Annotated in this window: 54 protein-coding genes, 1 tRNA gene and 1 pseudogene (2 of these 56 only partly in view); 24 read left to right on the forward strand and 32 right to left on the reverse strand. The window is 33.2% G+C overall.

Translation table 11 applies throughout. From position 1 onward, the window contains the following. Positions 1 to 348, reverse strand: partial view of an ankyrin repeat domain-containing protein gene (locus Q0822_RS01255; RefSeq protein ID WP_186844090.1) — the 5' portion only. Its footprint begins 246 nt before the window's first position; only the first 348 of its 594 coding nucleotides appear in the window; its start codon is at positions 346 to 348; its stop codon lies off the left edge, out of view. Positions 349 to 586: 238 nt separating this feature from the next. Here Q0822_RS01255 and Q0822_RS01260 point away from each other — a divergent pair, with 238 nt between their 5' ends. Continuing rightward, positions 587 to 2,707 carry a helix-turn-helix domain-containing protein gene (locus Q0822_RS01260; protein ID WP_186844091.1) on the forward strand — a complete coding sequence of 707 codons (2,121 nt, stop codon included), beginning with the start codon at positions 587 to 589 and terminating at the stop codon, positions 2,705 to 2,707. 189 nt (positions 2,708 to 2,896) lie between these two features. On the opposite strand, the gene Q0822_RS01265 is transcribed toward Q0822_RS01260, so the two are convergent. Beyond that, positions 2,897 to 3,046, reverse strand: coding sequence for a hypothetical protein (locus Q0822_RS01265; protein ID WP_186844092.1), 150 nt, complete (start codon positions 3,044 to 3,046; stop codon positions 2,897 to 2,899). Between the two features lie 21 nt (positions 3,047 to 3,067). Continuing rightward, positions 3,068 to 4,048, reverse strand: a complete 981-nt coding sequence (locus Q0822_RS01270) for a hypothetical protein (RefSeq protein ID WP_186844093.1) — start codon at positions 4,046 to 4,048, stop codon at positions 3,068 to 3,070. Between the two features lie 300 nt (positions 4,049 to 4,348). Here Q0822_RS01270 and Q0822_RS01275 point away from each other — a divergent pair, with 300 nt between their 5' ends. The 4 genes from Q0822_RS01275 to Q0822_RS01290 all read left to right on the forward strand — a co-directional run bounded on the left by Q0822_RS01275 (position 4,349) and on the right by Q0822_RS01290 (position 9,094). Then, positions 4,349 to 5,560, forward strand: coding sequence for a hypothetical protein (locus Q0822_RS01275; RefSeq protein ID WP_186844094.1), 1,212 nt, complete (start codon positions 4,349 to 4,351; stop codon positions 5,558 to 5,560). Further along, positions 5,533 to 6,216, forward strand: coding sequence for a hypothetical protein (locus tag Q0822_RS01280; protein ID WP_186844095.1), 684 nt, complete (start codon positions 5,533 to 5,535; stop codon positions 6,214 to 6,216). The genes Q0822_RS01275 and Q0822_RS01280 overlap by 28 nt, the downstream gene beginning before the upstream one ends. Further along, the gene (locus Q0822_RS01285; protein ID WP_299119136.1) at positions 6,213 to 7,862 is read left to right on the forward strand and encodes a hypothetical protein; all 1,650 of its coding nucleotides are present in this window, start codon (positions 6,213 to 6,215) and stop codon (positions 7,860 to 7,862) included. Before Q0822_RS01280 ends, Q0822_RS01285 begins: the two co-directional genes overlap by 4 nt. Before the next feature lie 27 nt (positions 7,863 to 7,889). Then, positions 7,890 to 9,094 (forward strand): IS3 family transposase gene (locus Q0822_RS01290; protein WP_186844097.1). Its coding sequence is split into 2 segments (ribosomal slippage): positions 7,890 to 8,172 and positions 8,172 to 9,094, totalling 1,206 coding nucleotides; the frame shifts between segments, so codons are not numbered across the junction. Positions 9,095 to 9,165: 71 nt separating this feature from the next. Here the strand turns inward: Q0822_RS01290 and Q0822_RS01295 are convergent. Genes Q0822_RS01295 through Q0822_RS01310 form a run of 4 tightly spaced genes read right to left on the reverse strand, consistent with a single transcriptional unit; the run spans position 9,166 to position 12,319 of the window. Then, positions 9,166 to 10,317, reverse strand: coding sequence for a glycosyl transferase family 2 (locus Q0822_RS01295; protein ID WP_246457474.1), 1,152 nt, complete (start codon positions 10,315 to 10,317; stop codon positions 9,166 to 9,168). Further along, positions 10,317 to 10,589 (reverse strand): hypothetical protein, encoded by a 273-nt coding sequence (locus tag Q0822_RS01300; protein WP_186844098.1) that lies wholly within the window; start codon positions 10,587 to 10,589, stop codon positions 10,317 to 10,319. Before Q0822_RS01300 ends, Q0822_RS01295 begins: the two co-directional genes overlap by 1 nt. Beyond that, a complete protein-coding gene (locus Q0822_RS01305) occupies positions 10,589 to 11,074 on the reverse strand; it encodes a hypothetical protein (protein WP_186844099.1) in 486 nt (161 codons plus the stop codon). The genes Q0822_RS01300 and Q0822_RS01305 overlap by 1 nt, the downstream gene beginning before the upstream one ends. A 3-nt stretch (positions 11,075 to 11,077) precedes the next feature. Then, positions 11,078 to 12,319, reverse strand: coding sequence for a replication/maintenance protein RepL (locus Q0822_RS01310; protein WP_186844100.1), 1,242 nt, complete (start codon positions 12,317 to 12,319; stop codon positions 11,078 to 11,080). Positions 12,320 to 12,834: 515 nt separating this feature from the next. On the opposite strand from Q0822_RS01310, the gene Q0822_RS01315 reads away from it, so the two are divergent. The 4 genes from Q0822_RS01315 to Q0822_RS01330 all read left to right on the forward strand — a co-directional run bounded on the left by Q0822_RS01315 (position 12,835) and on the right by Q0822_RS01330 (position 15,712). After that, the gene (locus Q0822_RS01315; protein ID WP_186844101.1) at positions 12,835 to 13,530 is read left to right on the forward strand and encodes a hypothetical protein; all 696 of its coding nucleotides are present in this window, start codon (positions 12,835 to 12,837) and stop codon (positions 13,528 to 13,530) included. Next, entirely contained in the window at positions 13,527 to 13,805 is a 279-nt protein-coding gene (locus tag Q0822_RS01320) for a hypothetical protein (protein ID WP_186844102.1), read from the forward strand. The genes Q0822_RS01315 and Q0822_RS01320 overlap by 4 nt, the downstream gene beginning before the upstream one ends. A gap of 124 nt (positions 13,806 to 13,929) precedes the next feature. Further along, positions 13,930 to 14,103 carry a hypothetical protein gene (locus tag Q0822_RS01325; protein WP_179022108.1) on the forward strand — a complete coding sequence of 58 codons (174 nt, stop codon included), beginning with the start codon at positions 13,930 to 13,932 and terminating at the stop codon, positions 14,101 to 14,103. 4 nt (positions 14,104 to 14,107) lie between these two features. Further along, on the forward strand, positions 14,108 to 15,712 hold the full coding sequence (locus Q0822_RS01330; protein ID WP_186844103.1) for a recombinase family protein: 1,605 nt from the start codon (positions 14,108 to 14,110) through the stop codon (positions 15,710 to 15,712). Here Q0822_RS01330 and Q0822_RS01335 read toward each other — a convergent pair. Next, positions 15,678 to 15,751, reverse strand: a tRNA-Arg gene (locus Q0822_RS01335). The two genes, Q0822_RS01330 and Q0822_RS01335, sit on opposite strands and share 35 nt — an antisense overlap. An 85-nt stretch (positions 15,752 to 15,836) precedes the next feature. Here Q0822_RS01335 and Q0822_RS01340 point away from each other — a divergent pair. From Q0822_RS01340 to Q0822_RS01370, 7 genes are all read left to right on the forward strand, one after another. Continuing rightward, positions 15,837 to 16,472 (forward strand): Crp/Fnr family transcriptional regulator, encoded by a 636-nt coding sequence (locus Q0822_RS01340; protein ID WP_299119154.1) that lies wholly within the window; start codon positions 15,837 to 15,839, stop codon positions 16,470 to 16,472. Between the two features lie 57 nt (positions 16,473 to 16,529). Further along, the gene (locus Q0822_RS01345) at positions 16,530 to 17,087 is read left to right on the forward strand and encodes a YeeE/YedE thiosulfate transporter family protein (RefSeq protein WP_299119155.1); all 558 of its coding nucleotides are present in this window, start codon (positions 16,530 to 16,532) and stop codon (positions 17,085 to 17,087) included. Positions 17,088 to 17,089: 2 nt separating this feature from the next. Beyond that, positions 17,090 to 17,506 carry a DUF6691 family protein gene (locus tag Q0822_RS01350; RefSeq protein ID WP_299119157.1) on the forward strand — a complete coding sequence of 139 codons (417 nt, stop codon included), beginning with the start codon at positions 17,090 to 17,092 and terminating at the stop codon, positions 17,504 to 17,506. Continuing rightward, positions 17,507 to 18,307, forward strand: a complete 801-nt coding sequence (locus tag Q0822_RS01355) for a sulfite exporter TauE/SafE family protein (protein WP_299119158.1) — start codon at positions 17,507 to 17,509, stop codon at positions 18,305 to 18,307. It begins immediately after the preceding gene. Positions 18,308 to 18,377: 70 nt separating this feature from the next. After that, the gene (locus Q0822_RS01360; protein WP_299119159.1) at positions 18,378 to 19,784 is read left to right on the forward strand and encodes an MBL fold metallo-hydrolase; all 1,407 of its coding nucleotides are present in this window, start codon (positions 18,378 to 18,380) and stop codon (positions 19,782 to 19,784) included. 23 nt (positions 19,785 to 19,807) lie between these two features. After that, positions 19,808 to 20,002, forward strand: a complete 195-nt coding sequence (locus Q0822_RS01365) for a DUF2892 domain-containing protein (protein ID WP_299119161.1) — start codon at positions 19,808 to 19,810, stop codon at positions 20,000 to 20,002. A 3-nt stretch (positions 20,003 to 20,005) separates the two neighbouring features. Then, the gene (locus tag Q0822_RS01370) at positions 20,006 to 20,275 is read left to right on the forward strand and encodes a heavy metal-associated domain-containing protein (protein WP_299119165.1); all 270 of its coding nucleotides are present in this window, start codon (positions 20,006 to 20,008) and stop codon (positions 20,273 to 20,275) included. A 53-nt stretch (positions 20,276 to 20,328) separates the two neighbouring features. Here the strand turns inward: Q0822_RS01370 and Q0822_RS01375 are convergent, their stop codons facing one another. The 7 genes from Q0822_RS01375 to Q0822_RS01405 all read right to left on the reverse strand — a co-directional run bounded on the left by Q0822_RS01375 (position 20,329) and on the right by Q0822_RS01405 (position 26,619). Next, positions 20,329 to 20,601, reverse strand: coding sequence for an ATP-dependent Clp protease adaptor ClpS (locus tag Q0822_RS01375; RefSeq protein ID WP_299119168.1), 273 nt, complete (start codon positions 20,599 to 20,601; stop codon positions 20,329 to 20,331). A gap of 311 nt (positions 20,602 to 20,912) precedes the next feature. Then, positions 20,913 to 21,947: a M57 family metalloprotease gene (locus Q0822_RS01380; RefSeq protein WP_299119170.1), complete on the reverse strand. Its 1,035-nt coding sequence runs from the start codon at positions 21,945 to 21,947 to the stop codon at positions 20,913 to 20,915. A gap of 243 nt (positions 21,948 to 22,190) precedes the next feature. Beyond that, positions 22,191 to 23,030 carry a 50S ribosomal protein L11 methyltransferase gene (gene prmA, locus Q0822_RS01385; protein WP_299119172.1) on the reverse strand — a complete coding sequence of 280 codons (840 nt, stop codon included), beginning with the start codon at positions 23,028 to 23,030 and terminating at the stop codon, positions 22,191 to 22,193. 2 nt (positions 23,031 to 23,032) lie between these two features. Then, positions 23,033 to 23,782, reverse strand: a complete 750-nt coding sequence (gene tpiA, locus Q0822_RS01390; protein WP_299119175.1) for a triose-phosphate isomerase — start codon at positions 23,780 to 23,782, stop codon at positions 23,033 to 23,035. An 84-nt stretch (positions 23,783 to 23,866) separates the two neighbouring features. Then, a complete protein-coding gene (locus Q0822_RS01395) occupies positions 23,867 to 24,940 on the reverse strand; it encodes an ABC transporter permease (protein ID WP_299119177.1) in 1,074 nt (357 codons plus the stop codon). A 1-nt stretch (position 24,941) separates the two neighbouring features. Next, positions 24,942 to 26,036, reverse strand: coding sequence for a BT_3928 family protein (locus Q0822_RS01400; RefSeq protein WP_299119180.1), 1,095 nt, complete (start codon positions 26,034 to 26,036; stop codon positions 24,942 to 24,944). A gap of 40 nt (positions 26,037 to 26,076) precedes the next feature. Continuing rightward, positions 26,077 to 26,619, reverse strand: a complete 543-nt coding sequence (locus tag Q0822_RS01405) for a DUF1599 domain-containing protein (protein WP_299119183.1) — start codon at positions 26,617 to 26,619, stop codon at positions 26,077 to 26,079. A gap of 96 nt (positions 26,620 to 26,715) precedes the next feature. On the opposite strand from Q0822_RS01405, the gene folP reads away from it, so the two are divergent. Genes folP through Q0822_RS01430 form a run of 5 tightly spaced genes read left to right on the forward strand, consistent with a single transcriptional unit; the run spans position 26,716 to position 30,583 of the window. After that, positions 26,716 to 27,543, forward strand: coding sequence for a dihydropteroate synthase (gene folP, locus Q0822_RS01410; RefSeq protein WP_299119186.1), 828 nt, complete (start codon positions 26,716 to 26,718; stop codon positions 27,541 to 27,543). Then, positions 27,544 to 28,197: a hypothetical protein gene (locus tag Q0822_RS01415; protein ID WP_299119189.1), complete on the forward strand. Its 654-nt coding sequence runs from the start codon at positions 27,544 to 27,546 to the stop codon at positions 28,195 to 28,197. Positions 28,198 to 28,230: 33 nt separating this feature from the next. Next, complete coding sequence (gene cdaA / locus Q0822_RS01420) at positions 28,231 to 29,013, forward strand: diadenylate cyclase CdaA (protein WP_299119191.1); 783 nt, start codon at positions 28,231 to 28,233, stop codon at positions 29,011 to 29,013. Beyond that, positions 29,013 to 29,801: a DUF3667 domain-containing protein gene (locus Q0822_RS01425; protein WP_299119193.1), complete on the forward strand. Its 789-nt coding sequence runs from the start codon at positions 29,013 to 29,015 to the stop codon at positions 29,799 to 29,801. Before cdaA ends, Q0822_RS01425 begins: the two co-directional genes overlap by 1 nt. Beyond that, a complete protein-coding gene (locus Q0822_RS01430) occupies positions 29,798 to 30,583 on the forward strand; it encodes a DUF3667 domain-containing protein (protein WP_299119195.1) in 786 nt (261 codons plus the stop codon). The genes Q0822_RS01425 and Q0822_RS01430 overlap by 4 nt, the downstream gene beginning before the upstream one ends. Before the next feature lie 4 nt (positions 30,584 to 30,587). Here Q0822_RS01430 and Q0822_RS01435 read toward each other — a convergent pair whose 3' ends face one another. Beyond that, a complete protein-coding gene (locus tag Q0822_RS01435; protein ID WP_299119197.1) occupies positions 30,588 to 32,357 on the reverse strand; it encodes an ABC transporter ATP-binding protein in 1,770 nt (589 codons plus the stop codon). Between the two features lies 1 nt (position 32,358). Beyond that, positions 32,359 to 33,129: a tRNA pseudouridine(38-40) synthase TruA gene (gene truA, locus Q0822_RS01440; RefSeq protein WP_299119199.1), complete on the reverse strand. Its 771-nt coding sequence runs from the start codon at positions 33,127 to 33,129 to the stop codon at positions 32,359 to 32,361. Positions 33,130 to 33,202: 73 nt separating this feature from the next. On the opposite strand from truA, the gene Q0822_RS01445 reads away from it, so the two are divergent. Then, positions 33,203 to 33,697 (forward strand): metallophosphoesterase family protein, encoded by a 495-nt coding sequence (locus Q0822_RS01445; RefSeq protein WP_299119202.1) that lies wholly within the window; start codon positions 33,203 to 33,205, stop codon positions 33,695 to 33,697. A gap of 63 nt (positions 33,698 to 33,760) precedes the next feature. On the opposite strand, the gene Q0822_RS01450 is transcribed toward Q0822_RS01445, so the two are convergent. Continuing rightward, positions 33,761 to 34,171, reverse strand: coding sequence for a DUF4293 domain-containing protein (locus tag Q0822_RS01450; RefSeq protein ID WP_299119204.1), 411 nt, complete (start codon positions 34,169 to 34,171; stop codon positions 33,761 to 33,763). Positions 34,172 to 34,388: 217 nt separating this feature from the next. Between Q0822_RS01450 and rho the strand changes: the two genes are divergently transcribed. Further along, positions 34,389 to 36,038, forward strand: coding sequence for a transcription termination factor Rho (gene rho / locus Q0822_RS01455; RefSeq protein ID WP_299119207.1), 1,650 nt, complete (start codon positions 34,389 to 34,391; stop codon positions 36,036 to 36,038). A 73-nt stretch (positions 36,039 to 36,111) separates the two neighbouring features. Here the strand turns inward: rho and Q0822_RS01460 are convergent. From Q0822_RS01460 to Q0822_RS01495, 8 genes and pseudogenes are all read right to left on the reverse strand, one after another. Further along, positions 36,112 to 36,569 (reverse strand): annotated as a pseudogene (locus tag Q0822_RS01460) (RNA methyltransferase). Positions 36,570 to 36,750: 181 nt separating this feature from the next. After that, a complete protein-coding gene (locus tag Q0822_RS01465) occupies positions 36,751 to 37,878 on the reverse strand; it encodes a formylglycine-generating enzyme family protein (protein WP_299119209.1) in 1,128 nt (375 codons plus the stop codon). Between the two features lie 107 nt (positions 37,879 to 37,985). Next, positions 37,986 to 39,395 (reverse strand): hypothetical protein, encoded by a 1,410-nt coding sequence (locus tag Q0822_RS01470; protein ID WP_299119211.1) that lies wholly within the window; start codon positions 39,393 to 39,395, stop codon positions 37,986 to 37,988. A gap of 38 nt (positions 39,396 to 39,433) precedes the next feature. Next, positions 39,434 to 40,582: an alpha-hydroxy acid oxidase gene (locus Q0822_RS01475; protein ID WP_299119214.1), complete on the reverse strand. Its 1,149-nt coding sequence runs from the start codon at positions 40,580 to 40,582 to the stop codon at positions 39,434 to 39,436. 12 nt (positions 40,583 to 40,594) lie between these two features. After that, positions 40,595 to 41,881 (reverse strand): class II aldolase/adducin family protein, encoded by a 1,287-nt coding sequence (locus tag Q0822_RS01480; protein ID WP_299119216.1) that lies wholly within the window; start codon positions 41,879 to 41,881, stop codon positions 40,595 to 40,597. Positions 41,882 to 41,947: 66 nt separating this feature from the next. Further along, entirely contained in the window at positions 41,948 to 43,324 is a 1,377-nt protein-coding gene (locus Q0822_RS01485) for an FGGY family carbohydrate kinase (protein ID WP_299119218.1), read from the reverse strand. A 9-nt stretch (positions 43,325 to 43,333) separates the two neighbouring features. After that, complete coding sequence (locus Q0822_RS01490) at positions 43,334 to 44,614, reverse strand: sugar isomerase (RefSeq protein ID WP_299119220.1); 1,281 nt, start codon at positions 44,612 to 44,614, stop codon at positions 43,334 to 43,336. 90 nt (positions 44,615 to 44,704) lie between these two features. After that, a complete protein-coding gene (locus tag Q0822_RS01495) occupies positions 44,705 to 46,810 on the reverse strand; it encodes a bifunctional aldolase/short-chain dehydrogenase (RefSeq protein WP_299119223.1) in 2,106 nt (701 codons plus the stop codon). Between the two features lie 340 nt (positions 46,811 to 47,150). Here Q0822_RS01495 and Q0822_RS01500 point away from each other — a divergent pair, with 340 nt between their 5' ends. Next, the gene (locus tag Q0822_RS01500; RefSeq protein ID WP_299119226.1) at positions 47,151 to 48,197 is read left to right on the forward strand and encodes a GntR family transcriptional regulator; all 1,047 of its coding nucleotides are present in this window, start codon (positions 47,151 to 47,153) and stop codon (positions 48,195 to 48,197) included. Positions 48,198 to 48,242: 45 nt separating this feature from the next. On the opposite strand, the gene Q0822_RS01505 is transcribed toward Q0822_RS01500, so the two are convergent. The 6 genes in view from Q0822_RS01505 to Q0822_RS01530 are tightly spaced (at most 33 nt apart) and all read right to left on the reverse strand, a layout consistent with a single transcriptional unit that may run on beyond the window. Beyond that, entirely contained in the window at positions 48,243 to 49,397 is a 1,155-nt protein-coding gene (locus Q0822_RS01505; RefSeq protein ID WP_299119229.1) for a lactonase family protein, read from the reverse strand. Between the two features lie 9 nt (positions 49,398 to 49,406). Then, positions 49,407 to 51,902: a heparinase II/III family protein gene (locus Q0822_RS01510; RefSeq protein WP_299119232.1), complete on the reverse strand. Its 2,496-nt coding sequence runs from the start codon at positions 51,900 to 51,902 to the stop codon at positions 49,407 to 49,409. 33 nt (positions 51,903 to 51,935) lie between these two features. Next, positions 51,936 to 53,369: a sulfatase-like hydrolase/transferase gene (locus Q0822_RS01515; protein WP_299119235.1), complete on the reverse strand. Its 1,434-nt coding sequence runs from the start codon at positions 53,367 to 53,369 to the stop codon at positions 51,936 to 51,938. Positions 53,370 to 53,380: 11 nt separating this feature from the next. Next, complete coding sequence (locus Q0822_RS01520) at positions 53,381 to 54,808, reverse strand: sulfatase (protein WP_299119237.1); 1,428 nt, start codon at positions 54,806 to 54,808, stop codon at positions 53,381 to 53,383. A gap of 14 nt (positions 54,809 to 54,822) precedes the next feature. Further along, a complete protein-coding gene (locus tag Q0822_RS01525; protein ID WP_299119240.1) occupies positions 54,823 to 56,283 on the reverse strand; it encodes a sulfatase in 1,461 nt (486 codons plus the stop codon). A 29-nt stretch (positions 56,284 to 56,312) separates the two neighbouring features. Further along, positions 56,313 to 57,671: the 3' portion of a T9SS type A sorting domain-containing protein gene (locus Q0822_RS01530; RefSeq protein ID WP_299119242.1), read on the reverse strand. Its footprint extends 1,203 nt past the window's final position; the window shows 1,359 of its 2,562 coding nt (coding positions 1,204-2,562); its start codon lies off the right edge, out of view; it ends in the stop codon at positions 56,313 to 56,315.

Genomic DNA, 57,671 nt, shown 5'->3' on the forward strand with positions numbered 1-57,671 from the left:
GCCACCATCATTATTTTCAATAGACAAATCTGCCTTGGCGTTGATCAATACTTTTGCAATTTCTGGTTTATTAAAAGTGGCTGCGGTCATTAATGGTGTAGAACCAGACATAGCCTCTTTTTGATTAATGTCCGTCCCAGCTTCAATATGCTGCTTAACTGCATCTAAGTTTCCAGTGAGTACAGCTCCGTGAATATCTATACTTGGTTTGGTTGCAATTTTTGTAGTTTTAGCAATATTATCTGAGTTTGATTTTTTGTCAGATTGCGCACATGAACTTGTTAATAAAAGCGTTAAGAATAACATCTGAATGGTCGTTTTTATTGAATTAATCGTAAGTTTTTTCATAATTTTAAATTGTAACGATTTATAACTTGATTTTTGTTCCTACAAAGATGCGAAACCACCCTAATCAACTGATAATGTGTATGAAGCCTAATGTATAAAGTTTGATGAGAGGTAGAAAATTATGACGCAGAAGTATAAATTATGACGCAAGCAACTGTTTTTTTGCTAAAGAATTTCAAACTTAAAACCATAGAATGGTTCAATATAAATTTCTAAATTTGTACTAGTATAAAACAACATGTCTAAAATCTCATATCAAGGAAAATTTATAGAACAGGCTGAGGCTCTTATTTTAGAGAATATCTCTAATGAGCAATTTGGGGTTTCAGAATTGGCTGAACTCATGAATATGAGTAGATCAAATTTGTTGCGGAAAATTAAGAAGCAAACACAAGGTAGTGCTAGTCAATTTATTCGTGAAGTCAGACTCCAAAAAGGGATGACACTTTTAGAAGAAACGGAACTTACTATTTCTGAAATTTCTTATCAGGTGGGCTTTAGTAATAATTCCTATTTCACTAAATGTTTTAAGGACTATTATGGGTATTCGCCAGGCGAAGCCCGAAAAAAAATAGATGAGCAAATAGAATTTGAACAAGATGGAGTAAAGGTAGAAGAAGATAACCAAAACAAAGACACTATTAAAGTTGCTGAAAAAGGGTTTTTCCAACAGTACCGAATTCAAATACTATTTGGAATTTTCTTGGTTTTAGTGATAGCAGCATTCTCGTTTTATCCAAAAAAAGAAGTATCGAACGGTGATGAAGAGAATGCTAACTCTAAGAAATCTATTGCAGTATTGCCGTTTAAGAATATGAGTAGCGATTCTGATAACCTGTATTTTGTTAATGGACTTATGGAGTCGACATTAAATAATCTACAAAAAATAGAAGATATTCGAGTTATAAGCAGAACCTCTGTAGAAAAATATAGAGATACAGATAAGACCATCTTAGAAATAGCACAGGAACTTAATGTCAATTACTTGATTGAAGGAAGTGGGCAACGTGCTGGTGATCAAGTTTTATTGAATATTCAATTGATTGATGCTTCAATGGATACTCCGATATGGGCAGAACAGTACAACCATAAAACGGCAGACATTTTTTCCATACAAAACGAAGTTGCAAAAAAAATTGCAGAAGCCATCGAAGTAACTGTAACACCAGCAGAACTAAAACAAATAGATAAAAAACCAACAGAAAACGTATTAGCATATGACTATTATTTAAAAGGACTTGAAGCCCTACAAACAAAGACAGAGGAGGGTTTGCAAGCCGCCATAAGTTCATTTGAAAAAGCGATAGAAAACGACTCGAAATTTGCACTCGCTTATGCTCAGGTTGCAATTTGCTACTATTATTTAGATGTAAATAAAATTGAAAAGAAATATTTAGACAAATTAAATGAATACGCAGACAATTCCTTGTTATATGATTCAACTTCAGAATTATCTTTGATTGCAAAAGCGCTGTATTATATAAACGCAAACGAATTTAGGTTAGCGATACCTTACTTGGAAAAAGCACTAGATTATAATCCAAATGCTTCTTCTGTAGTGCTAATTTTATCTGATATCTATGCTAGAGTTGTTCCAGATACAAAAAAGTATCTCACTTATGCATTAAAAGGAATTAAATTAAATATTGAAGCTAACGATAGTGTATCTAAAAGTTTTATCTATCTAAACCTGAGTAATGCATTAGTCCAAAATGGGTTTGCTAAAGAGGCTTCAAAATACATTGAAGAATCTCTGAAGTATAATCCTAAAAATCAATATAGTACCTACTTAAAAAATTTTATAGATTATGCGAATAATAAAGATTTAGAATCCTTAAGAAAAAAAATGCTCATAGAGTGGCGTAAAGATACTACTCGCGCTGATATCACTCAAGAATTAGCCAAAACATATTATTTTCAGGAAGATTACGAAAAATCATTGGTTTATTACGAGAAATATATTAGTATACTTACTACTGATAAAATTGACTTGTATCCAGCAGAGAACATAAAAATAGCCTACACCTATAAAAAATTGGGTCTTCCTAATAAAGCAGAAAAATATATTCAGAAATATAAAGATTATTTGGAAGAAGATGAGTCAATTTACAGAGAGGCAAGTTTAGCTATGCTGTATCTTTATGAAAATATACCAGATAAAGCTATAGAAGCCTACGATAAATTTAGTTCACAAGATGGTTTCCAATATTGGGTGCTTTTATTTATGAAGGAAGACCCTCTATTGAACCAGTTGCAGAATCATCCAAGATACGACGAAACTATTGAGAAAATAGAAGTGCAATTTTGGGAAAAACATAAAATACTTAAAGAAACTTTAAAAAAGGAAAAACTATTATAGATCGTTGGAATTTAATTATCCATACTATTCAAAATATTGGTTGAGGTTGAGTAATAGTTAAATTTTAGCGCAATCAACTCAATTTCATATAACTTAAGAGTAAATAAAAATGGGACAGAGTTCGAACTTTTTAAATCAGGATATAACCCTAATCATCATTAATAAATTTAAGCACCAGTGTAAACTACCTTAACTATCGGTTTCTAAAGACTTGATGGTTTTGTTGAATTTATCAATATCTTTAAAAAATTGACCTCCTATTTCCATAGCCAATCTATAATAGGGTAATATTATATTAGGAAAGCTCTTCTTCTTGTATGGATTTTCTTCGGCTTCCATTTGATCCTTTTTAAAATCACCCTATTTAAGAAGTAAAATTGTTGCTCGACGCAAAGTTTTAGGATCTTGTTTCTCTCTTATCATATCTACAAGGTTAAAGAAGTCCTTATCGTTTTTTACAATGTTCTCTTTGCTTTCATAACGTTTTAGCTGGTCGTCTATTTCTATTTCCTCGATACGAGCCATATTCATTTGGATATTACGTCCTGACCAGAATTTGTATTCTTCATCATACCAAATACCAGAGTCGTGAAGTTTACCATAAAGGCTTACAGAATCTTTTATTCTAAATCCCTTGAGTCCTTCATCTAAACCAATAATTGTTGCCTTACATGGGTTAGGGAAATAAGCGTCTACAATCTTGTCTTCATTATACCCATTCCACAAATCCCAATAGCACTTTTTAAAAGCATCAAATAATAGTATTACTGCTTCTACTTTGGGATAAAAGAATGATGGAATATCAAAAGACATTTTATTCATCCCATCTACTAACATAGGTTCTGTATCGTGCATAACGTATTCATTCTCTTCTATAGAATAAGCTGAATGAAAAAATGAATTTCTGATTTCCTTAAAATGAACAGTCTCGTAAAAGTTAATTAAACTTTGCTTCTCGGTATCTGCAAACAATTCCATTAAGAAATCTTGCTTTTCCCCTATACCTAATAGTCTTTCGTATTTACGAGTTTTCCAAAAAAGATAAGAAGATCCTTTATACCCAAGCGTGATACGACAAAGGCTACCTATCATATTATAGAAATCACTGTTTTCAAAAAATGTTGAATATAGCTGCAAACCCATTCTCGCTTTTTCCTTGCCTTCTAGTTCTCTGTATAACTTCGTATAAAAAGGGATAGCATCAAAAAATTCTAGTAAATTGGAATTAAGGTTTTGTGAACTTATACCCTTATAGTTTATAAGCGTGAGTACGACATCGAACTCACTGGTTTCAATAGCTTGTTCAAATAATTGTTCAATTTCTTTTACTGCGTGTAACATAATGGATTGCAAATCTTAATGTCATAAGATAACAAGGAATACTATAATAATCTTAATTTTTATGCTTAGTCAGACGCCTATCATAATGAATTTCTTTTAACTTAGTAAGCTTAAAATCATTAAAATTAACCAATTATAGATTTCGATTTAACAGACATACACTCATCATACTCCAGCTTAATACCTAAAAAAGTTGAGGGCATAACGATTTATCTTTTACACAAAAAAGTTATTGAAAAGCAAATCGATAAACATTTTAGTTATAAAGAAATAGAGAGATGTATAAAAGAAGCATCTGAGTTGGACTTAAAGGCTACACCTCATACGGATGCAATTGTAAATGGTTTACTAAAATACTATTTAGAACATCCCAGAGAGGAACGTTTTAAATACGCATTGACTGATTTTGCGCAAAAGTTTATAAAACTCATAGATAACAGGCTTTATAGTCCTTATGCTAAATTCCCCTTACGTGATACATTCAAAAAGCTTGCAGATTTCGAAGCTATTGAAATTATTACTATAGATGATTTTAATAGGTGGTACGAATTTAATTTTGAAGGAAACAGTGGCACCGTAATCCTTGACCATTTAGAATCACTTAAAGACTATGTAAACAGAGCTATCGAAGAGCTTAATGCATATATTAACCAAGATGAGGACTCAGCGCTTGAAACAGCTGAAAATGTTTCAGTTTTATTTGAAAAAATCACAGCTAAAAGTGATGAAATAAAAGACACGTTGCTCATAAGTAATAGGCTAGACGAGGAAATAGAAAAAGTAGTCACTTATTTTCTTGAGAGGAAAAATAGCCTACCTGATTTTAAAACGAACGAACAACGCGAAACGCATAAAGTTTTTAAGGAAGACTATAATACGTCTGTATCGATAAAAAAGAAGGTAGATGAATTTTTTGTCGAAGTAGAATATAAATTAGGTCAGCTTTTAGATAGGTCTGCATATGCAAGTACGCAGCTAATTACTGTTCAAGATAACTTTAAAAACAAATCTGTAATTAGAGTAAATTTAAAGCGATTTTTAAAATTCACATTGGAACAAGCAAGCTTTTCAAAAAAAGAAGGTGTCAAACTACCTGTGATATTCCCCATCAAGTCTATGGTAGCTGAGCGTTTTAAACACATTGGGCTTGAATATTACGAAGAATTTGGAATCCAAAAGAGCTATGTGATTAAGCCTCAGATCAATCAGAAACATCTGAACTCGCAGATGCTTAAACTTAATGAAGAATTAACTAGACAAGAAAATACTGCAAAATGGATTAGTCATTTTAAAGAGCGTTTGCTTCAGAATGAAGAAATCGATTTTAGTAAACATTTTTATGATATCGCTGCAAAAGAGAAAGACTCCCTTATTGCACTTAAGGTGGGATTTGAACTTATAGCATTTGCGAGGCAAGATAATGAGTACAAAATTGAAATTGATAGAGAATTACCAGAGTCCTCAAAATCAGAAAATATAGCATTATGGAAGATGAAAATAATAAAAAGATAAAACACAATTTTACTTTTTTAGAAAATTCTGATGTACAAGAGCACTTTGCAGACTTAAACATAGAATTACTCTCTGGAAGACACATACAGAAAGACCGTTTCTATCTATATAAATTACTTAAAGATTATTATAACGAGTTATCATTCTATTATGAAAAACTCTATGGTCTTGAGCTGATAATAGAAACCAGAGAGAATTCTAAATACTATTATGTTGACTATCCGGAAGATTCCAAAGGAGCACTTTCTCATACTTCTCGCCACAAAAAATTAACTCCAAAACAAACATTAGTAGGCATTATTTTACTCAATATGTATTACGAGAAATATTTTGAAAATAAAAAAGAAGTACGTTTCGTTGATATAAAAAAGGAGATTAAAGAAAGTGACAATAACATTTTGTACAAAAAACTTTTCTTCAATAAAGTGCAAGATGATTATACTGAGGGAGACTGGTCTATTAAAGTGATTAAGCCGTTTAAGAGTGTTTTAAGGGACTTTAATAAGTTAGGTTGGATTACTAACTTAGGCATTGAAGATGGTGAAGAAATTCATTTTGAATTGAGAGAGCCCATAATCAGATTCCAAAAACTATATGAAGATGAAATTACAAACTTCACTCAATTCAGTGAGAAATACCTTAGTCAGATCCAATGATAGAATATCCAAGAATTTTTTCCTTATCCACAGTCGGAGTTAGACAGCATTACAATCAGGACTATTTACTACATCGTGTAAGAACGGATTTTACCGGAAACAATGGTATCGGTAAATCATTAATCGCAGATTTATTTCAACTCATTTTTATAGGTCAAAAGAGCAAAATAAATTTTGGAACAGAAAGTTTCAAAAATAAAGACAGGCACATACACACTTTACCTTACAAAACTGACGATGCCTATGTATTTATCCACATAGAATTTAAGGAAGGAGAGTTTATAACTATAGGAACCAATATTGGTAATAAGCGCAGTAGGCCATTAAAATCCTTTTGGATTCTCAATCAGGCATACAATGAAAATGATAAAAAAGAACTCGAAGCACTTTCTCTAAATGCTGATCAGCTAGCTTATAGCAAAGATTTTTTGAAAGATGGTCATTTCCTACCTATACAGCAGCTTGCAAAACACTTAAGAAATAATAAAAAGGGCTACTTAAAATCCTTTACAGACTTAGATGATAAAAAAGATTACTATGAGTTTTTATATAAAAATGAATTAATTCCTATTAATCTTGCCATCAATGAAAACCTTGACGCTTTCGCGAAAGTGATACAATCCTTTTCAAAAGCTAATTCATTAGATACCGAAAGCGATAAAATCTTAAAAGATTTCTTATTTGAAAATAGCCTTGAAACACTACAGTCCAAATACAAGTCGAACAAAGAGAAACTAGAAAAACTTATAGATGAGTACAATGAGCTTGATGAAGATATAAAAACGATTGAGCTCAAACAAAAAGTATTGGGCAACCTAAAAGAGCTACAGCTACTAAAAGATACGGCGCAGATAAATTATCTCACTGCAACGTATCATTTGAACTATGAGAGCTATGAAAAAGTTGCTTCTGAATATGATTCAACAGAAAAAAAGATCAAGGACGAAACAAATAAAATCGATATACTCAAAAAGGCACTTCCAGAAGTAAAAAAAGAAATGAAATCAATGGAAGAAGAACATCAATCCTTTTCCAAAGCCCTTAAACCTTTCAATGAGTATAAGGATGTTTTAAAAGAAAGATCGCAACAATTAAAAAACCTTGACGCGCTTCAAAAAATAGAGCTGCCTACTATTGATCATTCCAATATTTATGACATAAATATCGATAACTATGGTAACGACTTAATTATTGAAAAAATCGAAAATTTAAACGGCGTAATAGATAAATATGAAAGTATAGAAAATTTAAGAAGTAAAACTCAATCACAAATTGAAAAAATAGACCTCTATAAGTCCGAAAAGAATAAGAGCTTGGATGAATTGCAAACACTACATCGAATTTTAGATGCTGGTGATGAAGGTTCATTAATAGCTCAAATCGTAAAAGAAGGGAATAATTTGACGAAAGCACAAGAAACCGTTCTATTTGGATTACTTAAAAAAGTGTCTTGGAAAGAACCTGATAACCCAATAAGGGACTCGCAATTTACAACTGACATCACTCTGATAGAAGAAGCAAATATTAGAGAAGATAAAGTCAATTCTGGTTACTGGTTTAAGGTCGGCAAACTACAGACTTTTGTCCCTTACTCTGAAGAAAATCAAATTTTTGCAGACACTTCTGAAATGGAATTACTACATTAGACTAGACATTAAGTTGAGAGAATTTGTTTGCTAGTTATTATTTTAGCAATTATGAGAAGTAAAGCAAAACATTACACATTAGAATTTAAGCAAAAAGCTGTAGAACTAAGTTATGCCAAAGACAATGTAAGGCAAGTATGTGAAGACTTAGACATTATTCCATCCGTGCTTTATCGATGGCGAAAAGAGTTAAAAGACTACGGTAAAAACAGTTTTCCAGGTCGAGGTAAGCCCAAAATGACTGATGAAGAAAAGGAGATAGACCGTTTACGAAAAGCTTTAAAAGAAGCTGAATTAGAGCGTGATATTTTAAAAAAGGCGATTGGCATCTTCTCCGTGAGCGACAAGAAAAATATAGGTTTATAAAACAACACCTTATGAGGTTTCCTGTTGAGGCGATGTGCAAAGTATTAAAAGTAAGTAAAAGCGGTTATTATTTCTGGTTACGATCGGGGCCAAGTAAGTTGTGGATAGAAAACCAAAAGATAAGCTCTCTTATTAAAACCATATTTGATGTTAGTTTTCAAAGCTATGGTGCTCCAAGGATAAAATCAGAGTTGGAAGCATTAGGGTATAAGGTATCTAAACCTAGAGTAGCCCGTATTATGCGAGCTAATTATTTATTTGCTAAAAGAAAGCGGAGGTTTAAAACAACCACGGAGAGTAGCCACAATTATCCAATAGCTCCTAATTTACTCAACCAATGCTTTGATGTTAAGCAGAAAAACCAAGTTTGGGTAAGTGATATCACTTATATTCAGACCAAACAAGGCTGGTTATACCTCACTGTAATTATTGATTTATTTAACAGAAAAGTGGTTGGATGGTCTTTAAGTGAAGACCTCACTGCAGACAACACTATTGTAAGAGCTTGGAATATGGCTATAAAGAACACAACTTTGCTGGAACCTCTGATTTTTCATTCTGATAGAGGTATACAATATGCTAGTCAAAAATTCACCTCTATCATTAAAAACTATGATGGCCTAGTTAAGCAATCTATGAGTCGTAAAGGAAACTGTTGGGATAACGCGGTGGCAGAATCCTTTTTTAAATCCTTAAAAGTAGAATGGGTATATAGGCACAATTATAAACGAAAATCTGAAGCTGAATTATCTATCTTTCAGTGGATAGAAACATGGTACAATAATAAACGAAGACATTCCTTTTTAGGGAACAAAACTATCAAAGAATTTGAATTAGATATGTATAATCATGAACTAGCAGCTTAGTCATTCAACTAATTGTCCAGTTTTTTGTTGCAAGTCCAAACTTTCATTTTAAGTTCAGGGATATTGATTGATTAAATATATAAGGAAGTTATTTTATCAATAGATGTCTTTGTAAAGCTGTTATTATTCCAGATATTCTTTATGAGACTAGAAGAAAAGTTTTTCTCTTTGTTATATTTCACAAGTGTTTCAAGAGCTTCTAACCACTCTGGAGCTTCACTCGCTAAAAATCCATTTTCTCCATTGTTAATCCATTTCTTAACTGGATAGTGAGATGATGCAATTACAGGAATCCCAAACGTTGAAAGCTCCATAAAAAGCTGATGGTTTTGATGCCTATTAAAAAGACATTCTAAAGCAGGTAGTAAAACTCCATCGAGTTGTAAGCTGTTCAACTTTTCAAAATAATCTAAGAATGAAACGGTAGGATGTATTTCTACTTTATAATCTTTAAAAAGTTTTTCTACTTCCCATACAGAATAGGGCTTCCCGAAGTAAATAAACTCAATTTGATCTCCAAAAGTTTTTCTCATTTTAAAAAGAACTTCCTTAAGAGATAGCAAGTCTTCTTCGGTTGGTTTTATCAAACCTATACGCAGTTTCTTAGATGCGTTTTTAGATAATGGTGGCATTTCTTCATAGCCATATCTCGAAACTAAACTGGGAAGGTATTGCACAAATGTATTTGCATTTTCTAAGCGGTTGTCAATGAATCGCTGCAAGAACTTTTGAAAAGTTTCATTTGCAACAGTCACGATATCCATGAGACCCAAATTATTTTCAAGACTCTTTAGCTTTTCTGTTTTCAGCTTTCGCGAAAGCGGAATTGAAACAGGTATTGCAAAATAATTTCTGTCTAAATCCATTACCAATTGAACCGAGGGATTAAGCGTTTTAATGGCCTGCATCAAATAGCTGACATCACTAAACAGTGAAGGGAAAATAATGTAATCTGCCCAGGCAATTAAACGCTCATCCAGCTGATTTACAAAATCAGAGAGCTTCCTCGAGAAGTCATTAGTCTCGATACTGGTAATAATCGCCTTATGCGTATCTGTTTTATTGATTTCTAATGCAGGTGTTATCATCCTGTAATAACCTGTCGCATTGAGTTTGGGACTCACATAAAGCAGATGAATTTTATCATCTGCCTCTATGTTATATCGCTTGTCAAAAATGTTTTTAGGATTGAGCCTTGTTTGTAATTCTTTGATTGTCCTCATTACGTAGTTTCAAGTGATTTCTCAATGCCTTCATAAAACTTGGCGATACGCTGTCCAGTTGTTTTGTCATATATCTCAATGGTACCAGCCAGCGGACCATATTGTTTTATCTTTTTTCTGAAACGTTCCATACCAGTTTCTTTGCTGCGTGTTCTTGACAATTTATGCTTCCAATCTATTGAATACATTGTTCTTACGTTACCGTCTTTAAACCAGACAATCATTTTTGTAAATGAATCTTGTCCTAGTTTCCATCCTTTACTTTGTGCCATTATTTGAAATATTTAATTAGTGAATTAAGTGGGATTTGTTTGATGAACTCTTCATTTTGAAAAGCCCTAACCTGGACTTTATCGTCCTTGAGATGAATCCAAATACGGACGCTTTCTTCATCAATGCGATTCGCTTCTGCAAACTCTTTCAGGTATTGTTTGATGCTGAAGGCTACTTTATTTTGTACGTTATCCAATTGTGCCAATTGCTCTTCCATAAAGAAATATGTGAGCTCTTGTGTAGGTATAGCGCTTACAGGTTTACTTTGGTTATAGAGAAATGAGCGTATGATGTGATCTTTTTGAAAAATCCTGATGTAGAGTCGATCCTTTGGAATTTGAAGTCTGTTGGAAATGTAGTTGGTGCGGTTAGTGATATTTTTAGTTACCATCTTTTCGTAACCAAAAATATCAACCGTCAAATCGGTTAATGCACCTTTGAGTTTTTTGCTCAAAGACGCATCATTTTTTTTAAATGGGTTCATTTTTTAAGTATTAAGTTGTAAATATTTGTGTGCAGAATGATTCAAAACAGAAGCGTGAAAAGTGTTCAACAACTCTGGTTGACCTAATTTGCTGATTCTGGTTTCGCAAGATCTAAATAGCTCAAGTCGAGGTTTTTGTTTTGCAGTTTCTTTTTTCTCATTGTTGAGAAAACGACGAATTTGGGCTTGTAAAATCAGTTTTAACCGAACCTCGTACTCTCTTTTCTTCTGCTTTTGGTACCAGATTCTCGTTCCTGTAAAACCTGATGGATTTTTTGGGTCAAAGTATTTGTCTGGAAGCTGGACGTATCGTTTTGTTGGGTCTTTTGCAAGGTATTTTTGTACAATTCCTAAGCGACTTATATAAACTTCGTGAACGTTTTGTAATTGTTTGTCAGAGACAGGCTCGTACCACAAATGGAGCAGTTTCAGCGCGGTTTCCTCTTGACTTTGAGTAAGATAATGATCCTTGTAGATGGTGTTTCGCGCCAGTTTCCAGAAGGACTTGACATAAAATGATAGGGAAGCGGAACGAGCCTGATCAACGCCTGAAATTTCGGCGCTGGTTTGATCTGTGGCTCGTGATTTCCGCTCTATTTCCCCTGCATCATTATTTTTTTTGGGGTCTATTTTTCCTGTGTATCCTGTAAAAGTGTTACTAGTAGCGTTGCGTGACTCATAACCGTTCGTGAGTGGTGACGAACTCGCTTTAGTCTTCAACTTATCAACGCCTATTATTATATTATTTATGTAACCATTGTTACTAGTATCTGTATGAGGACAAGTTGTCGTTTTAATATTTTTAAAAAACTGATTATCAGTAGTTTTTGATTTTTCAGTTTGAAGCGCTTTTTTAGGCTTATTAACGGCTTTTGCACCACCTATTAACAAGATGTTTGGGTTGATAAAAAGCTCGTATCCAGAGTTGGAACCGTGCCATATCTTTTTAGTGATGATATTAGCTTCTATAAGGCGTTTAAGATGTCGCTGGATGGTTCTTGTGCTTGCTTTGGCACGTTTTGCCAATTGCACGTTATTCGTCTTTAATGGAGGTAAGTTCTGTAAATCTATCGCAGCTATACTGTTTGCCTTCAGTAAGGATATAGAATAAATCTTGATGATCTCTTGAGTGGTTAAGATCATTGCCTGTCTTATATGCGAAGAAAGGTCTTTAGTGCTTGCATTATGCTGGTTAACGTAACCTTCTAAAGCATTAAATGCGGTTGAGTATTGTATGATGGCCATTGTTGAGACAATAGCCAGTAATCAGCTTTTTTGCTGTCTGTACTGGTAATTTGAGTGAAGTGCCCGTTTGAGCATCTTAATTTTTAAGCCTCGTTGAATAGTATCTCTGTTCGTTTCTTAATAGAAGATCGCTTTTCTTCTTTTTCTTCAATAAGATCAAGACACAATTCATAAATAATTTCTACACTACTGGGTCTGATAGATTGTAGTCTAAAAAACTTGGTAATCGTGGGACGTGATAATTGTGTTTTGCTCTTTATGACGTTCACGGGACTATCATAAAGCTTCTCCATCCTGAGAACCACCTTTTTAATATCTTCTGTTAGGTACATTAATTAAATATTTAATAAATTAATTGACAACATATTGTAAATAAAATGCAAATAAAACATCATTTATACTTTATTTGATGCCAAATATACTTAATATTGCATTTCAATTAACATAATAATCTAAAATAATGTTGTTTTAAAAACAATAAAGTAAATAACGTATTGATAAATAGATAGATATAGATGAAAGAAAATCCCCAGTATGACGAGATAGATCTCAAATTTGTAAATGCAGTAGATGAAGTGATTGCTGTGAATTCTGAATTAGGCATTAAACCCAACAATGATAGCTCAATCGGCAAAGAGGTATATCCCACTAATAGAAGTATAGTTTCTGCAGTAAGAAGTAGATCCAAACATATTCCGCATTTAGCTCTCATCAATTTTGCTAAGCGTTTTAATGTGGATATGAATTACTTCTACAATGAAACACCGTTACAATATCAGCCACCAACTATCACAAATATTACTGTAAAGAAGAACGGAATAAGTAGTACAGGAAATAATGCTACTAACATTCACGCGGGTAAGGGAAAGATAAAAGGGATTAATAATGCTGAGGCTGGCTCAAAAAACACCTTAGTAGAAGTTGTCGAAGTCAATACAATGATTAACAACTTTATATCTCAAATAGATGGTGAACGAGTAAAACAGTTCTTGACTATTATATCAAAAATACAAGTGGAGAGCAAATCTTCATCTGAAAAATTAGAACGTATTTTAATTGAGAAATCAGAAGAAATAAAAGAAATGCGTATTTCATTTAAAGAAGAAATGGGAGAGCTAAGAGAAGAGCTTAAAGAAACGCGTGAGAAACTTGATATTTCTCTTAAAAGAGAAGTGGATTTATTGAGAGAGCTATTAAACGAAAGGAAATGAGCTTAATTATAGAAGAGAAGGATTCAAAGTCATTAGATGATTTTAGTCCAGAAGAACTTCGGTTAATTGAAATGACAAGAAATCAAAAGTTTCAATCATTGAGAATCGTAAAACGTGACGGTCGAATAGATATGATTGAAGGAGTTGAACGTATTGAGGACAGAACTAAAATAGTAGATATCCTTAAACAACACGATTATCAGAATATTGAAATTAAGCAAAGCGATGGCAGAATCGTCTTGATTAACAGAACAGTAAAAACAAAGGTTAAGTAAACCAATTAAAGCAACTGAGTATAGTCATCGGAAATACCGAAGCTATACCACGAGATCATAAGGATCACTATTTCAGATTCAACTGTAACCAATAAGTAATGGAGCGATTGATAAGAAAAATAAGATGTCTAACTCAATTGCAGTAGAAGAAAAACCTACTTTTAAGAAATATGATGCTGAATGGCTTCAAAAGTTTGATGGCTTCGAAGATTATTCAGATAAGAAAGCAGAAGAGACAATAAACCAATTAGAAGAATTTGCAAAAGTACTTTGTGAGCATCTTCAAAATAGTAGTTAAGCATATGAAAGACCAAACAATATTTTATCAGTTTGCCAAAAAAGGTAAAGGACAAAAATTACGAACAGATGGTAAAGCTGTTATATACACAAGAGTATCTACCAAAGAACAAGCAGAGAACAACGCCAGTTTAGAAACTCAATTAAAGTACTGTAAGGAGCTTGCAAATAAAAAAGGACTTGAGGTAAGTGAATATTTCGGAGGAACCTATGAGTCAGCTAAAAGTGATGAGCGTAAGGAATTTCAAAAGATGCTTAATTATGTAAAGCGAAGAAGTAACGTAGGCTATATCATTGTCTATTCTTACGATAGATTTTCAAGAACTGGAGCAAATGGTGCTTACATAAGTGATCAGTTAAAAAGACAAGGTATTGTCACAATATCAGCTACCCAAGAGGTCGATACTTCTACAAGTGCAGGATCATTCCAACAAAATCTTTATTATATGTTTTCTCAGTTTGATAATGAATTGAGAAGAGATAAATCTGTGTCTGGAATGCAAGAGAAACTTCGCAAAGGACATTGGACAGGCGCATATCCGTTTGGCTACACAAATGCCAATCCAGGAAAAGGAAAAACTCCCAAATTTGTTATTACTAAAGAAGGAAGGCTATTGAAGCAGGCTTTCTTGTGGAAAGCAAACAGCAATATGTCTCACGTTGAAATCGCAAATAAATTACAGGAGAAAGGGCTTAAAATAAATGATAAGAGATTGAGCGTTTTATTTAGAAATCCATTCTATTGTGGACTTATAGTTAATAGCCTCATACCAGGAGAAGTTATTGAAGGCAATCATCAGCCTATGATTACTAAAGAGTTATTTCTTAAAATTCATAACCTATTGAATACAGGAACTGAGACCAGAAAATACTGCGTAGATGATGAAAACCTGCCTCTAAAAACTTTCCTGAAGTCCACAACTTGTGGAACTCCTTACACAGGGTTTATCGTAAAGAAAAAAGGGCTCTACTATTATAAGAATCGTCGTAAGGGAAGTAAGGAGAATAGAAGTGCTAAGAAACTACATCAAGAGTTTTTAGAGCTTTTAGAGACCTACAAGCTAAAGGATAAGAAGTTTGTAGCACCATTAAAGGAAATGGTTTACGACACTTTTGTAAGTATGAATGAAGAAGCCATTAAAGAGACCAAAGAACTATCAAGTGGTATAGTCGCTATTGAAATGAAGTTAGATCGTTTAGAAGAACGTTATGTTTTTGAAGAAATAAATAAGTCTCAATATGATAGATTCAGAACTAAGTTGGTAGCAGAAGTTAATCAAAAAAAGAAAAATTTATCAAAACATAGCTTCGATAGTTCAAACCTTAAGAAGTCGATAAATATTGCATTGAAGTATGCACTCAATCTACCGCTATTATGGAGTTCAGGAGATATTGAAGTAAAAAGAAAACTTCAATATATGGTCTTTCCAGACGGTTTAGGGTATGACTTCAAAAACAAGAGAGTTCAAACTTTTAGAGTGAACTCTATTTTTGCTCAAATCGCCTGTTTATCAGATAAGTTAGGAGAAAATAAAAACGGGAACTTTCAAAATAATATTGAAAATTCCCGTTTAGTGACCTCGACAGGATTCAAACCTGTAACCTCTTGAGCCGTAATCAAGTGCGCTATTCAGTTGCGCCACGAGGCCTTTAAATTGGGATGCAAATATACTACATAAATTAAAAATCTACCAAACTATTTATTTCAAATTTCTAAATGTTTATTTTTGAAGAATGATTTCTAAAGACAATCTTCAACAATTTAGCTATTTGTTTGATGAAACTATCATCAATGATATTTCTAATGTAGCACAGCTCCAAAAGTTCAGAAAAAATGATATTATTATTGACATTGGACAGGAGTTAAATTATATCCCCTTACTAATTAATGGTAATATTAAAGTGTTACGAGAAGATAGTGATGGTAATGAGTTACTGTTATATGTTCTTGAATCTGGAGATACATGTGCCATGTCTCTCACTTGTTGTATGGCAAAATCCGTGAGTAAAATACGTGCTATTGCAGATGAGGATACAACAGTAGTTATGATTCCTATTGAATACATGGCGAAATGGTTTAACACTAATGATAGCTGGAGAAGTTTTATACTTCAGAGCTATCAAATTTGCTTCGATGAAATGCTGGAAACAATAGATACACTAGCATTTATGAAAATGGATGAGCGGTTATTCAAATACCTTACTGATCATGTAAAGTTAACGGCTTCAACAAGCTTAGAAATTACACACCAAGAGATTGCACAGGATTTGCACACGTCTAGAGTCGTAATTTCAAGACTTTTAAAACAATTAGAAAAAGAAAATAAAATTGAACTCGGTAGAAATAAAATTATTGTTTTAGATTTTTAGTAACATTTGTAACTCAGTCTCAACTTCAGTACTCTATTTTTGCATCAAATTAAACCTATGGAATACATTTTACAACCATGGCCTTGGTATGTTTCAGGTCCACTCATTGCATTAGTTATGTTCCTTCTACTCTACTTAGGAAGAACTTTTGGTATGTCATCAAACTTAAGAACGTTATGCGCTATAGGTGGAGCAGGTAAACGTGCAGAGTTCTTTAATTTTGACTGGAAAAGTCAACGATGGAACCTTGTAGTTGTCTTTGGAGCTCTCATTGGTGGTTTTATTGCACATCAATTTTTATCAAACCCTACAAATATAGACCTCAACAAGGCTACAATTGAAGATTTAGCAGCTCTTGGTTTTAATGATGCTGGGCAAAGTCTTTTACCACCAGAATTATTTAGTTGGGATGCAGTTTTTAGTATTAAAGGTATACTCATACTTGTTATTGGTGGATTTCTTGTAGGTTTTGGCACACGCTATGCAGGAGGATGCACTTCTGGGCATGCTATTACAGGATTGAGCAGTTTACAGTTGCCGTCACTTATTGCTGTCATTGGTTTCTTTTTAGGAGGCTTAATCATGATTCACCTTATTTATCCAATACTATTTTAATTATGGGAAAGTATATTAGATTCTTAATTGTTGGTATTTTCTTCGGAATAGTCTTAGTAAAATCTGAAGCAGTTTCATGGTATCGTATTTTTGAAATGTTCAAATTTCAATCTTTTCACATGTATGGAATCATAGGAACTGCAGTCGGTACAGGTATTATTCTATTATTAATTTCTAAACTTAGAAAAATAAAAAACACAGAAGGTTCATTCATAAGAGTACCTTTAAAAGATCGTGGCTTTACACGTTATATCATTGGAGGTACAATTTTCGGATTAGGTTGGGCATTGGCAGGCGCATGTCCTGGGCCAATGTACATTTTAATTGGTACAGGAGCATTCTCCATTATTATAGTAATAATTGCTGCATTGTTTGGCACTTTTGTATATGGATTACTAAAAGATAAGCTACCTCATTAAATGGAACTCATTGAAATATTAGGATATATTGGCGCATTAGTTGTTGGACTTGTATTAGGTCTAATAGGTGGAGGTGGTTCAATTTTAACAGTACCAATTATGGTTTATCTCATCGGATTAAACCCAATTGTTGCCACAGCATATTCTTTATTTGTAGTTGGTATTACCTCAGTGTTTGGAGCTTTTCAAAATTATAGAAAAGGCCTCGTTGATGTAAAAACGGCAATTGTATTTGCAATTCCAGCGTTTATTGTTGTTTATCTTACTAGACGCTTTTTTGTTCCAATAATTCCTGATGTCGTTTTTAGTATCAACGATTTTGAAGTTACAAATAATATCTTCATTATGATATTCTTTGCTATTGTAATGCTTTTTGCAAGTTATTCTATGATTGTAGGCAGAAAAAATGTATCACCAACAGAAAAACAAGACTTAAAACACAATTATCCTGTAATTGCGTTTCAAGCTACAATAATTGGTGTTTTTTCTGGTATTGTTGGAGCTGGTGGCGGATTTCTAATTATTCCTACACTAGTTTTATTAGGAAATTTACCAATGAAAAAAGCAATAGGCACGTCACTCTTTGTAATTGCTGTAAATTCATTATTTGGTTTCCTTGGTGATTTATCTAATATTGATATTAATTGGATATTCCTTTTAACTTTCACTGGTATTTCGATTATAGGAATTCTAATTGGTAGTTATTTGTCTAAATTTATTACTGGAAAAAAACTAAAAAAAGGATTTGGCTACTTTACTATTGTAATGGCTATTTACATTGTGTATAGAGAACTGTTTTAATACACTAAGTGACAAATATCACATTTCAAAAAATGAAGTTTTGTAAATTTGCAATATAAATGAACTAAGAATGAAAATTGAACAATTATATACAGGCTGTTTAGCACAGGGTGCTTATTATATAGAATCTGAAGGTGAAGTTGCTATTATTGATCCTCTTAGGGAAATCCAACAATACATCGATAAAGCTGAAGCTAACAATTCTAATATAAAATATATTCTAGAAACTCATTTCCATGCTGATTTTGTTTCTGGTCATGTGGATTTAGCAAATAAAACTGGTGCGACAATCGTTTTTGGACCTGGTGCTTCTACAGAGTACGATATCCATTCTGCGACGGATGGAGAGGAATTAAAACTTGGAAAGGTAACAATCAAAGTATTACATACTCCAGGCCATACACTAGAATCTGTCACATATCTATTAATTGATGAAAACGGAAAAGATCATGCTATTTTTTCTGGTGACACGCTCTTTTTAGGTGATGTAGGAAGACCTGATTTAGCGATTAAATCAGATCTAACTAAGGAGGACTTAGCTGCAATGTTATTCGATTCACTTCGTAATAAGATCATGCCTTTAGCAGATGATGTTATTGTTTATCCTGCTCATGGTGCAGGTTCTGCTTGTGGAAAAAATCTAAGTAAAGAAACCATTGGTGTTTTAGGTGAGCAGAAAAAAACAAATTACGCCTTACGTGCAGATATGACAAAAGCTGAATTTGTAAAAGAAGTGTTAGATGGTATTACACCACCTCCACAGTATTTTGCAAAAAATGCAATGATGAATAAAATGGGTTATGATGCATTTGATACTGTTTTAAAGACCGGTAATATTCCTTTAAATCCGGAAGAATTTGAAGCTTTGGCAAATCATGAGTCAGCATTGGTTTTAGACGTTAGACCACAATCTGAATATGTAAAAGGTCATATTCCAAATTCTATTTTCATTGGTTTAAATGGTGATTTTGCACCTTGGGTAGGAGCATTAATCACTGATATAAAACAACCCATAGTTTTAGTTGTTCCTGAAGGAAAATCGGCTGAAGCCGTAACACGTCTCTCTCGTGTAGGTTATGATAACACACTTGGTTATCTCGAAGATGGAATTACTGCATGGGTTTCTGCTGGTAAAGAAATAGAAACTTTAAAATCTATTTCTGCTGAAGAATTTGCTGAAAAAGCCAAAACATCTAACATTAATATTTTAGATGTTCGTAAGGATGGTGAATATACATCGTCTCATTTAGAAGAAGCTCAGCATCTATCATTAGGTTTTATTAATGACAAAATGAATGAATTAGATAAAGATAAGACCTACTACGTTCATTGTGCAGGCGGTTATCGTTCTGTTATTGCTGCTTCAATTTTAAAAGCTAGAGGTTTTGATAAACTCATAGATATTGCTGGCGGCTTTGGAGCCATTAAAAAGACAGATATGCCGACAACAGATTTTGTTTGTCCATCAACTTTATAAATTCAAACATTATGAAAAAAAACATGAGTAATTTAGACAAAGGTGTTCGTATCCTTATCGCTGCGGCAGTAGCTTTATTATATTATTTTGATGTTATTGAAGGAACATTAGCTTATGTATTAATGGCTGTTGCCATTATTTTGTTAATTACAAGCCTTATAAATTTCTGCCCACTTTACAGAATTTTTGGAATTAGTACTTGTAAAATAAAAGGATAATTTGTGCAAACTACTATTCAAATACAGAATTTAAAATGTCATGGTTGTGCTAATACCATAGTAACTAAATTATCGAAGTTAAATGGTATCTCTGAAGTTGTTGTTAATAATGAAAGTGATGAAGTCAGTTTTGATTATCATACAGCAACACAATTTGAATTGGCAAAAAAGAAATTATCAGAGTTAGGTTACCCTATAACAGATCAAGTAAATTCATTTTCTAAAAAAGCAAAGTCTTTTGTGAGTTGTGCAGTAGGAAGAATTACGAAATAAATTATCTAGTACTAGATTCTTAAACTTCTGAAACTGAGTTATAATTTAATGCATTAAACTATCTCAGCACTAAGACCTGCCTGTAAAAGCTTGGAACATCTTGGTTCTAAATCATCATAAGAACCTGTTTTTACTGTACACTTTCCTTTATAATGTACTAATAATGCACATTGCTCTGCTTGTTCTGGCACATGGTCACATGCATAAATTAACGTATCAATAACGTGATCGAATGTATTGACATCGTCATTAAATAACACAATTTCATTTTGCTTTAGTACTTCTTCGTCAAGAAGTAACTCTTCGGAATGTTTTTCTTTTGTCATCGTTTTAACGGATTTGAGGAATCTCGGTTAATACTTCACTTTATCAAAATTAATAAGGTTATCTTGAAAAAGCTCTACTAATTTAAAAATTTTAACGTAACCCTTTGCTCTTTTTGTATAGATATCGTCAATTTTAACATCTGTTTATCAAATTTTGAATTAATTAGTAGGAATTCATTTTCATATATCAGCCTCATACTTGGTGGTATCAAAAATGGGTAAAAATAAATGGGCTGTCTAAATAAATTTAAACAGCCCATTATAAATTAATTTATTAGAAAAAAGATTTGTTTTCTAATAATGCGTATGTCTTAACAAGAACCTAGAAAAGTCCAACCTCCACTTACACGTTCATATAAATTACCAAAATAAGTGACACGAGAACCAATAGGATAACTTACACCACTTTGCCACTCTGAAACGCCGTCACAAGGACTTGTGCTAGCTGGATACATAGCCAATAAAGCCGTAACGTCATTACCGTTAAAGTTTCCACTTACACTTGTAGAGAAACACGCTTGCATTACAGATGATAAATCTCTGCCTGTAGGTGTCCCAGATATATGCACTGCGCCATCAGCCCCACTTCCTTCATTTCCTTGAGCAGATGATGGACAGCTTAAACGATCGAACCAATCTGAATGTCGGAAACCAATTGAGTGACCTATTTCATGCGTAATAACATGTTCATTTACATTAGTTGAAAATTGCTCTATACCATATATCTGAACAAATTTATTTGGTTGCCCACTAGAATTAGGGAAACCTGCAACTCCTCCTGTACCTCCAGGATTATTAACTGAATTGTCATATACAACCATATCTGCTGCTTGGTAATTAGTTCCAAACGTTAGATTAAACTGTAAAGTCATATTGTTAATGTTATTATAGTTAGCAACTGCTCTAGTTAAAGCTGTACGTGCTTTATTAGATAATGCTTGACTACCACCTGTATAACCCAAAATGTTTATGGTTTGGTTATTACCTGTCACTAGATTGAAGGTTCTGTATTGTTTTGTACCAATGGCACTAGCCTCAATGAGCTTATCCAATTCTTTTTGAGTGAAGACAATATCACTTCCTATATAAATTCGTTCTTCGACCGAACCATCTGGCAAATGGAAATCGCCTTTAGAAACCAAACCTACATCAATATCTAAAGTTTTTATTGAATTTAATAAATCGGTATCAGTTACTAGGACTCTGTTCCCTAACTGGTTCATGTTTATAGTGACATCCTCCTCAAAATTTGCAATTTCATCTTCAACGTTTTCCTTTTCACAAGCTGTGAATATAAGTGCAAATACAGATAAGGCAAATGCCCAATATTTAATTGTTACTTTCATTTTTAAATGTGTTAAATTAATGATTTGTTTAAATCGCTTACGTAAACAAGGGCGTAAAAAATTGGAGCAAACTATAAGATATAGCTCACCTAAAAAATCTACAATTAAATAATATTATTTGTATCAAATATACATTGAATAAATAAGTTTGAATTGCGGAAAAACCGTAAATATTTAATTAATTATGTTAAATTATCATAATTAATTATGAATTATTCAGTATTGTTGAATAAAAAATGAAAATTAATCAACAATGAACTTTACAGCTAGCCATCTGTTTTTTAGAATTTTATCAATAAAAACCAATTGATTATCGGCACATTTAGAACTTATAATTTCTAAATCTTCTTCATAAAAACCACTCAAAAATAGTGTACCGTTCTTATTTAAATGGTTTGAATAGACAGGTATATCTGCTATGAGTATATTTCTATTAATATTAGCAATAATGATATCATATTTTTGATTTTTCAGAATTGAACTATCCCCTTCAAAAACAGAAACTAATTTACAATTATTGCGCTCAACATTTTCTAAACTATTAAGATAACACCAATTGTCAATGTCTATGGCATCTATTTTTGCCGCACCAACCTTCTCCGCTAAAATTGCCAAAACACCTGTACCACAACCCATATCCAAAACTGATTTGCCTATAAAGTCATTTTTTAGAATATGCTGAATCATCATATGTGTAGTTTCATGATGTCCTGTACCAAAACTCATTTTTGGCTCAATAATTAAATCGTATTTAGTATCTGGCTTGTCATGAAATGGTGCTCGTACACTTACCAAATCATCAACCACAATGGGATTAAAGTTCTTTTCCCATTCTTCATTCCAATTGGTCTGTTCTATCTCACTAAATATATATGAGATCTCAAATTCATCAGAACTAAGAATTTGTATATCTTCTAAAATATCTTCTTTCCATTCTTCTTTTTGGATGTAAGCCTCAACTCCTTCTTCACTTTCAACAAAACTTTCAAAACCTACATAACCCAATTCCGCAATTAAGATTTCAGTTCCAGGTTGCAGTGGTTCTACACTAAAATTGTAAGCTATATATGATGTATTATGCATTTCTAAAATGCATTAACAATAGCAAAGAAATCTTCTGCTTTTAATGATGCGCCACCAATTAATCCACCATCAACATCTGGCTTACCAAATATCTCTTTAGCGTTTACTGGTTTTACACTTCCTCCATAAAGGATGGTCATATCGTCTGATACTTGATTACCATATTTGTTATTTAATGTTTTTCTGATAAAGGCATGCATATCCTGGGCTTGCTCTGGGCTTGCAGTTTCACCAGTCCCAATTGCCCAAACTGGTTCATAAGCTAATACAATATTTTTGAATGCATCTACACCTAAATGAAACAATGCGTTTTTGATCTGACTTTCAACAACAGCTTCTTCATTTCCTGCTTTTCTATCCGCTAGTTCTTCTCCAAAACAAAAAATAACTCGCATGTCATTTGCTAATGCGGCATCTACTTTTTTGGCAAGTAATTCATCAGTTTCATTAAAATAAGCTCTGCGTTCGCTATGCCCAAGAATCACAGTTTTAATTCCTATGCTTTTCAACATACTAGCACTAACTTCGCCTGTGTAGGCTCCATTTTCTGCGAAGTGCATGTTTTGAGCAACGACTTCAATATCCTCTTGCCTTAAAGACTGAAAAGCATGCCATAAATTTGTAAAGGTTGGTGCAATCATTACCTCTGCGTCTGAAGTTTTAGCCTGACTTTTCAATTCTGATATCAGCGTTTCTGTTTGCGCTAAGTCGTTGTTCATTTTCCAGTTTCCGGCTACTATATTTTTTCTCATAATGTGTATCGATTGAATTCTTAATTAACATTACAAAAATAAAACAATAAAGAAGAAAGCTCGTAGATAAATGTAATGTAATTATTAAGACAGCTTAACACGTGGATCTAACCAAGCATAAATAATATCTACGAGGATATTAATCGTAATAAAAACAATAGCAATTACTAAAACGGCTCCCATTATTACGGGTAAGTCTAAGGTGTTTAAAGAATTAACGATTTCTTTGCCTAAACCATTCCAACCAAAAATGTATTCTACAAAAACTGCCCCTGCTAACATCGAGGCAAACCATCCTGAAATAGCAGTTACAACAGGATTTAATGCGTTTTTAACAGCATGATTTTTTATAACTTGAAATTCACTTAAACCTTTTGCTCTTGCTGTTCTAATATAATCCTGATTCATTACTTCTAGTAATGAGTTTCGCATTAATTGAATCACTACTGCTAATGGTCTTATACCTAAAACAATTGCAGGTAGAATTAAGTTCTTCCACTTAATGGTCATCTTTTCACCAAAATCATCAAGCTCGTATAAACTACCTGTCATTTCTAAATTGGTGTATTTGTGCAATACAAATCCAAATAGCCATGCAAATAAAATAGCACTAAAAAAAGAAGGCACACTCATACCAAACGTACTTAATATTTGAATCGTTTTATCTATCCAGGTATCTTTATATAGTGCAGAAGTAATTCCGAATACAATACCCAGAATAATTGCAATGATAATTGCAGAAACAGCTAAAACAAAGGTGTTTGGTATGGTTTCACCAATAATTTCAGTTACTTTTTTGCCTTGCTTTGTAAAAGACTCTCTTAAATAAGGGAACTTAACAACTGTAGTCGTATTTTCTGTACTAAACAATTTTGTAGCAGAATATTTACTTGTACTTAAATATGTGTAATCCTTTGATGTGTTTGAATGAAACGAAATTGGCGATAGGTCATTTAAGTAATATAAAAACTGCGTTCCGATTGGCTTATCAAAACCATATTTCTGCTTTACAGCTTTGACCTGCTCAGCTGTTTGATTTTGTCCAAGCATCATTTTTGCCGGATCTCCAAGTTTATTGAATAAAAAGAATATAACTGTGATGACACCAAGTAAGGTGATAAAGGCATAGAGCAGCTTATTTACGAGATATCTAAACAAATTATAATTCTATATCATCAATATCATTCCAGTGGGCTTTTTGCATCACAGTTCCTCGATTTAAAATTACAATTCCAGGATTAGCGCGCACAATGGTTTTAATGACTTTTTCATCACAGAGATAAAAGTCAAAATTAAGCTTATAATCTTGTTTTAACCTTTCTTTATCTTCAGGACCAGAAGATGTCAACCCAATAACCGTATAACCTGCTTTTATAGCTTTATCTGTAAATGATTTTAACTTTATAACTCCATCGCTTTCTCCTTTATTTATACTATACATTGCAACAATTAGAAGCTTATCTTTTTCTAAAAACTGTGTTGTTAAATCTTCATCATCAGACTCAATAGAAAAATCTTGAATTGGAGGAATGTAGCCTTCATCAATGGTTTTTGTTTCTACACCAACATACTCACCATCAACTTTAGGATAGCTTCCATTGGTTACAAATTCCTGATCCTCTCCTTTAACATTAAATGTCCATGTGTATTCTAAAATTGGTTTTTGGGCATCCTCTGGCGTTGCCATTTGTTCTTGAATATTCTTTCCAATAGCATAAGCTCTAAAGTCTATAGATGGCAAATGCATCAATACATGATATCCAAACCAAAGTGAAATAATAAAACTTAATAAAGCAATTATAGCTGTAGGTAATTGTGAAAAGATTGGTTTAATGTGTTTTATACCAATAAATAAAATTAAAATCAAAACTAACAGAATCATATCCTTCGTGAAACTTTCCCAAGGAGTCAATTTAAGAGCATCACCAAAACATCCACAGTCTTTTACTTTATCGAAATACGCCGAATAAAATGTTAGAAACGTGAAGAATACAATCATAAGTAGTAAACTCCATATTGTGAATTTTGGCTTATATCCTATCAACAAGAACACACCCAAAACAACCTCAAAGACTACAACTATTACTGAAATTCCTAGCGCATAAGGAATTAAAAATTCGATGTTTAAAACATCTGAACCAAAATATTCTTGGAGTTTGTATGAAAATCCGAGTGGATCATTCAATTTTATAAAACCAGAAATAATGAAAAGGATTCCTACGAATATTCTGCTTATATGTACTAGTGCTTTCATGTCTTATCTCTATAGTTCCTGCGAAGGCAGAAATCTAATTTTATTTACTTTCACCAAGATGAATCATAGCAAAAATTGCATAATTAATCATGTCTTGATAATTGGCATCAATACCCTCACTAACTATGGTTTTTCCTGCGTTATCTTCAATCTGCTTTACTCTCAACAATTTCTGAAGAATTAAATCCGTCAATGAACTTACTCGCATATCTCTCCATGCTTCACCATAATCATGGTTTTTATCTAGCATCAATTGCTTAGTTAAAGTTACTTTTTCATCATATAGTTTAGTTGCTTCTTTAGTGTCCATATCTGGCTGTTCAACAACACCCTTCTCTAACTGAATTAAAGCCATAACGCAATAATTTATGATACCAATAAATTCACTCACCTCGCCTTCATCTACCTTTCTAACAGAATTTTGCTGCAAACTTCGTATGCGCTGTGCTTTAATAAAAATTTGATCAGTTAAAGATGGTAACCTTAAAATCCGCCATGCACTGCCATAATCACTCATTTTGTTTACAAAAAGTGTTCTACATTTAGTAACTACCGCATCGTATTGTTTTGAAGTATCTTGCATTTAGTTCCGTTAAAATTTGCGTAAATTTCGCATAAATAAATTAGAAGTTCAAAGTTTGAGGTTTAAAGTTTTATTAAGGTATTAATTACAAGTTATATGACGATTAATTGCAAAGGACAACTTATCGATATGTCATCACCAAAAGTGATGGGAATTATCAATGTAACACCGGATTCCTTCTTTGATGGAGGAAAACACAAAGATGAATCTCAAATACTAAATCAGGTGGAAACCATGATTAGTAATGGTGCTTCGTTTATAGATATCGGTGGCTATAGTTCTCGTCCTGGTGCGGATTTTGTTTCTGAAGATGAAGAGTTAAGTCGCGTTGTACCTGTCGTAAAACTTATTATGAAACATTTTCCTAAAGCCTTAATTTCTGTTGATACGTTTAGAAGCGAAATTGCAAAACAAAGTGTTGAAACAGGTGCTGCTCTAATCAATGATATTTCAGCTGGTAAACTTGATGATAACATGTTAGCAATTGTTGGTAAATTAGGTGTACCATATATTATGATGCACATGAAGGGTAATCCTAAAACCATGCAACAGCAAACGGATTATAAAAATTTGGTAAAAGAAGTAATCTCTTATTTTGCTGAACGTATTTCCATTGCCCATGCAGAAAAAATTAATGATATAATTATAGATCCTGGATTTGGTTTTGCAAAAACACTAGAGCAGAATTATGAACTTTTAAACCATCTGGAATTATTAAAAATGCTCGATAAACCTTTACTTGCAGGTATTTCTAGAAAATCTATGATTTATAAAGCCTTAAATACCACTTCTAAGAATGCGCTCAACGGAACTACTGCTTTGCACATGATTGCCTTGCAAAAAGGTGCAAAAATTTTACGTGTCCATGATGTGAAAGAAGCTATGGAATGTGTTACACTTTTTAATAAATTGAATTCAAATTAAATGATACGTTTTATATATTTCTTAATAGTTCTATTGTGCTTTAGCTGTAATAATGAACGCGTATTACAACTACCAGAAATTGAAAATGCCCAAGTCACTGAAGTTTTAGACGTCTCACCAGCCTATATTTTCTATGATGAAACACAACCAGATTCCACATTATTAAATAGAAAAAATCTAATTATTACAACCAATTGGTTAGTCAATGTAGATAAGCGTTTGACTTTAAGACAAGCCATTCCGCGTATTAAATTTTTACAGGATAAGAAGCGAAATGCTGAAATGCATAAGAATGAAAATGCTAAAAACTACTTTTCTTGTAATGATACTAGTATTCAGAATTTAGGATTTATTGAGTTTACGGATACTTATTATAACTACAAAAATCAAGAAGTACCTAATGATGAAACTTCAATTGTTATGATGGTAGAAAACTTGTCAAATATCACTTTTTCAACTTCATTTGATCTAAATATAGTATTGTCTAAAGAAAATATTAGTCATGTCCTAGAGATAATTCGCAAGAATTACAAAAATGATACTACTCTGACTCTTAGCATAAATGAAAATCTTACCTTTCAGGAATATATTACGTTAAAAAACACCTTAGCACCCTTTCACGATAGAATCTCAAATAACGAATTCATTTATTAACTTTAATTATTAAATTAGCAAAAAGACTAACCTTTGGAAAACTTACAACTTTGGGATTTTAGATTTATAGATTTTATAGATGTCTTCCTAGTTGCTATACTTCTTTATTATATCTACAAACTTGTAAAAGGAACTGTTGCTATAAATATTTTTATTGGTATTCTTATTATTTATTTTGCTTGGCGCTTAACATATTACCTCGAAATGCATATGCTTTATAGCATTTTTGATGGGTTTATGAAGGTTGGTATTATCGCTTTAATCGTAGTCTTTCAGCCAGAAATTAGAAAATTTTTATTACTTGTTGGTTCAACAAATATTGGTGGAAAAAAAGGGATATTTAAAAATTTTAAGTTCCTCAAAAATGATGACCAAACCTCTACAGATGTTGATGCCATTATTAATGCTTGTAATAAAATGGGAGCGACCAAAACTGGAGCATTAATCGTTATTGAACGTAATAACAACTTAGATTTCCTTACCAATACAGGTGACGAAATGAATATCTTAGTCTCTCAGCCTATTATAGAAAGTATATTTTTTAAAAATAGTCCATTACATGATGGAGCTATCATTATTGATAAAAACGTTGTAAAAGCCACACGTGTCATTCTTCCTGTTAATAATGAAAAAAATATACCAGAGCGTTTTGGTTTAAGACATAGGGCTGCTGTTGGCATTACAGAAAAAACAGATGCTTTAGCCCTTTGTGTGAGTGAAGAAACTGGGCAAATTTCCTATTTAAAAAATGGTGAATTTGTGATGTTTAAAGATACTGATGAACTTACAGAAAAGATTAAAAAGGATTTAGGCTAGTGGACTGTAAAAACTGTCATAAATCACTAAAAGAAACACAAAGGTTTTGCGATGATTGTGGCGCGAAAATTATACAAAATCGTCTGACTCCTAAGGTTCTTGCTGCTCAATTGAACCAAGAATTTATTTCAATTGATAATAAATTTTTAAAAACCTTTATTAATCTGTTTACAAAACCTGAATTAGTAATTGATGGCTATATTCATGGTACACGAAAGAAGTACATTAATGTTGTTCAGTACCTCGCAATCTCTATAACACTTTTGGGACTACAATACTTTATTATTAATTCTATTAACCCAGAATATTTTGTTCCAGAATCGTCATCAGAAATAGATAAGCAGTTAGCAAAATATTATCCTCCTGAAGCTATAGAAGCACTACAGAAATTATCTATAGCAATGAATGAGTACATGAGTTTAGTTTACTTGCTCGGCTTACCGATAAGTGCCTTAATTTCATGGATAGTATTTCTAAAAGAACGCGTTCACAACTTTACTGAACATATGGTAATTAACATGTATGTTACAGCGCAATATATTATTTATTCTGTCTTCTTGTACCTGATTTTTTCCGCTCTAAATATAAACATTTCGACTCTTTTAATTCTCGCAAGCATTAGTTACGTTGGTTATTTTAGTTTTGTTTTTTACAGAATTTATGAACTCAAAATTTCTACCATTTTCTTAAGGTTTCTATATTCAATATTTTGTTACTTGGCAATTGTCTTTGTAATGATGCTTATTGCAATAATAGCTGTAATATTTTACATGAAAGTATTTAAATGAATTGCAAAAACTGCCATACCGAACTTGAAGAACATGACGATTACTGCAAAAGTTGCGGAGGTAAAGTAATTAGAAAACGCTTAAGCTTCAAAAATCTCTTTGAACATTTAAGCGAAACCTTTTTCAATTATGACAATAAACTGCTACGAACATTCGTACAACTCTTTAAACAGCCAGAAGACGTTATTAATGGTTACATCAATGGTGTTAGAAAAAAGTATATAAATCCTATAAGTTTCTTTGGTTTAGCATTAACATTATCTGGGCTTTCTATTTTTATATTGAAGAAATTCTATATTCAACATTTAGATTTTTCAACTTTATTTGAAGGTATTAATATGTCACAGGATGTGTTCAGTGGGACATTCAATAATACTTTGGAATACAATTCATTATTTTATTCGTTTTTAGTTCCGCTATTTGCTTTTATATCTTGGGTTGTGTTTTTAGACAAAAAATATAACATTACTGAACATATAATTATTTACCTGTATTCAATGTCTCTATTGAGTATAATAATGGTTTTAATAGGTCAAATAGTATTATTCTTATCTCCAAATAGTTATTTCCTATTTGGAATTTTTAGTTGGCCACTAATGCTTTTATATCATTGTTATATTTTAAAACGTATATTTAAACTATCATTCGGTAATTTAATCCTGAAAACGTTCATAGCGTTAGTACTATTCTTTGTTGCTTATATGGCTATTTCAGTCATAGTATTTGCTATAATGATGATGACTGGTGCTATTAATCTTGAAGATTTCAGACCTAAAAAGTAATATCTTAAATTGCTTCAGCTTTCAAAAATTGAACTTCATAAAGGTTTTTGTAGTAGCCATTTTCTTTTTTGAGAAGTGATTTATGCGTACCAATTTCAACAATTTCACCAGCATCCATAACAATAATTTTATCGGCTTGTTGTATGGTTGCTAATCGATGCGCAATAACTATAGATGTTCTACCTTTAGTAATGGTGTCTGTTGCATCTTGTATTAATTGTTCTGAATAAGAATCTACAGAAGACGTTGCTTCGTCTAAAATTAAAATACTAGGATTGGTTACATAAGCTCTTAAAAACGAAATTAACTGTCGCTGACCAGAAGATAACATTACACCTCTCTCTTTAACGTTATAATGATAACCACCAGGAAGTGTTGAAATAAAATCATGAATACCAATAGCTTTTGCAGCTGTAACAACATCTTCTTCAGTAATGTACTCATTATTGAGGGTAATATTGTTTAAAATAGTGTCTGCAAACAAAAAGACATCTTGAAGCACAACAGCGATTTGATTTCGCAACGAACTTAAGGTCATATCTTTTATATCTGTACCATCTACTTTAATTGATCCTGAATTGATTTCGTAAAAACGATTCAAAAGATTTATAATAGTAGATTTTCCAGCTCCTGTTGCACCCACAATAGCAACAGTTTCTCCAGCTTCAACATTAAGCGAGATCCCTTTTAAAACTTCCTCGTCTTTTACATAAGAAAACCTCACGTTTTCAAACTCAATATTACCTTTAAAATGATTAGCTTCAATGATACCAACATCATCAATATTAGAATCAGTATCTAAAACTTTAAATACACGATCTGCAGCAACCATTCCCATTTGTAGCGTATTAAACTTATTGGCTATTTGGTATAATGGTCTAAACAACATTGGAATAAACATGGTAAATGCAATTAAATCTCCCAGTGATGCTGTCTGACCAACAACCGTATTCAAGCCTCCAATCCAAATTACCGCTCCTAAAGTTAATGACGATACAAATTCTGCGATTGGAAAGAAAATAGAATTATACCAAACGGTTTTTAACCATCCTTTTTTATGACGCTCGTTAATTGCTTTAAATTTTTTATACTCGGTCTCTTCTCTTGTGAATAATTGCAAAATTTTCATACCAGTAACACGTTCTTGCACAAACGAATTAAGGTTAGATACCTCAGTCCTTACATCTTCAAAAGCTTTCTTCATATACTTTTGAAAAATCTTGGTAGCAAAAAGAATAATTGGCATTGTTATAAGTACAATGAGCGTTAACTTCCAATTCATGTACATCATAAATCCTGCAACCACAACCATTTTTAATATATCACTAAAGATCATAAAAAGGCCTTGACCAAATATATCTGCAATACGTTCCATATCAGTAACGGCTCTGGTAATTAATACACCGACCGAAGATTTGTCGAAATAAGCCATTCTAAACTTAAGCATATGCTTAAACAACTTCACTCTAATATCTCTAACAACCGACTGCCCTAACCAACTTGCATAATAGATAAATAGTAATTGACAAATCACTTCAACTGCAAGTAATGCAAGCATTACGACAATATAAAAAACAAATCCGTTGTACTTCTTTTCAGCAATCTGAGTATCGATAGCCTGTTGAAGTACATAAGGTCTCAATGCACCAAAAACGGCTAATCCGACGACACAGAATAACGAAATTACGAAAACTGTACGATAAGGTTTTATGTACTGTAATAGGCGCTTAAATAGCGATACGTCAAATATTTTTTTCTTATTTTCTTCTGCCATTTTATGCTGAACTTGATTCAGTATCTTTATTTAACTTTATATGATCTGGATAAACTATTTCCACCAAATACAATCCATGTGCTGGAACTGAAAATCCTGCTTCGCTTCTATCTTTTGAAGCAATAATATTATGTAAATCTTCAGATTTGAGCTTTCCTAAACCAATATTTATCATGGTACCAACAATAGCTCTTACCATATTTCTTAAAAAGCGATCTGCTGTAATCTTAAATATTAGCTGATTAGACTTATGAGCCCAAAACGCTTCTTTTATATCACAATTATACGTTTTTACATCTGTATTGCTTTTAGAAAAGCATTGAAAATCTTTATACTTCAATAATATTTTACATGCTTCATTCATTTTTTCAATATTCAAAGACAATTGAACCTCATAAGTAAAATCATAATCAAAAACATTTTTTGTTGTCGAAATCTTATAGTTATATGTTCTACTTAACGCATCAAATCTAGCATGTGCATCTGGTTTTACTTTAAATATATCTGTAGCAGCAATATCTTTAGGTAAAAAAGAATTTAGCTTATATACTAAATCCTTCGCTTCAATATCTCCTTCAAAATCAAAATGAGCAAACATTTGTGAGGCATGTACTCCTGCATCCGTTCTACCCGCTCCCATTGTAGAAATTTTACTTTTAAGAATTGTTGTCAAAGCTTTTTCTATAACCTCTTGCACAGTAATAGCATTTGGCTGATTTTGCCAACCATGATATGCTTTACCATTGTATGAAAACTCTAGAAAATATCTCAAAAGAATAGACTATTTTTGCTCAGAAGCTACAAAGATAAACAGAATTACGAGTTATAATCACAATATTATCTTAATGCAAAAAATCCTTCTTTTATCCGATACACATAGCTATATAGATGATGCTATACTGAAATATGTAAAGCTAGCAGACCAAGTATGGCATGCTGGTGATATTGGAAATCTCGACGTTACTGATAAGATAAAGGTTTTAAAACCTTTGAAAGCTGTTTATGGTAATATTGATGATGCCAAAGCTAGAACAGAATTTCCACTTCACAATAGATTTAAGTGCGAAGACGTTGATGTCTGGATAACACATATTGGTGGTTATCCTCCAAAATATAATAATAAAGTAAGAGAGGCATTACAATCTAATCCACCAGATATTTTTATCACAGGACACTCACATATACTCAAAGTAATACCCGATAAAAAATTGGATTTATTACACATGAATCCCGGTGCTGTAGGCAAACATGGCTTTCATAAAAAAAGAACCATGTTACGTTTTAAGATTGATGGAAAGAAGATTAAAGATTTGGAAATTATAGAATTTGAAAAACGATAAAAAATAAAAAACCCAGACGGCAGTGTCTGGGTTTTTCTCACTAATACTACTAAGATTTTAGGTTCATCGTAATCGATCTACAGATTTTACAAGATCTTCATCCTTTTTAATAGCCTTGTTAGCCAAAACTAAACACACAATAGAAAAAATAGGAAGAAGAATCCCAATACCTTTCTCAGAAACGTTAGTTTCTCCAGATACATTTAGAGATTGATAAACAAAGATTCCTAGTAAAATAAAGTTTAATATTATATTAAGTCGTCCCAAAACAAACTGAGACTTTCTATTTTTAAAACTAAAAATTGAAATTAAAGATAATAAAGCTGATCCTAAAAATAAACCCAAATAAGTATAGTTATCTAAAGCAAATACTTCAGCACCTTCAGTGTTAGTCCACAAATGAAACACAAAAATTAAACCTGCTGAAATACCAACAGCTAAAAGTAAATATAGTGTTTGAATGCGTTGAATCATGTCATATATTAAAAAAGCAATGCAAAATTAGTAGTTTATTTTTTAAAAAGATAGAAATTGTTTTAAAATAATATTGTATTATTGCAATAGAAAGAAGTAACACACTGAGTTGCATCATTCTAATCTTCCAGATTAATTTCACTTTTTCTCTTTTTAAATCATTTAGAAAATATTGAATTAATAATATCAAAATTATAATACATTATACTACATACGAATGTTTGAAATTTCACAGTTAAAAGCTAAAAAACTTCCTGAACTACAGGAGATAGCTAAACAACTAAGTGTACCAAAATACCGTACACAAAAAAAATTAGACTTGGTTTATCAAATTTTAGATTACCAAGCTGCAAATCCTGATGTTGTAAAGGCTAAGGTTGAAACTGAAACCCCTTCAGAGGCAAAACCACAAAACAAACCACAACAAAAAAGTGCTAGAGTTCAACACAAGCCTAAGGACAATAAAGATCAAAAATCTTTAGAGTTTTCCGATAAAAAGGAAGATGCCGATGTTAAGCCTCAAGAGCGCAAGCCACAAGAACGAAAAAGTCAGGATCACAAATCAAATAAAGCTGGCAGTGACAAGCAAAGTCACAAAGGACAGGAGCAAAAAAAGTCAAACCCTCGTAATGACGACAAGAGACGTCCACAAAACAAGGACAATAGACAGCAACGCTCTAAAGATGGTAATACGCACAAGAATAATGGTAATAAGGATAACAGAAATCGTTACCGTGAGCCAGATTTTGAATTCGATGCTATTATTGAAAGTGAAGGTGTTTTAGATATTATGCAAGATGGTTATGGATTTCTTAGGTCTTCGGATTATAATTATCTGACTTCTCCTGATGATATTTATGTATCGCAATCACAGATCAGATTATTTGGATTAAAAACTGGTGATACCGTTTTAGGTCATGTTAGACCACCAAAAGAAGGAGAAAAATATTTCCCTTTAATTAAAGTGAGTAAGATTAATGGTCAAAACCCAAATGTTGTAAGAGATCGAGTAGCTTTTGAACATTTAACACCACTATTTCCTCAAGAGAAATTTAATCTTGCTGAAAAACAAGCGACCATTTCTACACGTATTATGGATTTGTTTGCACCTATCGGAAAAGGTCAACGTGGTATGATTGTATCACAACCAAAAACTGGTAAAACGATGCTTCTTAAAGATGTTGCAAATGCAATAGCAGCAAACCATCCTGAAGTATATCAAATGATATTATTGATTGATGAACGTCCTGAGGAAGTAACAGACATGCAACGTAACGTTCGTGGTGAAGTTATAGCTTCTACTTTTGACAAGGAAGCTCATGAGCATGTAAAGATTGCTAATATTGTTTTAGAAAAAGCAAAGCGTCTAGTAGAATGTGGTCATGATGTGGTTATCTTATTAGATTCCATTACACGTTTAGCAAGAGCTTACAATACAGTACAACCTGCTTCTGGAAAAATTCTTTCTGGTGGTGTAGATGCAAATGCACTGCATAAGCCAAAACGTTTCTTTGGAGCTGCCCGTAAAATTGAAAATGGAGGTTCTTTAACCATTATTGCGACTGCACTTACGGAAACAGGTTCTAAAATGGATGAAGTAATCTTCGAAGAATTTAAAGGAACTGGTAATATGGAACTACAATTGGATAGAAAGATTTCTAACCGTCGTATATTCCCTGCTATTGATTTAACGTCTTCTAGTACACGTAGAGATGATTTGTTATTAGATGCAAACACCATTCAAAGAATGTGGGTAATGCGAAAGTACCTTGCAGATATGAACCCAGTTGAAGCGATGGAATTTATTAATGATCGCTTTAAACAGACCAGAAATAATGAAGAGTTTTTGATTTCTATGAATGGATAAAAAGAACTTAAAAATATAAAAATGAAAAACCTTGAATTTATAGTTCGAGGTTTTTTTTATACTATTACTTATATTAAACTCTAGGCTTTTCAATGCCTCTGTCATACATCACAATACTTCCAGCTACTGCAACATTAAGACTTAGTTGTGACTTAAATTTCACCAAAAAATGACTCTCTTCGATAGCTTGTTTAGATAATCCATGATCTTCAGCACCTAATAAATAAACACAGCGTCTTGGATGATGAAATGTTTCTAAATCTTCTGCTTTATCGTTTAATTCTACTCCAACAATACGCGCTCCTTTCGGTAGATTATTAAAAAAATCATCAAATGTGTCATAATGAAAATAAGGCATTGCCTTTACAGCGTTGTGTGTGTCACTAGCTTGTTTAGCATAACGATTTCCAATCGTAAAAATAAAACTAGCACCTAGGTTTTGAGCAGAACGCCAAAGTTCACCAAGTTTTCTGGCGTTTTACCATTTTGTATGCCGATACCAAAGAATTCATTTTTAAAATTATCATTCATGGTATAAAACTAAAAAAGTCTTTCATTAAATGAAAGACTTTTTATTTGTAGCGGGAATTGGAATCGAATCAGTGAACTTCGGCTTATGAGCCTTATCATAACATAATAAAATCAATAACAGATAGGTGCCTATATTGCTAGTGCCTTAAAAAACTGAAAAACAAAACTTCATGCCAGAATGTTACTTTCTCAGTAACATCTCGAGAGTAACAACAGTTCTAAAACCTATATGTTCTGCAGAAGAATCTTTGGCATTTCCCATTCTTGAAGATACCCTGTAACTCGCGCAATAAGAATCACTGCATAAAAAAGATCCTCCCTTAATTACTCTTTCTTGAGAATAGGGGTTGTTTGGGTTATAAGGATTGTTTGCTCCTTTGGGATTTATAGACGTTTCATTTTTAGAAGCTAACTCACTATAATAATTTAAGTTGTAATAATCTGTGGTGATCTCCCAAACATTACCTGCCATATCATATAAACCAAAGGCATTTGGTGGATACGATTTTACAGGTGCTGTTCTTTCAAACCCATCTTCTAAGGTATTATTCACAGGAAATTCCCCTTCCCAACTATTTGCATTTTGGGATAAAACATCCTGAGTATCACCCCAAAAAAAGATAGTATTTCCCTTGCCTCCTCTCGCTGAGTATTCCCATTCTGCCTCTGTCGGCAATCTTCTTCCAGCCCATTTGCAGTAGGCTTGAGCATCTGCATATGTAATGTGAACTACAGGATGATTATCTTTTCCATTTATATCTGATTCTGGGCCATTTGGATGTCTCCAATTCGCACCAATCTTCCATTTCCACCATTGAGAAAAATCATATAAATTAGGAAGAGACTCCTTCGCTTTCTTAAAAATAAGTGACCCAGGTTGCATTATAGAGTCAGGAGGTTTGGGTGTTCCTTCTGGTAATTGTTTTTTCATTTCTTCCCAATCAATTTCACGTTCGGCAACTGTTATGTACCCTGTTTCATTTACAAATTCTGAAAATTGAGCATTGGTAACTTCAGTTATATCCATGAAAAATCCATCAACGGTTACTTGATGTTGTGGTTTTTCGTGTTGCATAGCCATCTTGTCGTGAGATACTGCCCCTTGCATAAATGTTCCCCTCGGAATCCAGACAAGACCTTCTGGAGGATTACTGATTAGACTATCAAGTATTTTTTGTGATATAACAACTTCCCTTTCAGGTATCGTTAATTCTAAATTGCTTTTAGATTCAGTTTTAGGTTCATTTTTACAACCTAAGGTCGTAGAAAAACAAATAGCAATAATAAATACGTGTTTAATAGTTTTCATTGTGGATATTCTAAACTAAGGCTTACCTAACTTTCAAAACTAATATATTATCAACTATTAGTTAGAAAAAACATGAAATTATAACAACTTTATAATGCTTTACTTTATTACACCCGTTTTTGAAAATACTTACTTAAAATCAAGAATAAAATACCACATAGCAACCAAGCCGGTAATGTAACAAAAGATAAAAACACATCAAATTGTATAGAAATGTAGTAAAACAACCCAAAACTAATAGCCCACGCCCAAAACACTGATTTGTTAAACGAAATATTTGCAGATTCTGCATAATTCTTTACTATGCCTGCCTTTTTATGGAAAAAGTGCTCAAACACTATGATCGCGCCAAAAGGTGCTAAAATAAACCCATACAAGGCCACAAAACCTAATAATTTCATTGCGAATGCAGGGAATAATCCTGCAATTGTTGCTATTGTTCCAGCTATTATGGTAACCCAAAAGGTGGACACTTTAGGTATAATTGCTTGAAATGCCAAACCTGCTCTATAAATTGTTGGGTTAGCTGTAGTCCATCCTGCCAATACAACAGCTATGATACCGAAAATACCTATAGCATTATGAGCTAATGGTCCTGGAGCAACAGGAGGTGCCTCTCCATTGCTGAGAAAAGCTTGTGCCTCTGGTGACTTTAAATACACCGCATATAACAACGCAGCTGCAATCCAAGCCATATAATGTCCCACATACATACCTGCTGCAGTCGTCCATCCAGAACTTTTCTTCTTAGCGAACCTAAATACTGATAGATCTGACATACCTACATGCATGGCTGCATTGGCAAACCAAGACCAGATTACAACATGCCAGAATGTAAATTTAATTTGTCCAGGAAAAGGATCTGATCCTTCACCCCAAATATCCCAAAACTCAGCAAAACTATTAACACCTAATTGACCCAAAGCCACGACTCCACATGCAACAAAAGCCAACACTATTAATGGCGACATCCAGTTGGCAGCTTTTGATACGGTATCATAGCCTTTTGAAGCAATTAGTGAAATAACGGCTCCTATTATTATAACAATTATTATCCATGTAGGACCATTTGGTGTAGTATCCGTAAGTTTAGGCATTTCCATATCAAAAGGAATACCTACTGCCGTTGCAGAGACCGTAATCATCGCTCCAGCCAAGAAACAAAATAATATACCATTGGCTAAATTATAACCAATGACTAACTTTTTACCACAAATCTTTTCCAATTGATAGTAAAGCGTCAGTCTATTCTTTACGGCTATTTCTGCTGTTAGAAATCTCCAGCTTAGGACCGCTAATAAATTACCTAATAGCAAACCAATAATTAAATCAAAAGCACTAACACCAGCAGTCAAAAACAGAGGACCAATCATAAATTCGGTTCCAGCAGCATGTTCTCCTGCATACATACCTAAAAAACTTTTCCAGCTTTTAAGTTTTGATTGCGGTACTGGTGTTCTTTCAAATTCACCGCCTGCTATTTCTTCGATGTCTTCTTCTATATTGAATTGGCTCATATAATTTAGTTTTAGTTAGTTGTTCGTTTGGTTGTGTCTTATTTAATTAAGTGATCTGGAAAATCTGTTGTTTTCTCGCAACACAATTGCTCCATAACTTGTTGTAATTCTGTCTTTAATAATGAAATCGTATGATCTCCACCTTTTTTTCCTAAAGCTGACACTCCATACATAAATGAACGTCCCATAAACGTAAATTTAGCACCACTTGCCATTGCTCTAGCCACATCAGGACCGGAACGTATGCCACTATCCATCATTACCTCAATTTGGTCACCATATTTTTCAGCAATAGTCGTTAATGGTTTGATGGTAGATTGTCCTGCATCTAATTGGCGACCACCATGGTTAGATACAATAATACCATCAATACCTAATCTAATCGCTTCTTCTGCATCATACTCTGAAGCTACTCCTTTAAGAACTAATTTCCCTTTCCACATATCGCGAATCGGTTTTATCTTATCAGCGTTTAGTCTACCACTAAAAGTATCATCCATAAATTTGCCTAGTTGCTTTAAGTCCAAACCTTTTGGCATATATGGTTTTAAAACTTCAAAATTAGGTATGCCATATTTTAAAGTTTGCAAACTCCAATCTGGTCTCCCAATGGCTTGCAAAATATTTGATAAGTTCATTTTAGGTGGCATCGCCAATCCATTTCTGATATCTCTTGGTCTAAATCCAAATGAAGGAACATCACAAAGAATAACTAAGACAGGGCATTCCGCTGCTTCTGCGCGCTTTATAATATCATTTCTAAGTCTATCTTCGGTCGGGTGATATAATTGAAACCAAGCTTTTCCCTCAGTTAATTCTCCTGCACGCTCAATACTTGTTGTTGTAACTGTACTTAGTATAAATGGAATATTATGATTAAAAGCTGCTTTAGCCAAAATCTCTGGAGAATTAGGCCACATAAGTCCTTGTAATCCGACTGGTGCAATGCCGAATGGTGCATCGTATTCTATACCAAATAAATTAGTTTTTAAGGAAGAGCCATGATGTTTACGCAAATAATTAGGCTTAAGCTGCACCTCTCTCAGCTCGGATGTATTTCTAATTAAATTGACATCTTCATTGCATCCACCATCTAAATATTCAAATGCAAATTTTGGTATTTTTTTTTGAGCTTTATTTCTCAAATCATCAATAGATGGATATCGGGTATCAAAATTTATAGCCATGTCGTTTTATTATTATAAAAACTTTTTTCTTAAATCTTCTACTTGTTCATCATTAATTGGCACCAATTCACCTAATGAATTCCCTAAAACAATTGATTTTGCACTGAACTCTGCAACTTCTAGATAGTCAAAGGTTTGTAGTAACTTATCTCCTGTAATAATGACTGAATCATTCTCAATAATTAAGGCTGTAGCACAATTTTCAACTATTTTAGAATTTTTGTTTTTCCTAAAATGGTCGCCATACTTAACCGTATTAATGTCTTGTAAAAAGATCCAACTCTCTGGAATAGTGCGCACATTTAAATAGCTGTTTGTAACACCGAACGCCATTAAATATGGAGACTGTGTCATGATAATTGAGTTTACATCAGGATTACGATTGTAAATTTCTTGATGGATCCATGCCGCTCTACTTGGGTTTTTTCCGGCTTCTCGTTTGCCGTCCTTAATCTGGACAACATCATCAAGCTCTAAATCCCATCGGTTAATTCCTGTTGGTGTAATCAAAAAATCGTTCTCTTTCCAGCGCATAGATACAGTTCCATATGAGCTTATCATTAAACCTTGTTCACAAGAACGCTTTACTATCTTACAAATTTCTGAACGTTTTTCAACCTCGTCTGCAGGATAATCAGTCATTTCCATTTCTGGTAAAACACCTATGGCTTGAGCTTCAAATTCATCTATTTGAGCATCTGTCAAATATTTTGGTGTTCCTATTTGAGCACCATATAAAATAGTCCTTGCACAAAATTCTAAAGCCTCAAAACGTTCAAAAGCGTCTGTTAAGTTACTACCACCCAAAACGGTACCATGATTTTCCATGATAATCGCTTTATACCCTTTTTTAAATTCATCTGCAATAACCTCACCTAGATCGTCACTACCTGGCAATCTGTATTTTGCATACCCAATTGGGCCACATATATGTTTTGCCTGAGATATAATATTTGTATTCGGAATTTGTCGTACAATACTAAATGACACCAATGCTGGTGGATGGGCGTGAATTACTGATTTAATATCAGGTCTCGCTTCATAAATCGCTTTATGAAACGGAAATTCTGAAGAAGGTTTGTGCTTTCCTATAATAGTGCCATCTTTTTTAACACAGATGATATCTGAAGGTCTTAAAGAACCCTTGTCAACTGCAGAGGGCGTTACCCACATATCTCCTTGTGCATCAATTATAGAAATATTACCACCAGAAGTTGTAGTCATTCCTCTTTTATAGATTCTATCTATAATTTCTATAATCTGATTTCTTGGATGTATTAACTTTATATTTTTTGACATTTTATATACTTTAGAATTGAAGTATTTTGGGACAAATGACCTCAATAATATTGGTGTTTTTATAAATTAACTTTTTACAATAAAAGGTACGTGCTTTTTAAGCGCATAATTCTTTTTTAAGAATTTTGAATTTAGTTTGGTATCTGAAATTGATATAGCAGCTCCTAAAGCTGAGCCTAATGAAGCATCTGTTGTTCTTAATTTTTTATCTCTAAAATGGTGAGATAATAATTTGATATATAAGTCATTATCACTAAATCCACCATCGACATAAAGTCTAGAAATAGTATCATCTCCGATAGCCTTATTAATACATTTAATTTGTAACAATACTAATTCCGTCATCAATTGATGGTAAGCATGTTCGTATTTATGATAAGAAAAATGCGTTTTGTTTGGCATATCTTCATCTTCAATACTTTCCCATTTGAAAGATGGTGTAAAGTCTTGCATAATTTCAAAATAGGTGTCATAATCGAAACTAACCGTTCTGTGGTAATCTTCATCTACACCGAAAAGCTTATTTAACTTATTAACCTGTAGTTTATATTCATTTCCTAAAAATAACCTCGAAGCCTTAACTGGCTTACCATTAATACGCATATAGTTAATACTGTTCTTATCTGTAAGGTCTTCAGAAATAGGTTTTTCTGTAAACGGATTAAAAGCTATACTCCATGTACCCGTTGAAACCAAAACAAATTTTTTCTTTAAACTTCTTACGTAGGGAAGTAGTGCAGCAGAACTATCATGTATACCGACACCAATTTTAATACGATTACCATTGTAATTCATATTAATGCTTGTTTCGGTAGACACTATTGGTGGTAAAATCTCATCAAGACTTTCTTTGTAAACCCAACTATGGTAATCTCGTTTCCCGTAATCCCAGAGTGCCGTATGACAGCCTATACTGGTATATTCACTTATAGGAATACCAGTAAAAATATAACTTAGGTATTGAGGTAAGTGTAAAGAATACTTAATTTTTTTAAATAGCTCTGGCTTGGTTTGTTTTAACCAGTATAGCTGCAATCCAGAATTTAGCATGCTTAAATCCGCACATCCTGTATTTTTTAGGAATTCTTCTTTTGGTCCATAAGTCTCAAAGAAAGATGTAATGATATTTTCTGGTAATGATTTGGTATAATTATATAGCGGTGTTAATGGATTACCGTCCTTATCAATATGAACAAAGCAAGCTCCATAAGTTGAAAAATTAATAGCTTTGACTTCGAACTCATTTTCATTTAGAATTCTATCAAAAACGTCTTTAAGCCATTTTTGTAATGCTGGAAGATTTTCTGTTGGATGACCATCCTCATCAACAATTTCATCAAAAGAAATATACTCTTTATGAACCTCTTTGAAATCCTTATCAAATAAGAAAAACTTTTTATTGGTTTTACCAATATCAAATACAGCTGTGACCTTTGTTTTCATAATACATGATTAAAGCCCAGTTGCAATCGTGTTTTTACCCCTTTCTTTGATAAGTTGACCTCTTACATTCAAGCTTCTATACGAATCGATTGGACTTATGGCACCTCCAGTACTTAAACGTGCTTTTTCAAGTAATGGTCTTACATCTGTTCTATATGCGCCTTGTAAAATTTCTTGACATTTCACGACATCATTGTTTGCTTGAGCAGCTTTCAATGCATCTTGGTCTATAAGCAATGCTTTTGCATATGCTTCTTGAATCGCTTCTAAAGATTGAATTAAATCTTCTAATGGATCTTTAACGTTATGACTTGCATCAATCATCCACGCTAAATCTGGATTCTGAGAATTATTTTGCATACCATAAACCAATTCATTAAATATTAAGAAAAGGGCATAAGGCTTAATACTTCCAACAGTTAAATCATCATCTCCATACTTACTATCATTAAAATGAAATCCTCCGAGCTTACCTTTTAGTTGCAATATCGCTACGATTTGTTCTATGTTTGAATTAGGTAAATGATGTCCTAAATCCACTAAAGTGTATGCTTTGTCACCACAACCATTTGCTAACATTAATGACGCTCCCCAATCTTGAATAACCGTACTATAAAAGTTTGGTTCATAAGGTTTGTACTCTACTAACATCTTCCAATCATCTGGCAACCCTTTGTAAATATCTATTAAGCTATCTTGAGTGTTTTGAAATGCTGTTTGAAAGTTATTTTGCCCAGGAAAGCAAGACCCATCTGCCAACCAAACCGTTAATGCTTTTGATCCTAATTTATCACCAATATTAATAACGTCTAAATTATGTTGAATAGCTTGTTCTCTAACCGCTTTACTAGTATTACTTAAAGAACCATATTTATAAGTCTCTTTAGCGTCCTTTTGATCTTGAAATGTATTGGAGTTTACGGCATCAAACTTTATATGTAAGGCATCAGCTTTTTCTTTAATGGCCTTGTAATCTGAAGGAATGTCCCACGGGATATGCAAAGAAACCGCTCCTGCCGTTTGGGTTAAACTATGCAATATGCCAACATCTTCTATTTTTTGTTCAAGATTTGAAGGCTCTCCATAAAATGAAAAACGTCCAAACCGGGTACCTCCTGCTCCTAATGCCCAACTAGGAATAGCAACTTGAAATTCGGATAATTTTGAAACAATTTTGGAAACATCGTGACCCTTTTGAGCTAATCTATTTGCTAAGTAATCAAAACCTTCTGAATGTTCTTTATGTTTACTTTTATTTGAATCCTGAATGTGTTCATTATTTATTATCATGTGAAATGTTTTTCTAAATTAGAAAGAGACTCCCATAAACTTAACTAAATTTATGGGAGTGCTCCTTCACTAACTAAACTAATCAAATATTTATCTTACAAAGGCATTCGCCATACCGCCATCTACATTTAATATATTTCCCGTAGATTTATCTAGTAATCCAACAAAGGAGAATACACCATTAGCAATATCATCTGGCGTTATAATTTCATTTAATAAATTTCTTTTTGCGTAAAATGCAGGTAATTCCTCAACTGTAATTCCATTGGCTTTAGCACGACCTTCGGCCCATGCACCTTCCCATATTTTACTTCCTACAATAACGCCATCAGGATTTACTGTATTGACTCTTACTTTATCTTGTGCTAATTCTGCAGCTAATAAACGTACCATGTGTTGCTGTGCTGCTTTTGCAGTACCATAGGCTACATTATTAGGACCTGCAACTAAACCATTTTTACTTGCTATAGCGATATAATCTCCTCCAAGACCTTGTTTCCGGGTTATCGCAGAGAATTGCTTTGCGAGGTCAAATTGGCCCTTCACTAAAATACCTTGTAAGATATTCCAATCTTTATCAGTAGTATCTAATAAAGGTTTAGATATGGCTAATCCTGCACTATGTACAACAATATCAACTCCACCAAATTCAACACATGCCTTTTTGTAAGCGTTTGCTATAGACTCTGTGCTAGTGACATCACAAACAGCATAAGTTGACACATCTCTTTTGTATGTAGCATTAGCTGTTATAAGACTTTCTTCGTTGATATCTGTTAAAACAATGTTGGCTCCTTCTGCAGCTAATTTATCAGCAATAGCTTTACCAATTCCTCCTCCTGCTCCAGTTATAAGCGCTACTTTACGGGACAACGGCTGCTCTTTCGGCATTCGTTGTAGTTTAGCTTCTTCTAGCAACCAATATTCAATATCGAAAGCTTCTTGTCTTGGTAAGGATGTATATTCAGTAATAGCTTCTGCACCTCGCATGACGTTGATGGCATTGATGTAGAATTCATTCGCAACTCGTGTCGTTTGTTTATTTTTTGCAAAACTAAACATTCCAACACCTGGGTAAATTATAATAACAGGATTTGCATCACGCATCGCAGGACTGTTATCCTTTTTACACGTATTATAATAATCTGCGTATTCTTGTCTGTAAGCTTCAAACGCTGGCTCTAATTTCTTTAAAATAGCATCAGCATCTGATAGATCTTCATTTTTATCTAAAGTTAATACTAACGGTTGGATTTTTGTTCTTAAAAAATGATCTGGACAAGATGTACCCATTGGCGCTAATCTTTCCAGATCATTGCTATTAATGTATTCCATAACGACATCCGTATCAGAAAAATGACCAATCATTCTATTTTCCGACGAACATAATCCTCTAAGTAAAGGCATCATTTGAGCTGCTTTTTCTAAACGCTCTTCTTGGGGTAAACTTTCTATTTTTTGCCCACCAAATACGCTACCTTTTTCTTTTATCTTTTTATCAATAAATTCAGAAGCCATTTCAATAACCTCTAAACTATTCATATAACATTCATAAGATGTATCTCCCCAAGTAAATAAACCATGAGAACCTAAAACTATTCCTCTAATACCTGGATTGTCGGCTAAACATTTTTCAATTTGAAGACCTAAATCAAAACCTGGACGCTGCCATGGTACCCAACCCATTGTATCTCCCCAAATTTCTTTAGTGACTTTTTCACTATCCTTAGCTGCCGCTACAGCAATTAAGGCGTCTGGGTGTAAGTGATCTATATGTGCAAATGGTAATAAACCATGTAACGGTGTATCAATTGAAGGAGCTTTACTATTTAAGTCATAAATACAGTGATTAAATAAGCCCACCATGCGATCTTCATCTTCTAAACCACCATAAACTTTTTTCAAATCACGTAGTCTTTTTGTATAAATCCCAGCTATTCCGCTTCGATTTAAGGTACCTATATCACCACCAGAACCTTTAATCCACATCACTTCAACCTCTTCGTTTGTTAATGGGTCTTTTTCAATGGTTCTGCAACTTGTGTTACCTCCTCCGTAATTAGTAATTCTTAAATCGGCTCCTAATATATTTGAACGATACAAAAATAAATCTACTTGGTTATCACCAAGCGATGCAGCCTTGTCATTGTCCCATAAATAATCTACGTATTTAAAATTCTTCGTAATTGTCTTCATAAATAGTGTTAAAATAAATTATCAAACCAAATATATATTTCATAAAAAACATTTGTATCCTGTACTGTACCGTAATGAATGGATTAGATTAAAAATATATATTTATAATTCATTAAAATCGAACAAAGTTTTAAGGTAAGCATTTGCTTCAATACCTTTTATAAAAATTAAAATTATGTCATTAAAACAGAGTTGAAATCATTTATTTATTAAATCAACTAGAGTCAAAATCTGATTTAGAATTTAAATGTTTGAAAAACTTTTATATCATAAAACATTTTAACTAATTATATTTGTTTATAATTGAATACAGTTTTCAACTTAAAAATTCTATTATAATTTGGACCTAATTAAATTTATAAATATTGATGAAGAATCCAGGGTACCGAAATACCAACAGATTATAGATTCCATAATTTATAATATTTCGGAGGGTAATTTGACAATGGGTCAAAAAATCCCTTCAATTAACATGTTTAGTGAAGAGTTTTATTTATCTAGAGATACTGTTGAAAAAGCCTACAGTATATTAAAGGAACGTAATATCATAAACGCAATACGTGGCAAAGGTTACTACATCAACAGAACAAAATTAATTTCAAAAATCAATATCCTGTTTTTGGTTAATAAATTAAGTTCTTATAAGCTGAGAACATACAATTCCTTTATAAATAGTATTGGTGCAAATGCGCATACAGACCTTATCATTTATCATTGCGACGAATCGTTATTTTTAAATTTGTTAGATAAAAATAAGGCGGCTTACGACTATTATGTTATTATGCCTCATTTTAAAACAGAGGATCTTAAGCATGTAAGTTTTACGGATAAGGCTATTAAGGCCATTAAAAAACTTCCACAAAATAAACTAGTTATTTTAGATAATTATAAACCAGAAATGGGTGGTAATCATGTAGAAATCTATCAGGATTTTGAAAATGACATATACAATGCATTAAAAGAAGGAATCTCTAAAATTAAGAGATACAAAAAAATTATGTTGGTCTACCCTGAAAAGGCTGTTTATCCATATCCTCGAAGAATTTTACATGGCTTTAGAAAATTCTGCGTAGAATTTAAACTTGATTTTGAAATTCTTGATGAGGTAATTGACGATATGATTATAAAAAAGGGCGATTTATTTATCACCATTGAAGAATCTGACTTGGTTAATTTGGTAAAACAGGCGAAGGAAGATGAGTTTATTTTAGGGAAGGATATCGGAATCATTTCTTATAACGATACACCATTGAAAGATTTATTAGGAATTACGGTAATATCTACAGATTTTAAAATCATGGGTGAAACTACCGCAGGTATGATTTTAAATAACAAAAAAGGCCGTGTAAAAGTCCCTTTTAATTTAATTGAAAGAGAGTCTCTCTAATAATATTTAAAAGTATTATTTACTTAAAACATTAACCATTTAAAATTACAAACCAACGCTATAAGTTCGCATTTGCAGACTTGACGGATTGTCAACTACTATTTCTTTAGGCAGTTTACTCAATTTTCCTGTCATAGTATCACGGCTAAAGACTACTATATTATCAGTAAATTGATTGGCAACCAACAAAAACTTACCAGAAGGATCAATTACAAAGTTTCTTGGGTGCTCACCATAAGTTGGTTCATGGCCAATTAAAGTAAGGGTTCCATTTTCTTGATTGACAGAAAATATTGAGATACTGTCTTCTTCTGGGCCACGATTTGAAGCGTACAAAAAATTTCCATCTGGTGAAATGTGAATATCTGCCGCTCTGTATATATCCTGTTGTTTTTGATAGGATTGATAATCTTTAAAAAATTCTAATTGGCCATATTTATAATTGAAAGCCGTTATTTTACCACTTAATTCGGCAATGCTATATCCAAATTTACCATTTGGATGAAAGGTGAAATGTCTTGGTCCACTTCCTGGTTTCATTTTAATTTGTTTTTCGTTATGAAGTAATGAATCCTTCATATTACTATTAAAACTAAACCCTCTTATTTTGTCTGCGCCAAGGTCATGAGCAAGCAAAAAATTATTATCAGGTGAAAAATTTGAAGAATGTATATGTGATGCTTCTTGTCGACTGTTAACGACGCTACTATCCTTAAATCTTAAAACTTGACTATGCGAATTAAGACTTCCATCCTTCTTAATTTTGAACAAACTCAAACTACCATCAGAATATTGAGAACTTGCTAAAAAATTTCCTGTTTTATCTATGTCTATATGTGCCGGATTCAAACCACCACAATCTTGTGAATTTATCAATTCTATTTTTCCGTTAATAGAATCTACAGCAAACGCTCCTATTTTCCCATGATATGGCATTTGGCTATCCATCACCGAATACAAGTACTTACCATTGTTAGATAATTTTAAAAATGATGTATTGGTAACACTATCTAGCGTGAATTTCAAAGCAGCTTCACCTGTTTCAGTATTAAACTCGTATACATGGATGCCTTCTCCTGGTTTTTTATCCGTAAAACTCCCTACAAAGAGTAAAGTTGTTTCTTTTTTTGACTGACAACCTACAAGTAATAAAACGACTAAGATTAACGATAAGCATTTTGATATTTTAATTAGTTGCATAAACTTGGGTTAATAGGTCTTGTAATAGGTTTTATTAGCATCCGTTTGTATGGTTTCGTTTTTATAAACCAGTTTATCTCCCTCGCCTATATAAACACTTTGCAAGGCTTTATTTTCATTCAATGAAATTACTGCAAAAGTGCCTTTAAAGTAAATACCTAGTGCTTCATCCTGAAATATATCATCTTTCGATTGGGTTATCACATATTGTGTCAACTTTTCGGTTGGTGTATCACTAACAATCTTCAATCCTTTATAGACACCATTCTCTTCTAATTTTTCAACTGATTGTATTGTAGCCGTTTCGGATTCATTAAAAGGTTCAAAAACCACAACAAATGGATTTTTCCAAGCTCGACCTTTATTACGAATGACCAATGTTGGTGTCGGCATATTGTCGTATGGCTTTGGCGACTCAAAAGTTGCAGGCGCTTTTACTTTGGTATATTCCCTGTTTTCAAAACCTGGAATATGCAATTGCATAAACAGGCTTCCTGTACGTAACTTTTTCGTATTAAATGTCGCCTTAACATCCTTGTCATAGGCTTGTGATGATTTTACATTTTTAAAAAAATGCCATCCTGGGTTTCTATAGGCTTTATTATGCCTCCACTCCGCATTGGCATTTGCCATATACCGTTTTGGTGTTTTTTTGAAATTCAGATCTTTAGTTTCAAACACTAATTTATCACCAATATTATGATATAAATAGTCGTGATATTCATCTGGAAGCTTAGATTTTGAACGAAATACATCAACATAATAGCCCGTTGTAGGTGATGTTCGAATTAAGGCCAAAGTCCGTTCTTGAGTCGCTTCTGCTTTTTCACCTTTATTGTCTTCGAAACTGGTTTGACTAAATGAATGGTAAGGCGAAACAGCCTCTTCTCCTACTTTAGGCTCCATAGAAATAAGTTCAACAGTATTAATCCCTAAATTCACCCATCCACCTTCACCTTGAGAACTCCCATTGACGATAACGGTATTGTGTGCCGCAAATAGTCTTGAATAATTTTCATGAAGGTCTTTTCCGTATCGCTTTCTTCCATGGTCAACACCTAATACCTGACCTTCACCATACAATTCAATATTCATACCTTCGGCATGACCGTGAACCATGTGAGCTCCTCCTACAAAACACATTAAACCATCTTTTGGATCATTTGTACTACTAAAATTACGTTGTAATACAATACCTGCGTGATACACTCTATCGGTTCTTGGTAAATCTATCTTAGCGACTTCTTGACTCATATCATCCTTGTACCAAAACAAAGCTTCGAGGTTTTTTCTGCGGTATTTACCTTTAGTCATAGCGCGTTTAATGAGTGGTGCAAATTTGTCTTCCAACTCTGGTAAACTATCCATTTGAGCTAATACAAAAGCATTTTCATAAGCTTCGTATGGTGCATGAGCTTTTCTATGTCCATCTCCCCATCTTACAATCTCATTATTCGGATATACAAAATAATCCAATCGTGGCAAAGCATATAAAATATTAGGATACGTTTCTCCGAGCTTTAAAGACGGATTGTATCTGTTTACAACCAATATTAATTTAGCTAAAATGGCTGTGGAATGATTTAGATACTGCGAGGTCTCGGGCCATATATCCCCTTTATTTTTATACTTTTTATACATGACGGTGAGTGCGTCTTGATTGTCTGTGTTTTCAGTTAGAAAATAGGATAATAATGTTTCACGCTCTTTTTCGTCATCCATAGCTAAAGCATTATAGACTAAGCTTGGTGCTTCTAAAACTGAATGGTTAGAACCCGTATGGCCGTAATTGATCGTAATATCCGCATAGGTTCTACAAACCTCTTGAAGCTCTTTTACAGGGAAATCTACTTTTCTGTTTTTGATGATATCAAATGGTTTTCCACCGATTTTAAGGTAAGACGCTATAAAATCATAAATCAAAGGGACTTTATAACCTAAAACACGTACTTCTCTAAAACCATCATACGGAAACAACCAACCACCTCTGCCGTGCCAATCTGAAAGTTCAGATTGTTGCACTGATTTTGTAAAAGCATACAAAATACTACTTGCCACATATGCATATTTTTCGTCTTGGGTTAAATAATACATCATGCCACAATCAATAGCGACTTGCAGATATTTGTCCAATAACTCCATATGTTTCGACTCGGCATCTGTGGCATTATCAAGATTTTTTTGGACCCCATTTTCTACATGGTAGGTTTTATAAAAAGGTGGAAAGCTATTCTTTTTGGCTTCGGACCAATTGAATGGTAACTTTTCTAAATAGGTTTTCGGATTTTTATTAAAGGTTTTAACTTCAACATCTGCTTTTCCTTTTAATTTAGTAAAGATGTCTTTTGCCCAATCTTGAGTCTCTATTTTTTCAAGAATTTGACTTCGCTCTTCGGCCGTCACTAAAATGAATGGGCGCTCTTTAGCCTGACTACTCATTTTAAAAGTAATGAGTAACAGTAGTACTATAAACCTGATATTTAGCTTTAAATATTTAAATTTCATTGACATCATTTTCACAACCTCGTTTAGCCCTAGTTACTTAAACCATTCCGTATGGTATATCTTCCGTAACCTTTCCAAATCATCTTTAAAGTCTTCGTCATTAGTAAAGTGTGTGGTTTCAAAAGGATCTTGCTTTAAGTTTAATAACTGTTCTTCAATGCCATCAACATCATAGCGCATATATTTTAAACCGTTTTTATCAACCACCATTTTACCTATTTCACTTTCTACACCAAGCGTTTCTCGCCATGCTATATCTTTACCTTCAAAAAGTAGTCTTAAGCTTTTACCTCGAGCATCAGAAACCCCTTCTATATTGGCATAGTCACACACAGTAGGCAGTAAGTCCAGTCCATTGGAAACTAAATCCACCTTGTTGACCTGACCTTTTGGAATATGCCCTTTCCACATCGCCATAAATGGAATGTTGGCAGACTCTTCATACAATGTCGATTTATGTTCCATACGATGACTTGCACTCATATCACCATGGTCACTTGAAAAAATGATAAGTGTATTCTCTTCTTGTCCGCTATTTTTTATAGCATCTAAAAGCACCTGAACTTCTTTGTCCATAACCTCTGTTAAACGATGGTAGGCATACCTGTGATGTTTCCAATCATTATCGGTAAAATGCGCTCTGGCGTTTTTACGAAACGGTCTGGCATTAATCAAGCTTTTTACTGCTCTAGGTTCATCGATTTGAGGCTCGTAATTTCCTGGTAGAGGCGGACAATAACTTGCATAAAATTCTTCTTCGCTAACGCCTTCTGGGATTTTCATGGCTTCATCTAAAGTTGCCAATTCAACTTTAGCACGTTTTAAGAGTATAGAATCGTTTTTACTGGTCGCTTTTTCTTGTAAAGCCAAGTAGCAAATATCATGCGGGTTTATTAATGAGACTACCATGAAATAAGGATTCTCATGCTTTTTCTTAATGATCTCTGATGCTTTGTTTACCAGTTCACCCCTTTCGTCATCACTAAATTTATTAAAACCAAGTGCTGCTGGCCTTAAAGACTCTGGTAAATGTTCTTTACCACCAAAATACAGTTCGTAATTCGCCTTTTTCAGGTACGACGCAATGGTTGTATTTTTGACTTCTTGAGAAACGGTTGGGATTTTCATTGAACCTCTATTTTCTCTAATCTCATTCCCTTTATCATCTTTAAAATAACTTGGAAATCGACCTGTCATTAAACTTACTCTTGCTGGTGAGCACACAGGATTGGTGGTATAGGCTCTTGTAAAGCGGATACCATTATTGGCAATATAATCTAATGCTGGTGTTTTTAAATACGAGTTACCTGCATTACTCATCATATTTGCGCTCATTTGGTCTACATAAACATATATGATGTTAGGCCTTGCTTCTTCTTTAGTGGCTGTATTCTTTTCTTCGTTTTTACAACTAATTATCCCTAAGAAAAGGATTAGAAGTGCTATATAATTTGAAACGCTTTTCATGATTCAACTTTCTATTTTAAAAAATCTTTTCCCCATTTTGCTCGCAACTCTTTAGCCAATTGATTAACCGTGTCTTGATACTCCGGTTTTTCAGCCAAATTGTCGAGTTCTAATGGGTCGTTCTTATGATCAAACAACATTCGTGCATAGGCTATGCCATCGTCCTTAGTCCATTCGGTATAAAATAAATCACCTTTAATCAAGGTTACTGCATCTTTGAATTTACTGACTGCCCAGTCTTTTTGTGGCGTTTCTCCATTTAGAATTGGCGCAAAACTTTGTCCTTCAAGATTCTTTGGCACATCTAAACCTGCAAGTTCTACTAAACTTGGATAGATATCCACGTATTCAGTTATGGCATTTGTTTTTTGTCCTTTAGTTTTACCTGGCACTTTGATGATTAAAGGTGTTTTTAAAGCTGTTTCAAATGTAGAATGTTTAGACCATAATTTATGATCTCCTAAATTCCAGCCATGGTCTCCCCATAAAACAACTATGGTATCATCTTCTAACTCTAAGCGTTTTAATTCGTCTAACACCAAACCAATTTGTGCATCTACATAACTGACACAAGCATAGTAACCGTGAATCAATTCTTTAGATAAATCTTCTGTAAGGTTTCCTTTCTTTGGAACGTTACCATAATTGCGTAACTCACCAAAATTGTGAAAGGCTTGTTTAGGTGTGCTTTTGGGCTGTACATAACTTTCAGGTAATTCAATTTTTGACCTGTCATACATATCCCAATATTTCTTTGGCGCATTAAATGGTAAGTGCGGTTTCATAAAACCTAAAGCTAAAAAGAAAGGCTCGTTCTTGTTTTTCAGCATTTTTAAATCTGCTATTCCTTTTTGGGCTATTTTAGCATCAAAATAAGCGGTATCTTCAACTTCTGCCATTTCAAAAGCAGCAGCACCTGCAACAGCAAGGTTCGCATCTCCATTTTCAATTCTGTTTTTTTCTAATTGATAGTCGCGAATATTTCCTTTGGGAAACCATATATTATCCCAAGCCAAACTATCATCATTTATTTTGTGATATATCTTTCCGTTAGAAATTGTAGTGTATCCTTTTTTCTTGAAAAAATTAGGCAATGAAACTGCCTGAGGTGCATCTGTATCTGCTCTTGTACTATAATTTATAAAACGCTGTCTTGTTGGACGCAAACCTGTAAGCAAACTTGCTCTTGAAGCGCCACACACAGGTATATTACAATAGGCGCGATCAAAGACTAAACTTTCATCAGCTAACTTATCGAGATTTGGTGATTGAATATGATTAGCGCCATAAAAATTAAGTTCAGGGCGCAAGTCATCAACGGCAATAAACAAAATGTTCATTGGTTGTTGTTCTTTAGCGGCTATGGTTGTCTCTTTTTCATTTTTACATGAAATAAAAAGTAATGCTAAACCTAATGTGTATGTGAAATATCTATTCAACTTAAACTATTTTTTTACCAATGTTCAATAACTATATAATCGTCTTTTGTAAGTGTGTTTTTTATGGAATCTGGTATTTTTCGTCTTGGTGTGTCTTGATCTAGCTTAAATCCCCTTTTTCCTTTGGGTGTAATGATCGGCATATTGCCAATTTCTTTATTTAAAATATCACCTTGTTCATTCATCCATGTAAATAAGTCTTTTACCAATCTTTCTTTTACAGCTTTTAATTCTGAATTATTAGCCAAATTCTGTTGCTCAAAAGGGTCATTTTCTAAATCATATAATTCCTCAAATAGTTCGTTCTTAAATGCATTAGCACCTCTTTTAATGAAGTAGTCCACATTAGGTTTTCCTGTTAAATTTTGTTCAACAACTTCCAACGAATTGAAATTTCGGATGTATTTATATCGCTTATCTCGAATCATTCGAGATGGAAAAATTTCAGAATTTAAAATGTTTTGATTGGTTCTTACGCCATAGACATACGTGTTGATTTCATCATCTTTTCCTTTAAGCAATGGTAACATACTTTTCCCATCCATATCTTCAGTTGATTCACCTCCAGCAACATCTAAAAAAGTCGGCAAAACGTCTGTATAATGAATCAACTGATTTGAGGTTGAACCTGCTTTTATAACTTCTGGCCAACGCGCCACAAATGGCACTCTTAAACCAATATCTTTTACGGTAAACTTACCTGAAACGCCATGATCTGCACTGTATATAAACAATGTGTTTTTGTCTAAATGGGTGTCGACAAAACTTAAGACGCTTTCCAATTGTGTGTTGTCCTCTTCGATACTTCGATAATAACCAGCTCTGCTTTTAATATATGCTTTGTCATTTTTTTTATGTGCATTGAAAGGATAAAATTTAAGGTCTTCAGCATTTGGATTATTGACGTCAAAATATTTACCATGCGGATATTTTGATGTGATGAACATGCAAAACGGTTTTTTAGCCGTTTTGAAATAATTTTCAATACTATCCAATGGAATGTATTCTCTTGGCGCGTTTTCTTTTGGCACTGGTTCCCATTCCTTATCCCATTGATATACACTATTTGGTTTTACGTGGCTTTTTCCGGCTAAAACAACTTCATAGCCTAAATTCTTCATGTGTTCAGTCACACTTTTAATGTCTGGTTTTGTAGCCGTATGATTTGCAAAACAACCATTTTTAAGTGGATATTGTCCCGTGAAAATTTGAGATCGGCTAGGCGCACATATCGCCTGTGCCGTAAATGCATTTGTAAACAGCATGCCTTCTTTTGCTAATCGATCTACTGAAGAAGTATTTACTTTTTCATTACCATAACAACCATAATCATATACATCTTGGTCGTCTGCCAGATAGAAGATAATATTTGGTTTTTGATCATCATTATTATTTTTTTGTGAAGATGATGTATTGCAACTTAAAAAAAGAATTGCTAAAAAAACAAATATTGGAATTTTTGAAAATATCTTCATATTAACCAATCTTCTAGTTGCCAAACCTCTTAGTTATATAATACTTTTTTGTAAGCATTATTTAATTTTAGAATATACATTCCATGTGAAAAATTAGAGATATCTATTGTATTTCCTTTTCCAGACAGAACTTTAACTCCTGTTATGCTATACACTTCCCAAAGTTCTGCTGTATTACTTTTTAGTGTAAACACACCATTAGAACTTGGGTTTGGAAAAACAGTAAAAGCATTGTCTAAATTATTTTCATCTACAGACAATCCTTCTTGTACAAATGTGGCTGTTATATTTAAATCGGAATTAACTGTTATTGTTAACGGATTTTCTGTGCTTACAATATCACCAGACCAACCTTGAAATACCCAGCCTTGATCTGCAATGGCATTTAAATCAAATTGCTGCCCTCCAAAAGAAGTTCCGCTTTCATAATTTAATATGCCATTACCTACTTTACCAATTGTTACATCAAAAATCTGACTATTTGCAATAGGTATAAACTCTATTCTATCAAATACAATACTACCTGTATTTACACTTTCATATACCTTAAATTCGTTAATAATACCTTCCCAATGCGACCAGTTTGTTAAATCTACATCTATCGTATGCCACTCATTATCATTCGGGATTGTGATTTTTTTTCTACCAGTTGCAAATACTGTACCTGGAATATTTGCGGCCATTTGAAGAAACGTGTCTTCTGTGTTATTTTTAACAACTAACTGTAATGTGTCATACAAATCAGAATTAATATTTAACTCTGTAATTGCTGCCATTGGAAATGCAAATCCATTTGAATAATTCAAGGTTAATAAATCATTATCTGTATTTACATTCATTCCTGAACTCACTGCTGTCCAAGGCGCAAAATCTTCTGAAGTCGTCCAAACAACAGTTGCAGGTGTAATAGGGGTTGTAAAATAATCTTCGGTTCTAAATTCAAACTTTTCGAACGCAAATGAAGGAACTTCTGTTTGTAAACTTATTACTGAGCCAGATTCACCATCTGTTCGTGCAGTAGTGACTATACTTTCCCAATTACTATATTGGTGCGGGTTTGGATTTTGATATGCTTCATATGCAGCTAAACCAGCTTCCGTTAAAATTCTCTCTGGATCACCTCTGTCATTAAATCCACTTTTTACATAACCTAATCCAGAATTTTCTTCTAAGAAATTCTGAAGTTTATTATTGGTTTTATCATAAGAAATACTTCTATAATATAAGGTTGTACCTTCTGGTAATTCGGACGTAATAGACACATTTACCTCCTCATTATCCACATAGTTTAAAGAACTATTGTTATAATTATATATTAAAACATCATATTCTGTAGCGCCATCCTTTTTTGAAAAAATAGCATCAACATCATTTGTTGGAGTTTCTGG

This window comes from uncultured Winogradskyella sp. (genome assembly GCF_947496485.1).
In the GTDB taxonomy this organism is placed as follows: domain Bacteria; phylum Bacteroidota; class Bacteroidia; order Flavobacteriales; family Flavobacteriaceae; genus Winogradskyella.

Excerpts from the sequence above, each read along its gene's own strand:
- Q0822_RS01485 (WP_299119218.1), bottom strand. The coding sequence starts at position 43,324 with ATGAAAACAAAGGTCACAGCTGTATTTGATATTGGTAAAACCAATAAA.
- Q0822_RS01260 (WP_186844091.1), top strand. The coding sequence starts at position 587 with ATGTCTAAAATCTCATATCAAGGAAAATTTATAGAACAGGCTGAGGCT.
- Q0822_RS01415 (WP_299119189.1), top strand. The coding sequence starts at position 27,544 with ATGATACGTTTTATATATTTCTTAATAGTTCTATTGTGCTTTAGCTGT.
- Q0822_RS01480 (WP_299119216.1), bottom strand. The coding sequence starts at position 41,881 with ATGTCAAAAAATATAAAGTTAATACATCCAAGAAATCAGATTATAGAA.
- folP (WP_299119186.1), top strand. The coding sequence starts at position 26,716 with ATGACGATTAATTGCAAAGGACAACTTATCGATATGTCATCACCAAAA.
- Q0822_RS01355 (WP_299119158.1), top strand. The coding sequence starts at position 17,507 with ATGGAACTCATTGAAATATTAGGATATATTGGCGCATTAGTTGTTGGA.
- Q0822_RS01270 (WP_186844093.1), bottom strand. The coding sequence starts at position 4,048 with ATGTTACACGCAGTAAAAGAAATTGAACAATTATTTGAACAAGCTATT.
- Q0822_RS01445 (WP_299119202.1), top strand. The coding sequence starts at position 33,203 with ATGCAAAAAATCCTTCTTTTATCCGATACACATAGCTATATAGATGAT.
- Q0822_RS01450 (WP_299119204.1), bottom strand. The coding sequence starts at position 34,171 with ATGATTCAACGCATTCAAACACTATATTTACTTTTAGCTGTTGGTATT.
- Q0822_RS01405 (WP_299119183.1), bottom strand. The coding sequence starts at position 26,619 with ATGCAAGATACTTCAAAACAATACGATGCGGTAGTTACTAAATGTAGA.
- Q0822_RS01510 (WP_299119232.1), bottom strand. The coding sequence starts at position 51,902 with ATGAAATTTAAATATTTAAAGCTAAATATCAGGTTTATAGTACTACTG.
- Q0822_RS01340 (WP_299119154.1), top strand. The coding sequence starts at position 15,837 with ATGATTTCTAAAGACAATCTTCAACAATTTAGCTATTTGTTTGATGAA.
- Q0822_RS01430 (WP_299119195.1), top strand. The coding sequence starts at position 29,798 with ATGAATTGCAAAAACTGCCATACCGAACTTGAAGAACATGACGATTAC.
- Q0822_RS01490 (WP_299119220.1), bottom strand. The coding sequence starts at position 44,614 with ATGATAATAAATAATGAACACATTCAGGATTCAAATAAAAGTAAACAT.
- rho (WP_299119207.1), top strand. The coding sequence starts at position 34,389 with ATGTTTGAAATTTCACAGTTAAAAGCTAAAAAACTTCCTGAACTACAG.
- Q0822_RS01515 (WP_299119235.1), bottom strand. The coding sequence starts at position 53,369 with ATGAAAAGCGTTTCAAATTATATAGCACTTCTAATCCTTTTCTTAGGG.
- Q0822_RS01300 (WP_186844098.1), bottom strand. The coding sequence starts at position 10,589 with ATGGCACAAAGTAAAGGATGGAAACTAGGACAAGATTCATTTACAAAA.
- Q0822_RS01325 (WP_179022108.1), top strand. The coding sequence starts at position 13,930 with ATGTCTAACTCAATTGCAGTAGAAGAAAAACCTACTTTTAAGAAATAT.
- Q0822_RS01505 (WP_299119229.1), bottom strand. The coding sequence starts at position 49,397 with ATGCAACTAATTAAAATATCAAAATGCTTATCGTTAATCTTAGTCGTT.
- Q0822_RS01365 (WP_299119161.1), top strand. The coding sequence starts at position 19,808 with ATGAGTAATTTAGACAAAGGTGTTCGTATCCTTATCGCTGCGGCAGTA.
- Q0822_RS01345 (WP_299119155.1), top strand. The coding sequence starts at position 16,530 with ATGGAATACATTTTACAACCATGGCCTTGGTATGTTTCAGGTCCACTC.
- Q0822_RS01400 (WP_299119180.1), bottom strand. The coding sequence starts at position 26,036 with ATGAAAGCACTAGTACATATAAGCAGAATATTCGTAGGAATCCTTTTC.
- Q0822_RS01375 (WP_299119168.1), bottom strand. The coding sequence starts at position 20,601 with ATGACAAAAGAAAAACATTCCGAAGAGTTACTTCTTGACGAAGAAGTA.
- Q0822_RS01310 (WP_186844100.1), bottom strand. The coding sequence starts at position 12,319 with ATGGCCATCATACAATACTCAACCGCATTTAATGCTTTAGAAGGTTAC.
- Q0822_RS01315 (WP_186844101.1), top strand. The coding sequence starts at position 12,835 with ATGAAAGAAAATCCCCAGTATGACGAGATAGATCTCAAATTTGTAAAT.
- Q0822_RS01330 (WP_186844103.1), top strand. The coding sequence starts at position 14,108 with ATGAAAGACCAAACAATATTTTATCAGTTTGCCAAAAAAGGTAAAGGA.
- Q0822_RS01470 (WP_299119211.1), bottom strand. The coding sequence starts at position 39,395 with ATGAGCCAATTCAATATAGAAGAAGACATCGAAGAAATAGCAGGCGGT.
- Q0822_RS01435 (WP_299119197.1), bottom strand. The coding sequence starts at position 32,357 with ATGGCAGAAGAAAATAAGAAAAAAATATTTGACGTATCGCTATTTAAG.
- Q0822_RS01280 (WP_186844095.1), top strand. The coding sequence starts at position 5,533 with ATGGAAGATGAAAATAATAAAAAGATAAAACACAATTTTACTTTTTTA.
- Q0822_RS01320 (WP_186844102.1), top strand. The coding sequence starts at position 13,527 with ATGAGCTTAATTATAGAAGAGAAGGATTCAAAGTCATTAGATGATTTT.
- Q0822_RS01350 (WP_299119157.1), top strand. The coding sequence starts at position 17,090 with ATGGGAAAGTATATTAGATTCTTAATTGTTGGTATTTTCTTCGGAATA.
- tpiA (WP_299119175.1), bottom strand. The coding sequence starts at position 23,782 with ATGAGAAAAAATATAGTAGCCGGAAACTGGAAAATGAACAACGACTTA.
- Q0822_RS01495 (WP_299119223.1), bottom strand. The coding sequence starts at position 46,810 with ATGAAGACAATTACGAAGAATTTTAAATACGTAGATTATTTATGGGAC.
- Q0822_RS01465 (WP_299119209.1), bottom strand. The coding sequence starts at position 37,878 with ATGAAAACTATTAAACACGTATTTATTATTGCTATTTGTTTTTCTACG.
- Q0822_RS01525 (WP_299119240.1), bottom strand. The coding sequence starts at position 56,283 with ATGAAGATATTTTCAAAAATTCCAATATTTGTTTTTTTAGCAATTCTT.
- Q0822_RS01305 (WP_186844099.1), bottom strand. The coding sequence starts at position 11,074 with ATGAACCCATTTAAAAAAAATGATGCGTCTTTGAGCAAAAAACTCAAA.
- Q0822_RS01380 (WP_299119170.1), bottom strand. The coding sequence starts at position 21,947 with ATGAAAGTAACAATTAAATATTGGGCATTTGCCTTATCTGTATTTGCA.
- Q0822_RS01475 (WP_299119214.1), bottom strand. The coding sequence starts at position 40,582 with ATGGCTATAAATTTTGATACCCGATATCCATCTATTGATGATTTGAGA.
- Q0822_RS01285 (WP_299119136.1), top strand. The coding sequence starts at position 6,213 with ATGATAGAATATCCAAGAATTTTTTCCTTATCCACAGTCGGAGTTAGA.
- Q0822_RS01265 (WP_186844092.1), bottom strand. The coding sequence starts at position 3,046 with ATGGAAGCCGAAGAAAATCCATACAAGAAGAAGAGCTTTCCTAATATA.
- Q0822_RS01295 (WP_246457474.1), bottom strand. The coding sequence starts at position 10,317 with ATGAGGACAATCAAAGAATTACAAACAAGGCTCAATCCTAAAAACATT.
- Q0822_RS01360 (WP_299119159.1), top strand. The coding sequence starts at position 18,378 with ATGAAAATTGAACAATTATATACAGGCTGTTTAGCACAGGGTGCTTAT.
- prmA (WP_299119172.1), bottom strand. The coding sequence starts at position 23,030 with ATGCATAATACATCATATATAGCTTACAATTTTAGTGTAGAACCACTG.